The 51,991-nt window shown below is 36.4% G+C and carries 49 protein-coding genes, 1 other RNA gene and 1 pseudogene; 41 read left to right on the top strand and 10 right to left on the bottom strand.

Annotation, left to right across the window (positions count from 1 at the left end):
- The 5 genes and pseudogenes from PY093_RS15710 to ssrA form a co-directional block, all read left to right on the top strand.
- Positions 1–333: pseudogene (locus tag PY093_RS15710) on the top strand (IS4 family transposase); the annotation flags it as partial.
- A gap of 550 nt (positions 334–883) precedes the next feature.
- The gene (locus PY093_RS15705) at positions 884–1,624 is read left to right on the top strand and encodes an alpha/beta hydrolase (protein ID WP_275646801.1); all 741 of its coding nucleotides are present in this window, start codon (positions 884–886) and stop codon (positions 1,622–1,624) included.
- A gap of 19 nt (positions 1,625–1,643) precedes the next feature.
- Positions 1,644–3,971, top strand: a complete 2,328-nt coding sequence (rnr, locus tag PY093_RS15700) for a ribonuclease R (protein WP_275646800.1) — start codon at positions 1,644–1,646, stop codon at positions 3,969–3,971.
- Between the two features lie 288 nt (positions 3,972–4,259).
- Positions 4,260–4,727: an SsrA-binding protein SmpB gene (gene smpB / locus PY093_RS15695; RefSeq protein WP_275646799.1), complete on the top strand. Its 468-nt coding sequence runs from the start codon at positions 4,260–4,262 to the stop codon at positions 4,725–4,727.
- A 143-nt stretch (positions 4,728–4,870) separates the two neighbouring features.
- Positions 4,871–5,233: a transfer-messenger RNA gene (gene ssrA, locus PY093_RS15690) on the top strand.
- Positions 5,234–5,764: 531 nt separating this feature from the next.
- Here the strand turns inward: ssrA and PY093_RS15685 are convergent.
- Positions 5,765–6,283 (bottom strand): hypothetical protein, encoded by a 519-nt coding sequence (locus tag PY093_RS15685; RefSeq protein WP_275646798.1) that lies wholly within the window; start codon positions 6,281–6,283, stop codon positions 5,765–5,767.
- Positions 6,284–6,550: 267 nt separating this feature from the next.
- Between PY093_RS15685 and PY093_RS15680 the strand changes: the two genes are divergently transcribed.
- From PY093_RS15680 to PY093_RS15615, 14 genes are all read left to right on the top strand, one after another.
- Positions 6,551–7,282: an urease accessory protein UreH domain-containing protein gene (locus PY093_RS15680; RefSeq protein ID WP_275646797.1), complete on the top strand. Its 732-nt coding sequence runs from the start codon at positions 6,551–6,553 to the stop codon at positions 7,280–7,282.
- Positions 7,283–7,921: 639 nt separating this feature from the next.
- A complete protein-coding gene (locus tag PY093_RS15675; RefSeq protein WP_275646796.1) occupies positions 7,922–8,587 on the top strand; it encodes a response regulator transcription factor in 666 nt (221 codons plus the stop codon).
- Positions 8,588–8,608: 21 nt separating this feature from the next.
- Positions 8,609–9,985: a sensor histidine kinase gene (locus tag PY093_RS15670; protein ID WP_275646795.1), complete on the top strand. Its 1,377-nt coding sequence runs from the start codon at positions 8,609–8,611 to the stop codon at positions 9,983–9,985.
- 21 nt (positions 9,986–10,006) lie between these two features.
- Positions 10,007–10,660, top strand: coding sequence for an NAD(P)/FAD-dependent oxidoreductase (locus tag PY093_RS15665; RefSeq protein WP_275646794.1), 654 nt, complete (start codon positions 10,007–10,009; stop codon positions 10,658–10,660).
- Between the two features lie 81 nt (positions 10,661–10,741).
- A complete protein-coding gene (locus PY093_RS15660) occupies positions 10,742–11,572 on the top strand; it encodes an undecaprenyl-diphosphate phosphatase (protein ID WP_275646793.1) in 831 nt (276 codons plus the stop codon).
- A gap of 496 nt (positions 11,573–12,068) precedes the next feature.
- Complete coding sequence (locus tag PY093_RS15655) at positions 12,069–12,530, top strand: MarR family winged helix-turn-helix transcriptional regulator (protein ID WP_275646792.1); 462 nt, start codon at positions 12,069–12,071, stop codon at positions 12,528–12,530.
- 3 nt (positions 12,531–12,533) lie between these two features.
- Complete coding sequence (locus PY093_RS15650; protein ID WP_275646791.1) at positions 12,534–15,662, top strand: MMPL family transporter; 3,129 nt, start codon at positions 12,534–12,536, stop codon at positions 15,660–15,662.
- Positions 15,663–16,098: 436 nt separating this feature from the next.
- A complete protein-coding gene (locus tag PY093_RS15645; RefSeq protein ID WP_275646790.1) occupies positions 16,099–16,548 on the top strand; it encodes a hypothetical protein in 450 nt (149 codons plus the stop codon).
- Positions 16,549–16,742: 194 nt separating this feature from the next.
- Positions 16,743–17,837: a Fe(3+) ABC transporter substrate-binding protein gene (locus tag PY093_RS15640; protein ID WP_275646789.1), complete on the top strand. Its 1,095-nt coding sequence runs from the start codon at positions 16,743–16,745 to the stop codon at positions 17,835–17,837.
- A gap of 1 nt (position 17,838) precedes the next feature.
- A complete protein-coding gene (locus PY093_RS15635) occupies positions 17,839–19,482 on the top strand; it encodes an ABC transporter permease (protein ID WP_275646788.1) in 1,644 nt (547 codons plus the stop codon).
- Positions 19,479–20,165, top strand: a complete 687-nt coding sequence (locus PY093_RS15630; protein ID WP_275646787.1) for an ABC transporter ATP-binding protein — start codon at positions 19,479–19,481, stop codon at positions 20,163–20,165. Before PY093_RS15635 ends, PY093_RS15630 begins: the two co-directional genes overlap by 4 nt.
- Before the next feature lie 386 nt (positions 20,166–20,551).
- Positions 20,552–21,574 (top strand): LLM class flavin-dependent oxidoreductase, encoded by a 1,023-nt coding sequence (locus PY093_RS15625; RefSeq protein WP_275646786.1) that lies wholly within the window; start codon positions 20,552–20,554, stop codon positions 21,572–21,574.
- 182 nt (positions 21,575–21,756) lie between these two features.
- Entirely contained in the window at positions 21,757–22,326 is a 570-nt protein-coding gene (locus tag PY093_RS15620) for a DNA-3-methyladenine glycosylase I (RefSeq protein ID WP_275646785.1), read from the top strand.
- A gap of 90 nt (positions 22,327–22,416) precedes the next feature.
- Entirely contained in the window at positions 22,417–23,373 is a 957-nt protein-coding gene (locus PY093_RS15615) for an LCP family protein (protein ID WP_275646784.1), read from the top strand.
- A gap of 105 nt (positions 23,374–23,478) precedes the next feature.
- Here the strand turns inward: PY093_RS15615 and PY093_RS15610 are convergent, their stop codons facing one another.
- Positions 23,479–24,381: an aldo/keto reductase gene (locus PY093_RS15610; RefSeq protein ID WP_275646783.1), complete on the bottom strand. Its 903-nt coding sequence runs from the start codon at positions 24,379–24,381 to the stop codon at positions 23,479–23,481.
- A gap of 371 nt (positions 24,382–24,752) precedes the next feature.
- Here PY093_RS15610 and copZ point away from each other — a divergent pair, with 371 nt between their 5' ends.
- From copZ to qoxD, 7 genes are all read left to right on the top strand, one after another.
- Positions 24,753–24,959, top strand: coding sequence for a copper chaperone CopZ (copZ, locus tag PY093_RS15605; RefSeq protein ID WP_275646782.1), 207 nt, complete (start codon positions 24,753–24,755; stop codon positions 24,957–24,959).
- 358 nt (positions 24,960–25,317) lie between these two features.
- Positions 25,318–25,434, top strand: a complete 117-nt coding sequence (locus tag PY093_RS15600; protein WP_275646781.1) for a YjcZ family sporulation protein — start codon at positions 25,318–25,320, stop codon at positions 25,432–25,434.
- A gap of 161 nt (positions 25,435–25,595) precedes the next feature.
- On the top strand, positions 25,596–25,976 hold the full coding sequence (locus PY093_RS15595) for a DUF302 domain-containing protein (RefSeq protein ID WP_275646802.1): 381 nt from the start codon (positions 25,596–25,598) through the stop codon (positions 25,974–25,976).
- A 474-nt stretch (positions 25,977–26,450) separates the two neighbouring features.
- Positions 26,451–27,362, top strand: coding sequence for a cytochrome aa3 quinol oxidase subunit II (gene qoxA / locus PY093_RS15590; RefSeq protein ID WP_275646780.1), 912 nt, complete (start codon positions 26,451–26,453; stop codon positions 27,360–27,362).
- 82 nt (positions 27,363–27,444) lie between these two features.
- Positions 27,445–29,394, top strand: a complete 1,950-nt coding sequence (gene qoxB / locus PY093_RS15585) for a cytochrome aa3 quinol oxidase subunit I (protein ID WP_275646779.1) — start codon at positions 27,445–27,447, stop codon at positions 29,392–29,394.
- Positions 29,391–29,987 (top strand): cytochrome aa3 quinol oxidase subunit III, encoded by a 597-nt coding sequence (qoxC, locus tag PY093_RS15580; protein WP_275646778.1) that lies wholly within the window; start codon positions 29,391–29,393, stop codon positions 29,985–29,987. The genes qoxB and qoxC overlap by 4 nt, the downstream gene beginning before the upstream one ends.
- 1 nt (position 29,988) lies before the next feature.
- A complete protein-coding gene (gene qoxD, locus PY093_RS15575; RefSeq protein WP_275646777.1) occupies positions 29,989–30,273 on the top strand; it encodes a cytochrome aa3 quinol oxidase subunit IV in 285 nt (94 codons plus the stop codon).
- A gap of 173 nt (positions 30,274–30,446) precedes the next feature.
- Here the strand turns inward: qoxD and PY093_RS15570 are convergent, their stop codons facing one another.
- The 5 genes from PY093_RS15570 to PY093_RS15550 all read right to left on the bottom strand — a co-directional run bounded on the left by PY093_RS15570 (position 30,447) and on the right by PY093_RS15550 (position 35,455).
- Positions 30,447–30,662, bottom strand: coding sequence for a hypothetical protein (locus tag PY093_RS15570; protein WP_275646776.1), 216 nt, complete (start codon positions 30,660–30,662; stop codon positions 30,447–30,449).
- A gap of 112 nt (positions 30,663–30,774) precedes the next feature.
- Entirely contained in the window at positions 30,775–31,197 is a 423-nt protein-coding gene (locus PY093_RS15565) for a GtrA family protein (RefSeq protein ID WP_275646775.1), read from the bottom strand.
- Positions 31,166–32,197, bottom strand: a complete 1,032-nt coding sequence (locus PY093_RS15560; RefSeq protein WP_275646774.1) for a glycosyltransferase family 2 protein — start codon at positions 32,195–32,197, stop codon at positions 31,166–31,168. The genes PY093_RS15565 and PY093_RS15560 overlap by 32 nt, the downstream gene beginning before the upstream one ends.
- A 10-nt stretch (positions 32,198–32,207) precedes the next feature.
- Positions 32,208–33,902 (bottom strand): DUF6044 family protein, encoded by a 1,695-nt coding sequence (locus PY093_RS15555; RefSeq protein ID WP_275646773.1) that lies wholly within the window; start codon positions 33,900–33,902, stop codon positions 32,208–32,210.
- 152 nt (positions 33,903–34,054) lie between these two features.
- Positions 34,055–35,455 (bottom strand): S8 family peptidase, encoded by a 1,401-nt coding sequence (locus tag PY093_RS15550; RefSeq protein WP_275646772.1) that lies wholly within the window; start codon positions 35,453–35,455, stop codon positions 34,055–34,057.
- A gap of 298 nt (positions 35,456–35,753) precedes the next feature.
- On the opposite strand from PY093_RS15550, the gene PY093_RS15545 reads away from it, so the two are divergent.
- The 8 genes from PY093_RS15545 (at position 35,754) to PY093_RS15510 (ending at position 43,011) form a co-directional block, all read left to right on the top strand.
- Positions 35,754–36,206, top strand: a complete 453-nt coding sequence (locus tag PY093_RS15545; RefSeq protein WP_275646771.1) for a YndM family protein — start codon at positions 35,754–35,756, stop codon at positions 36,204–36,206.
- A gap of 233 nt (positions 36,207–36,439) precedes the next feature.
- Positions 36,440–37,927, top strand: a complete 1,488-nt coding sequence (locus PY093_RS15540; RefSeq protein ID WP_275646770.1) for a spore germination protein — start codon at positions 36,440–36,442, stop codon at positions 37,925–37,927.
- A 23-nt stretch (positions 37,928–37,950) separates the two neighbouring features.
- Positions 37,951–39,039, top strand: a complete 1,089-nt coding sequence (locus tag PY093_RS15535; protein ID WP_275646769.1) for a GerAB/ArcD/ProY family transporter — start codon at positions 37,951–37,953, stop codon at positions 39,037–39,039.
- Positions 39,036–40,118 carry a Ger(x)C family spore germination protein gene (locus tag PY093_RS15530; protein ID WP_275646768.1) on the top strand — a complete coding sequence of 361 codons (1,083 nt, stop codon included), beginning with the start codon at positions 39,036–39,038 and terminating at the stop codon, positions 40,116–40,118. The genes PY093_RS15535 and PY093_RS15530 overlap by 4 nt, the downstream gene beginning before the upstream one ends.
- Positions 40,119–40,232: 114 nt before the next feature.
- Positions 40,233–40,703 carry a site-2 protease family protein gene (locus PY093_RS15525; RefSeq protein WP_275646767.1) on the top strand — a complete coding sequence of 157 codons (471 nt, stop codon included), beginning with the start codon at positions 40,233–40,235 and terminating at the stop codon, positions 40,701–40,703.
- A gap of 4 nt (positions 40,704–40,707) precedes the next feature.
- Positions 40,708–41,463, top strand: coding sequence for a (S)-benzoin forming benzil reductase (locus PY093_RS15520; protein WP_275646766.1), 756 nt, complete (start codon positions 40,708–40,710; stop codon positions 41,461–41,463).
- 161 nt (positions 41,464–41,624) lie between these two features.
- A complete protein-coding gene (locus PY093_RS15515) occupies positions 41,625–41,825 on the top strand; it encodes a cold-shock protein (protein ID WP_275646765.1) in 201 nt (66 codons plus the stop codon).
- 232 nt (positions 41,826–42,057) lie between these two features.
- Entirely contained in the window at positions 42,058–43,011 is a 954-nt protein-coding gene (locus PY093_RS15510; protein WP_275646764.1) for a Gfo/Idh/MocA family protein, read from the top strand.
- 384 nt (positions 43,012–43,395) lie between these two features.
- Here PY093_RS15510 and PY093_RS15505 read toward each other — a convergent pair whose 3' ends face one another.
- Positions 43,396–44,400, bottom strand: coding sequence for an ABC transporter substrate-binding protein (locus PY093_RS15505; protein ID WP_275646763.1), 1,005 nt, complete (start codon positions 44,398–44,400; stop codon positions 43,396–43,398).
- Positions 44,401–44,738: 338 nt separating this feature from the next.
- Here PY093_RS15505 and PY093_RS15500 point away from each other — a divergent pair, with 338 nt between their 5' ends.
- The 5 genes from PY093_RS15500 to PY093_RS15480 all read left to right on the top strand — a co-directional run bounded on the left by PY093_RS15500 (position 44,739) and on the right by PY093_RS15480 (position 48,866).
- Positions 44,739–45,743 (top strand): FecCD family ABC transporter permease, encoded by a 1,005-nt coding sequence (locus PY093_RS15500; RefSeq protein ID WP_275646762.1) that lies wholly within the window; start codon positions 44,739–44,741, stop codon positions 45,741–45,743.
- Complete coding sequence (locus PY093_RS15495; protein ID WP_275646761.1) at positions 45,740–46,795, top strand: FecCD family ABC transporter permease; 1,056 nt, start codon at positions 45,740–45,742, stop codon at positions 46,793–46,795. The genes PY093_RS15500 and PY093_RS15495 overlap by 4 nt, the downstream gene beginning before the upstream one ends.
- Positions 46,796–46,816: 21 nt before the next feature.
- Positions 46,817–47,626 carry an ABC transporter ATP-binding protein gene (locus tag PY093_RS15490; RefSeq protein ID WP_275646760.1) on the top strand — a complete coding sequence of 270 codons (810 nt, stop codon included), beginning with the start codon at positions 46,817–46,819 and terminating at the stop codon, positions 47,624–47,626.
- 1 nt (position 47,627) lies between these two features.
- Positions 47,628–48,395 carry an IucA/IucC family C-terminal-domain containing protein gene (locus PY093_RS15485; RefSeq protein WP_275646759.1) on the top strand — a complete coding sequence of 256 codons (768 nt, stop codon included), beginning with the start codon at positions 47,628–47,630 and terminating at the stop codon, positions 48,393–48,395.
- Between the two features lie 216 nt (positions 48,396–48,611).
- The gene (locus PY093_RS15480) at positions 48,612–48,866 is read left to right on the top strand and encodes a YusU family protein (protein ID WP_275646758.1); all 255 of its coding nucleotides are present in this window, start codon (positions 48,612–48,614) and stop codon (positions 48,864–48,866) included.
- A gap of 351 nt (positions 48,867–49,217) precedes the next feature.
- On the opposite strand, the gene PY093_RS15475 is transcribed toward PY093_RS15480, so the two are convergent.
- Together PY093_RS15475 and PY093_RS15470 are read right to left on the bottom strand one after the other, a co-directional pair.
- Positions 49,218–49,574 (bottom strand): spore coat protein, encoded by a 357-nt coding sequence (locus PY093_RS15475; RefSeq protein WP_275646757.1) that lies wholly within the window; start codon positions 49,572–49,574, stop codon positions 49,218–49,220.
- A 23-nt stretch (positions 49,575–49,597) separates the two neighbouring features.
- A complete protein-coding gene (locus PY093_RS15470) occupies positions 49,598–49,882 on the bottom strand; it encodes a hypothetical protein (RefSeq protein WP_275646756.1) in 285 nt (94 codons plus the stop codon).
- Between the two features lie 221 nt (positions 49,883–50,103).
- Here PY093_RS15470 and PY093_RS15465 point away from each other — a divergent pair, with 221 nt between their 5' ends.
- Together PY093_RS15465 and tnpA are read left to right on the top strand one after the other, a co-directional pair.
- Positions 50,104–51,021: a proline dehydrogenase gene (locus PY093_RS15465; RefSeq protein WP_275646755.1), complete on the top strand. Its 918-nt coding sequence runs from the start codon at positions 50,104–50,106 to the stop codon at positions 51,019–51,021.
- 371 nt (positions 51,022–51,392) lie between these two features.
- Positions 51,393–51,800, top strand: a complete 408-nt coding sequence (gene tnpA, locus PY093_RS15460) for an IS200/IS605 family transposase (RefSeq protein WP_275646754.1) — start codon at positions 51,393–51,395, stop codon at positions 51,798–51,800.
- The last annotated feature ends 191 nt before the right edge of the window (positions 51,801–51,991 follow it).

Genomic DNA, 51,991 nt, shown 5'->3' with positions numbered 1-51,991 from the left:
CAGCATTTGGTCATTAAAAAATGTTATGGAAAAAGCGCAAATGCCGTTTACAATCAAATTTACATAGCTATGATCACCTTTTGTCTAACTTTATTGATGAAGAAAAAAGTAAGTTATCAAGGAACCCTCCTTGATATGCTTGAGTTTTTAGGTGAATATTGGTCGAAATGCTTCTTCAATTTTGTAAAAGCACTTTTTGAAAGGCCTGATCGATCATCAGATGGTCGAAGGCGACTAAACCATGAACAGGTTTTCACTGAAACCCTAGCACAGTTTGAAAAAGGAGATGTTCAGCATTTAGATGAATTAACATATGACCCTGTTTATTTGTAAAATTATGGATAAGGACTACCTTCAAATAGGACCCCTTACCCTTTTTTCTCAATTAACCTAAAAGTAAAAATACAGAATATTCTGTTATGTCATATTTTGGAATGATATTCAAAAATATACCTTTTTTACACTCTTGACTTTTTCATAATTTTTTTATGCAACGCTAGTGAGGAATTTATAAAATTGTAAGGTTGTGTATAACTTCGTGTCTTTGTCTATCTACGTCTAGCTCCAGGCGCCATCGGCTCTATGGTATAAGCCAATCCGTCCGGAAGGTTAAAGAACAACCTTCCAGCCGGCTCGTCTTATGCTTGTCGCCGATAGGCGGGCGCCTTGCGCTTTTCTTTATTAATGTGGATTTCTTTATTGTTTAATGAAGTTTTACGCATACTAATACTAACTATTTTAAAAGCTTGATTTAACTAAACGATTATTTAAACATGTCGGCATATACCCAATTTTTCAAACGTTAAAGATGCCTAGAAATTGCGTCATTCTGATACCTATGTTAAAAATGAAACTATATCATAAAAGAAGGGGTTACAAATAAATGAAAATCGTTTTACCAAAGCCGTTTACATTTGAAGGTGGAGAACGTGCTGTTTTATTATTACATGGATTTACAGGGAATTCGGCAGATGTACGGATGCTTGGCCGCTACCTTGAAGGAAAAGGGTATACCTGTCATGCACCACATTATAAAGGTCACGGAGTTCCACCAGAGGAATTAGTACATACAGGTCCAGATGATTGGTGGGAAGACGTTATAAAAGGGTATCAATTTTTAAAAGATAAAGGGCATGAAAGTATTGCTGTGGCTGGTTTATCGCTCGGTGGGGTATTTTCGTTAAAATTGGGTTACACTGTACCTATAAAGGGAATTGTACCTATGTGTGCCCCAATGTACATTAAAAGCGAAGAAGTGATGTATAAAGGAATCCTTGATTATGCTCGGGAATATAAAAAGTACGAAGGTAAAACATCAGAAGCTATTGAAGAAGAAATGGAAAGTTTTAAAAAGACTCCAATGAACACGCTTCAAGCGCTTCAAGAATTAATCGCAGATGTACGAAATCATGTGGATCACATATACTCACCTACGTTTGTTGTACAAGCAAGGAACGACAACATGATTAACACAAATAGTGCAAATATTATTTATAACGAAGTAGAAACTGATCAAAAATATATTAAGTGGTACGAAGAATCAGGACATGTCATTACACTTGATAAAGAGCGTGAGCAATTACATGAAGATGTCTATCAGTTTTTAGAAAAATTAGATTGGTAAGTATTAAGGAGTGAAGAGCATGGATCAAGATATCCAGCAGCATATCGATAAATTGCTTTCTTTTATGAAAGAGGAGGCTTACAAGCCGTTAACCGTCCAAGAGCTAGAAGAAGCTTTTGGCATTAAAGACTCTTCAGAATTTAAAGAATTTGTTAAAGCACTTGTCGTTATGGAAGAGAAAGGTTTTGTTGTAAGAACGCGAAGCAACCGTTATGGGCTCCCAGAAAAAATGAGTCTCCTGCGTGGCAAGTTAACAGGACATGCCAAAGGCTTTGCGTTTGTTATTCCAGAGGATAAATCACTGGACGATGTATTTGTTCCACCACCAGAAATGAATAACGCAATGCATGGTGATATTGTTCTCGTACGTATTAATACAGAAGCTTCTGGTGCACGTAAAGAGGGAACAATCGTTCGGATTATTGAGCGCGGTGTCCAAGAAATTGTTGGAACCTATACAGAAAGTAAAAACTTTGGGTTTGTTATTCCAGATGATAAAAAGATTGTGAATGATATTTTTATCCCGAAAGAGGCTATAAATGGTGCGGCAGAAGGCCATAAAGTAGTTGTTAAGCTAACAACGTACCCTGAAGGACGAATGAGTGCCGAAGGTGAAGTTATTCAAATACTTGGTCATAAAAATGATCCTGGTGTTGATATAATTTCAGTTATTCATAAGCATGGATTGCCTCAGGAGTTCCCGAAGGAAGCACTTGATCAAGCAAACAGCACACCTGATACGATTAACGAAACAGAGATAAAAAACCGTCGTGACTTACGTGATCAAGTGATCGTAACCATTGATGGTGCAGATGCAAAGGATTTAGACGACGCTGTCACTGTTACTAAGCTTGAAAATGGAAATTATAAACTCGGCGTTCACATTGCTGATGTTACACATTATGTGACTGAAGGCTCGCCAATAGATAAAGAAGCAAGTGATAGAGCAACAAGTATTTACTTAGTAGATAGGGTTATCCCAATGATTCCTCATAGATTATCAAATGGAATATGTTCTTTAAATCCAAAAGTTGATCGTTTAACCCTATCTTGTGATATGGAAATAAACGCTGAAGGTCAAGTCGTTAAGCATGAAATCTTCCAAAGTGTGATTAAGACAACAGAACGAATGACTTATTCTGAAGTAAACAAGATTTTAGTTGATAAAGATGAAGAAGTTAGAAAAAGTTATCAATCTTTAGTACCGATGTTTGAAGAGATGGAGGTACTAGCGCAGATTCTTCGTGGAAAAAGAATGAATCGTGGTGCGATTGACTTTGATTTTAAAGAAGCGAAGGTACTTGTTGATGAAGAAGGCAAGCCAACGGATATCGTGCTTCGTGAGCGTTCTGTCGCTGAAAAATTAATTGAAGAATTTATGCTAGCAGCAAATGAAACAGTAGCTGAACATTTCCATTGGATGAATGTACCGTTCATTTACCGTATCCATGAAGACCCAAATGAAGAAAAGCTAAGAAGGTTCTTAGAATTCATTACAAATTTTGGCTATATCGTAAAAGGAACAGGAAATTCGATTCATCCTCGTGCCCTACAGGAAATTGTTGAAGCTGTTCAAGGTCAACCTGAAGAAATGGTTGTATCAACGATTATGCTACGATCAATGAAACAGGCAAAATACGACCCGGAAAGTCTAGGGCATTTTGGGTTGTCGACTGACTATTATACGCACTTTACATCTCCAATTAGACGTTACCCAGATTTAATTGTCCACCGTCTAATTAGAACATATTTAATTAACAACCAAATTGATAGCAGCACACAGGCAAAATGGAATGACAAATTACCTGGCATTGCTGATCATTCTTCTAATATGGAACGTCGTGCCGTTGAAGCCGAACGAGAAACAGATAGCATGAAAAAAGCTGAATATATGCTTGATAAAATTGGTGAAGAATATGATGGTATCATTAGCTCCGTAACCAATTTTGGAATGTTCGTTGAGCTGCCAAATACAATTGAAGGCTTAGTCCATGTTAGCTACTTAACAGATGACTATTATCGATATGACGAACGTAATTTAGCGATGATTGGTGAACGGACAAGTAACATCTATAGAATTGGCGATGAAATTACAGTTCGCGTTGTGAATGTAAATAAAGACGAGCGCTCAATCGATTTTGAAGTAGTAGGAATGAAAGGAACACGCCGCAAATTATCGAAGGAAGCTCCTCGTGTTATTAAAGCTGAAAGAGGACCAAGTCGCAGAAAGAAAACCGATGACGCACCTAAAGATAAGAATGGCGGTACGAAGAAACCAAAGAAAAAGAATAAGAAGTTCTTTGAGAATGTTCCAAAACATAAGAGTAAAAAGCGGAAGAGAAAATAAAGAAAAGGTAACAAAAAACCCCTAAAGTAAATAGAGCTTTAGGGGTTTGAATGGTTATTTAGGTTGCTACCTTTTTATGTTTCTTTAGTTAAATATCACGAGGGGAAAAATGGAGAGTAGATTAAAGAAAATATGTGCTTTTTTGCGTTCGAGTTTTGAGAATGATGATGATTATCATTCAGAAGTCCGTTTAGTTGAAAATAAATGAATAAATAATTTGTTGTATTATTTGAATTAAGCGGATTTTTTTGCTAAAATGAAAGGTACCGTTTGTAAGGGGGAAGTGCGATGCCAAAGGGTGCAGGTAAGGTCATTGCTCAAAATAAAAAAGCGAATCATGATTACTTTATTGAAGATACGTATGAAACTGGAATAGTGCTCCAAGGAACAGAGATTAAATCTCTTAGAGCTGGACGTGCGAATCTTAAAGATTCATTTGCGAGAGTTCAAAACGGCGAAGTGTTTCTTCATAATTTTCACATCAGTCCGTACGAACAAGGTAACCGCTTTAACCATGATCCATTACGTACACGAAAACTATTACTGCATAAGAAAGAAATCAGTAAGTTAATTGGTTATACAAAAGAGACTGGTTATACATTAGTTCCGTTGAAGGTCTATTTAAAAAATGGTTATGCAAAACTTTTGCTTGGTCTTGGTAAAGGTAAGAAACAATATGACAAACGTGATGATCTTAAAAAGAAAGAAGCTAAACGTGATATCGAACGAGCATTCCGTGATAGACAGAAGGAATAGTGGTTTACAAAAACTTACAATTGAAAACAAAGGATTATGTGCTATAATAACTCATGAGAGGACAATTGAATAGCAACAAGTAAGAGTTATTCACTTGAGGATGATATCCTCTTTCTCCGAAACACCCTATTTACTTTTTATATGGGGACGCTACGGATTCGACAGGGGTAGTTCGAGCTTGGGTTGCGAGTCGAGGGGATCGGCCTCGTTAAAACGTCAACGCCTATAACTGGCAAAGAAAACAACAACTTCGCTTTAGCTGCTTAATAACAGTCTATAGCGGTTCCTCCCTCCATCGCCCATGTGGTAGGATCAGGGACTCACTCTAAGTGGGCTACGCCGGAGTTCACCGTCTGAGGACAAAGGAAGAGAACAACCAGACTAGCTGCTCTCAAAGCCTGTCGATAGGCCGAGGGGTTAGCGAAATACTAATATATCGACTACACTCGTAGAAGCTTAAGTGCCGATGCTTTTGGACGTGGGTTCGACTCCCACCGTCTCCACCAAATACATATTTGGTGGTTTTTTTATTTTTATTGTGACTTTTAGTAAAAAAATGTCACTTAGACATTATTATGCTTTAAAATCGTAATGACAATATTATTCTTTAAACAACTTTTTGAGTTACTTTATTATTCGTAAATGTAGATGAAATCTCGGGGACCTTTTTCACAAAAATGATATCGGATGGTTAAATATCTTTCGAGAGGGTGTTACATCTATCTATCTTCTGTTATAAAATCTCAAAATGAATAAGTGCCTTCCCTCAGTAGATTGAAGTATTAACGTATTGGGGTCTGGTGCATTTTTTAAAAGATAAGAAAGTATAAAAGTTTGTACCTAGTTTTAGTGTCTAGCTCCGGGGGCCATCGGACCTGAGGTCATAAGCCAATCCGTCCGGAAGGTTAAAGAACTACCTTCCAGACGGCTCGTCTTATGCTTGACTTGCACAGGATGTGCTGATGTCGATGTTCGCCAAAGGACGTGGCGTGTTTTAATCGACGCGCCAAAAAGGCGGGCGCGCCTTTCGCTTTTCTTTAGAGTAAATGCTGATGTTTTTGAATTGTAAAAACCTGCGTTTCTTTTGTTACTTTAGGGGGATGCTCCCAACCCATTTTTTTTATAAAATCATTATAGTTTCTTTCAAGTGTAGCTTGTTGAATAGCCATTTCAAAATGGATATGTTTAACATTTGGATCTTTCATCATTAAAGCAGATGTAAAGTTACTATTTGCCATGAATTTTGCCGTTGATCTTGCCTCTATGGCAATTGGTTTATGGAGTGATGTATTCGATGTATTTCCCTTTTCAATATGCTGGTTATGCCCATCGCTAAGATCAATTGGTGATAATGTTATCCATTGATTTCGATTAGGATCCAGTAATCCAAGCATAACTCTTACATGATCTTGCATAACGATTATTTGTAGATTAATAATATGTTTGAGATCTGGATGGTTTACGATTGAATGATAATACTTTAACTTATTTATAATCCCTTCATGTGTGGTCAGGTGTTCATCCATTAAGCCTACATCGATTGCTGGTAACGCCATTTTAGTTTCCTCCTGTTCAAAGAAATAGGTTTTCTACCCATACATTATGATAAAAATAAATAAACGTTCGAAAATTATAATTACAATTAAATATCTATATTAAATTAGTGTGCTTAACCGGGACTTCACAATTTCTACATTCATCTGTTAGAATAAATAGTGAAAGTTCATTCAGTGGGGGTTTTACTGCCCGTTAATGCGGGATAAAATTTATACATGGGTTACTGGACTGGAGAAGTAACCGGCAGGTAGGGAGAATGAAATAGAATGTATCAATTTATGTCTGAAGCTAGCAATTTACTTAGTAAACCATTTATGAACATATTTTATAGTTTGGAAGGTTTACCTTTGCTTGCTGCTCTACTACTGGGTCTTGTGGGTGCTTTAGCTCCATGTCAAATTACAGGAAACCTAGGAGCTATAGCGATCTATGGTAATAGTTCTGTTCAAAAAAGACTTGCATGGACAGAGGTTCTATTCTTTACCTTGGGGAAAATTGTTGTTTTTTCTGGACTTGGATTTTTAGTTTGGCAGCTAGGACAGGAATTCCGATCTAATCTAACTCTTCTATTTCCTTGGATTCGTAAATCATTAGGACCCATACTTATTATTATCGGTATCTATTTGGCAGGTTATTTTAAAATGAGCTGGACACTTACATTAGGTAAAGTACCGAATAGGTTGGTGAAAAAAGGAAAGTTAGGCGCATTTTTATTGGGAGTTAGTTTTTCTTTAGGTTTCTGTCCGACAATGTTTGTTTTATTTTTCGTTACGTTAATGCCGATTGTATTATCAACACCATATGGCGCCGTTCTTCCAAGTATATTTGCTATTGGTACATCGATTCCACTCATTTTGGCAATCTTTTTAATTTGGTATTATGAATTAGGAAGTATTTTTATAAAGAAAAGTCGGAAGTTAGGTTCAATTGTACAGAAGAGTGCAGGTTGGATCATGATTGTACTCGGAATTATAGATACATTAACATATTGGTTGTAATTTAAAAATCCAGTGCCGATTAAAGCCACTGGATTTTTTAAAAGATAAGAAAGTATAAAAATTTGAACCTAGTTTTAGTGTCTAGCTCCGGGCGCCATCGGACCTGAGGTCATAAGCCAATCACGGAAGGTAAAGAACAACCTTCCAGCCGGCTTGTCTTATGCTTGTCGCCGATAGGCGGGCGCGCCTTTCGCTTTTCTTGAAAGATAAGAAAGTATAAAAATTTGAACCTAGTTTTAGTGTCTAGCTCCGGGCGCCATCGGCTCGAGGTCATAAGCCAATCCCTTCCCGAAGGCAAAAAACGCCTTCAGTCAGGGCTCGTCTTATGCTTGTCGCCGAAAGGCGGGCGCCCTGCGCTTTTCTTATATTTATCCCGGATTAACGGGCAGTAAAACCCCACTAAGGGAAGCTTCCTTTATGGGATTATTCAACTTTTCAAAGTAAAGCAATTTGCCTGTCTGCCGTAAATTGATATGTGCAGCGTGATTACTTACTGTTATTTCTTTAATTATGTATTAATATTAGTACCATAGGTTCTACAAATCCATGCGTAGTTATTATGGATCATTGAGATAATATTTGCAAGGTGAAAATGAGAGTATAGAGGTGTAAGTTTTTTTAAAGGGAAGCGAAGCTTAAATGACAAAAATTTTATTAATAGATGACGAACAAAGGATGTTAGACTTATTAACTTTGTATCTGGAGCATCATGATTACAAATGTATTAAAGCTAATTCTGGAGAAGAAGGAATTAGCTATCTTGAAGAGAATAAGGTCGATTTAATCTTATTAGATGTGATGATGCCTACGCTTAATGGTTGGGAAACAGCTGAATTAATAAGAAAGTTTTCTGACGTACCAATTATAATGCTTACAGCAAGAGGTGCAAGTACGGATATGGTACGTGGATTAACTATTGGAGCAGATGATTATATCACGAAGCCTTTTGATGAAAGTGTTCTAATTGCGCGGATACAAGCTGTTTTAAGAAGAACCAATCATACAAGCAAATTAGAAAGCTATGGACTAATATGGGACGAAAGCAACCATACGCTTTCTTATAATAATGAAAATATCATTATTACTCCAAAAGAGTTTGATATGGTTGGTTTATTAATGAAAAACAAAAATATCGTTTTTAGCCGAGAGAAATTAGTAGAATCTATCTGGGGATATGAAACAACAATTGAAGACCGGACAGTGGATTCACATGTAAGAAATATAAGGGATAAATTGAGAAAATCTGGTTTCCAAGTTGAGGACCATTTGAAAACTGTTTGGGGAGTAGGATACAAATGGGAGTAGCATTAAATTGAGGGGAAATAAATGAATAAACTATCAATTAAACTTGGACTTTTGGTTTTTACATTTATTCTAATAATTGAAATGCCGCTATTTTATTTTTTATACAGTGGATTAGTAAATTCCCGAATTGAGGAAGAACTTTCAGAGCTTAAAGCCAGAGGAAATAGTCATCGAAATGTACTTGAAAAAAACTATGATAAAGCTACGATTAAACATGTAGCATTAATGGAATCAGAAGCAGATACAGATGTAGTGATTATGACGCATGATGGTGAAGTAGTAGACAAATCGAATAAGTTAACAGCCGGTATGAAAAGTCTCATGAAAAATGAGAGAAGCTCTGTACCATTTGAAGGCATGATTGTCGAAAGCCGGTGGGAAACAGAATCATATATAGCCACAGTAAGTCCAATCATTTTTGAAGACAAATTAGTTGGTCATGTATATATGTTTAAAAATACCGAATCAATTCAACAAATGATTTCAAAGTTAAAGCGTCATTTTGTCTTAATTGGTGGGATTGCCATTATTTTCACCATAGCCGCTGTCGTTATACTGTCAAAGGTTATTACTATTCCTTTAATACGAATGAAAAAAGCAACCGAAAAACTAAGTAAAGGGGACTTTTCCGTTTCACTTGATCATCAAGGAAACGATGAGTTAGGTGAGCTTGCTAGAAGTATACAAACACTTGCAAATGATTTAAGTTCCCTAAAAAAAGAACGAAACGAGTTTTTAGCAAGCATATCACATGAACTTAGAACGCCACTTACCTATGTATTAGGATATGCTGACGTTGCAAGGCGTCAGGGAATTAATGATGTAGAAAGAAATAAATATTTAAATATTATTTATGAAGAGTCTGAACATATATCAGGTTTAGTTAAAGATTTATTCGAATTAGCAAAAGTAGATCAACATACTTTTATTATTCATAAGGAAAAAGTGAATATGTGTGCTTTTACAACTAATATCGTTGAGAAAATGAGACCTGCATTTAAAAAAAAGAAAATTCAATTAAAGCATTCCTGTCCAGATGGCATATATGTTAAGATTGATCAATCAAGGTTTGAACAAGTAATTGTTAACCTATTAGACAATGCATTAAAATATTCAAATAATGATAGTGCTGTAAAATTAGTGGTCGGCCACCTTAAAGAAAAAAATAAAATAATACTCTCTATCATTGATGAAGGAATAGGAATGCCTGAAGCTGATATTCCACTAATCTTTAACCGTTTTTATCGAGTCGAGAAATCGAGATCACGAGTAAGTGGTGGCTCCGGTTTAGGTCTATCAATTGTGAAAGAAATTATTGAAGCACATGGCGGTTCCATTAATGTTAGTAGTGAACTTGGAAAAGGTACTAAGATGACAATAGAACTTGATGGTAGTTGAATTTTTAAGGGGGAATTTATTATGGCGAATCAAGAAGTAAAAACAATAAAGCTGGCAGTAAACGGTGGTATAGGATTTGGTGCAAAGTTAACGGCAAAGCAACTAATTGCTCTTGCAAAATATATAAAAGAAGACAGTGAAATTGAGCTAACAACTTTTCAGCAACTCTATATTGATGTAGTAGAGAGTCAAAAAGATGATGTCATCTTGGAACTTAAAAAAGTAGGGTTGTCTGTCTATCCTGTAGGTGCTTATGTAAAGAGTCTGCGTACTTGCGGCTTTTGTAAGGGAGCAGAAGAAGAGGGAATGCCAGTCGCAATTGAGTTGAATAAGCGAATTGCGGGTATAGAAGTGCCTTGGCCACTTAAACCGGCTTACACGGGCTGTCCAAATGCTTGTGGGGAACCTTTAGTAAATGATATTGGAGTCATAAAAAGAAAAGATCATTTTGACTTATATGTTGGCGGCAAAGCTAATGGAGAAAATGCTAGAACCGCTTTTATTTTTAAAGAAGGACTAACTCCAGAAGGGTTATATACTACAGTAGAACAGATACTTGAATTTTATAAGAATAATGGAAAAAAGAGAGAAGCATTTTGGAAATTCATTAACCGCATAGGCTTAGATAATATTAAAGAAGCAGTAGACAGCAAAATTTCGACAGTTGAATCGTAACCGTTTTTTATTGAAATGGGACTGTTAACCTCCCATCATATAGCATGAAAAAGAGAAATATGGGTCAAGGAGTTTAAATCGATGGATTTTAATGAACTATTAAAAGTAATTATACTAGGAATAGTAGAAGGGTTAACAGAATTTGCTCCTGTATCTTCAACCGGACATATGATCATTGTTGATGATATGTGGCTTCAATCGGAACAATTTTTGACAAAATATGTCGCAAATACGTTTAAAGTTGTGATTCAGCTGGGTTCTATTTTAGCGGTTGTTGTTGTCTTTAAAGATCGCTTTATTGATTTACTAGGATTGGGTCGCCGTGGAAAAGCAGCTCAAAACGGTCAAGGCGACCTTAAGTTGACACATGTCATAGTTGGGTTAATTCCGGCAGGCGTATTAGGGCTGCTTTTTGAAGATATAATTGATGAATATCTATTTACAACAGCTACGGTTTTAATCGGTTTAGTCATTGGCGCAATTTTAATGATTATTGCTGATATAGTGACTAGCAGGAAACCAATGGTTCAAACTGTTGACCAAATTACCTATAAACAAGCTTTAACTATCGGTTTCATTCAATGTTTATCCTTGTGGCCAGGGTTTTCAAGGTCAGGTGCAACCATTTCTGGTGGAGTGTTGGTCGGATTGAGTCATCGTGCAGCAGCCGATTTCACATTTATTATGGCCGTTCCGATTATGGCTGGTGCAAGTGGTATTTCATTCCTGAAAAATTTAGAATACTTTTCAATCGATGCGTTGCCATTTTTTATCGCCGGCTTTATTAGTGCCTTTGTATTCGCATTAATCTCGATTCGCTTCTTCTTAAAGCTTATTAATAAAGTTAAGCTAGTTCCGTTTGCAATTTATCGTATTGTTTTGGCGGGAATTATTTATGTTGTTTACTTTTAAAAAAAAAGAGGACTTGCCGAAATGGCGAGTCCTTATCCATGCTATTTCAAAAATTACAACTTAAGGATAACCCGCGTAACGTTCGAACTTGTATAGTATCCTCTTTTGTAAATACCCCAAAAACTCGTAATGTAACCCATTTAACAAGTAAACTTCTGTTATTAATTATCCAGTATTCTTTTACGCCTGCTTTTTTGTACAGCTGATATTTTTCCACCGAACTAGGTTAACGGATCAGGTGAAAGTATTTCAATCATCATACCAGGTGTTCCATTCCACCTCTGTTCATCTAGTTTCTCTACTTCTTCCACTTGTTAATCCCTTTATTAATAAAGATCACCTGCAAACGTATTTTTTTTGCAATAATAGGAAATTTTATAAAATACAAAATTATTGACAACAATAGGTAACGACATTATAGTTATACATGTTAATAGTTAAACAATTGAACAGTTTAATCGTAGAATAATCTAAAATATGAGGTGAATATATAAAAATGTCCAGTAATAACATTAAGGACTTAGTGGATAGGTATATTGAGGTTTCTTTTTCCGTCAATAAAAAGGCGGAATCACTTGTCAAAGAGCAAATTGGCAGTGACCTCACAAATGATCAACATTATACATTAAGGTATATGAACAGAGTGGGAACGTGCACATCGTCAGAACTAGCTGAAGTATTTGATGTGAAGAAAAGTGCAATTACAGCAATCATCAATCGAATGTGGGAAAAAGGATTAATTCAAAGAACTCGTGATGAAAATGATCGTAGAGTTGTGTATCTAACCTTGACGAATAAAGGAAATGAACTTTTTAAACAAACAGAGCAACGCGTTCACAATTTAGTTGAATCGTTAATAACTAGATTTGATTCAAAGGAAATTCAGCAGTTTATCGAAACATTCGAAAAGCTTAATCAGGTGCTACTAGAGAATAAAGACGATAAGGCGGAGGAATAAAAAGTGAATTTTATTATTAAACAAAAATGGTTTGTCTTCATTGCGTGGATTGTCATCATTGTGGGGTTATTTATGGCAGCTCCTAATATGGCGGAGCTTGTTAGAGAAAAAGGCCAAATTGAAGTCCCTGAAGGATACTCTTCTAATTTAGCAGGACAGATTATGAATGATGTTCAAAAACAAGAAGGCGGTGGGGATGAAACTCAAGTAGCCTTAGTATTTCATAGTGAAAAAGGTCTTACCGAAACAGAAATAAATGAAGCTGAAAAAGCAATTCGAGCTCTAGAAGAAAACAGTGCTGAGCTTGGTGTTATCGAAATACTTACACATTTTAATGAAGAAAATTTAAAAAGTCAGTTGGTATCAGAAGACGGAAAGTCGATCTTAGCTTCCGTAACATTAAGTTGGAATGACCGTGAGCCAGCTGAACTAAGAGAGGAAATATATCAAGCTATTGACCAGGTGAAAGTTGAACACTATTATACAAGTGAATGGTTAATAGGTGAAGATTTAATTTCAAGTTCACAAGAAGGCTTGAAAAAAACAGAGGGTATTACGGTAATCTTTATCCTAGCTGTGTTACTACTCGTATTTAGATCAGTTGTTGCGCCATTAATACCATTAGTAACAGTAGGATTCTCCTATCTTGCGTCACAATCGATTGTATCGTTTTTTGTTGATAAATTAGATTTTCCTATCTCAACGTATACACAAATTTTCCTAGTTGCTGTACTATTCGGTATTGGTACGGATTACTGTATTCTATTACTTAGCAGATTTAAAGAGGAATTGTCACAAAGAGAAAGTGTAACAGAAGCCATTGTTGAAACTTACCGCAATGCTGGCCGTACCGTGTTCTTTAGTGGTTTAGCGGTTATGATAGGTTTTGCAGCCATTGGTTTCTCACAATTTATCCTATACCAATCTGCAGCAGCGGTAGCGGTAGGGGTTGCGATTCTTCTTGTTGCGCTGTTTACTGTTGTACCTTTCTTTATGGCAGTTTTAGGACAGAAAATATTTTGGCCTTCTAAAAGTAAAGCTGAACATGGGGATAGTAGACTTTGGACGATTGCAGGGAGATTTTCATTATCACGACCATTACTATCATTATTAGTTGTTGCCGCGGTATGTGTGCCGTTTTTGGTAACATATGATGGTGAATTATCGTATGACTCATTGGAAGAAATCAGTGGCGACGTAAATTCTATCGAAGCTTTTAATGCAATTGCAGATAGTTTTGGACCCGGTGAATCAATGCCCACTCAGGTTGTTATAAAAAACGATGAAGAAATGGATTCTGTTGATTACATTGGGTTAGCAGAAAAAATTAGTCAAGAACTTGAGAAAGTGAGCTTAGTAGATTCTGTTCGATCTGTAACAAGACCTACGGGCGAGACAATCGAAGAATTTTTTGTATCTAATCAAGCTGAAACACTTGAAGAAGGACTTGGCGAAGGGAAAGATGGATTAACCCAAATTAGTGAAGGGTTAAAAGAAGCAGGAAGTGAATTATCGAAGTCAGAACCTGAGTTGTTAAGTGCAACAGATGGAATTAATGACTTGATTACAGGTACAAATGATATTAAGTCTGGGCTGGCTGAATTTCAAACAAACCTTGCTAAAATTGAAGCTGGAATACGTCAAGGTTCTGCAGGATCAGTTGAAGTGAGAAATGGCTTGGAGCAAACGAAAGCAGGGGCCCAGGAACTTCTAGCAGGATACAAAGAGCTTTTAAGCGGTTATAAAAACGTACAAGGTAATCTATCAACACTTACTACAAAGTATCAAGAAGTAGGTGTTGGTTTATCTGGATTATCAAATGCACTAGCGCAAATTACAGCAGAAAACTTTGCCTTTTTAGAAAATAACTACCAAGGTATAGCGGATGACCAGCAATATCTACTAATAAAAGGAACAGTGAATACGTTACAACAGCAGTTACCTGCTCTTTCACAAGGGATAAATGAGCTAAATTCTGGTCTTACTCAACTTAACGGTGGGATGGTCGGTACTAATGATGGTTTTGAAAAAGCAATTGGTGGCCAAGACCAGTTAACGGTAGGATTTGAACAATTAATTCAAGGTATTGCTGCACAGCAAGCCGGTTTAGACCAATTAGCGAACGGGCAAGGTCAAATCGTAAGTAATATGCCAAAACTTGCAAATGGCTTATCTGGGATTAATGAAGGACAAAAACAACTACTTAATGGATTCAGTAATTTAGGTGGTCAATTAAGTCAGCTAACTGAAGGGCTTGAACAAAGTGCAGATGGACTGAACCAAGTATCAGAAGGTCTAGGTTCTGCTCAAGATTATTTATCAGGGTTATCAAGCACAGGTAATATGAATGGTTTTTATTTACCAGTTGAGGTTCTTGAGAGTGATGAATTTAAGCAAGCACTTGATGTTTATCTGTCAAAAGACCGTAAAGTTATGACCATGGATGTTATTTTTGGAGCAAGTCCATACTCAAATGAAGCAATTAATCAAGTCGATGAAATAAAAGAAGCAGTCACTAGAGCAACAAAAAATACAAAGTTAGAAAATGCAGTCGTTGCAGTTGGTGGTATTACAAGTACGAATGCAGATTTAGATACAATGTCAGGGCAAGATTTTTCACGTACGGTTGTACTGATGTTAGTTGGTATTTCGATTATATTAATCTTCCTTTTTAGATCTATTATTATGCCAATCTATATTATTGGTTCATTAATTTTAACGTATTACACGTCAATCGCCATTAATGAAGTGATTTTCGTAAACATCTTAGGATATACAGGAATAAGCTGGGCTGTTCCATTCTTTGCCTTTGTTATCCTTGTTGCCCTAGGAGTGGATTACAGTATCTTCTTAATGGATCGCTTTAATGAATACAAAGATCTAACAGTTGCAGATGCAATGCTAATGGCCATGAAAAAAATGGGAACAGTTATCATTTCAGCTGTCATCATTCTAGGTGGTACATTTGCTGCGATGATGCCATCTGGAATGCTATCTTTACTTCAGATTGCTTCTATTATTTTAATTGGTTTACTATTATATGCATTTGTCATTTTGCCATTATTTATTCCAGTAATGGTCAAGAGTTTCGGTCTAGCAAACTGGTGGCCATTTAAAAGAGTAAATAACTAAATAGTGTCGGTTAAGAGGAGGCTCCCATTTACCGGGTGCCTTCTTTTAAAAAGATAAGAAAGCATAAAAGTTTGTACCTAGTTTTAGTTTCTAGCTCCGGGCGTCATCGACTCTATGGTATAAGCCAATCCGTCCGGAAGGTAAAGAACAACATTCCAGCCGGCTTGGCTTATGCTTGACATGCACAGGATGTGCTGATGTCGATGTTCGCCACAGGACGTGGCGGGGTTTTAATCGACGCGCCGATAGGCGGGCGACCTGCGCTTTTCTTGTACTATCAGACGTTATATGTTGATCCTGTTAGACTTAAAACAGCATACTAGATCAAAAATCCTGGAATAAGATACCTTGGGATCAGTGATATCTAAATGGAGTCGGGGATCGAAAAAATATAACTCCGCAAAAAATAGAAAACGGTAACCAAAAGGGCAATCTGATGCCCGAAATTGCGAAAAAAATAGAAAACGGTAACCAAAAGGGCAATCTGATGCCCGAAATCGCGAAAAAAATAAAAAACGGTAATCAAAAGGGCAATCTGATGCCCGAAATTGCGAAAAAAATAAAAAACGGTAACCAAAAGGGCAATCTGATGCCCGAAATCGCGAAAAAAATAAAAAACGGTAATCAAAAGGGCAATCTGATGCCCGAAATCGCGAAAAAAATAAAAAACGGTAATCAAAAGGGCAATCTGATGCCCGAAATTGCGAAAAAAATAACAAACGGTAATCAAAAGGGCAATCTGATGCCCGAAATTGCGAAAAAAATAAAAAACGGTAATCAAAAGGGCAATCTGATGCCCGAAATCGCGAAAAAAATAAAAAACGGTAATCAAAAGGGCAATCTGATGCCCGAAATTGCGAAAAAAATAAAAAACGGATATGTTTGAAAATATAATTTAAATATTGTTCTAGATTGGTTAAAAATATAACCGTTGAACACTTCCTAAAAAAATTTCAAAAAAATGTTTACTAACTTTTGATTTTTCTGTTGACTAATGGGTAGATTGTTAGTAGAATGATAATTGTTATCAATGATAATAATTTTCATTCTCATAATCTATTAAAAAGGGAGTAACAGATCATGACAAGATTAAAACGATTGTTTGTAGTAGCCGCAAGTATTTTAGTATTAGTAGGTCTAGTTGGTTGCGGTGCAAACCAAAGTAAACCAGTAGAAAGCACTGCTGATAATAAAGAAACTATTAAAAATGAGGAAACAAAGGATCAAGTTGTTAACGTATACACTGCTAGAAATTATGAAGCAGATGAAGCCGTTTTTAAGATGTTCACTGAAGAAACTGGAATTAAAGTAAATGTAGTAAAAGCGAAAGCTGAGGAGCTTATTGAACGAATAAAGCGTGAAGGTGAAAGTACAGAAGCAGATTTATTTATAACAGTCGATGGTGGGATTCTTGCTAATGCAAAGAAAAATGACATCCTGCAACCAATTAATTCAGAGGTAGTAAATAAAAATGTACCTGAAAACCTACGTGATGTTGATAATAATTGGATTGGGATGTCAACAAGAGCACGCGTAATTGTATATTCAAAAGACCGTGTAGCACCTGAAGATCTCTCTACTTATGAAGATTTAACAAGCGAAAAATGGAACGGAAAAGTATTAGCACGTTCTTCAACAAATTTATACAATCAATCTTTATTAGCATCATTTATTGAGTTAAATGGAGAAGAACAAGCTGAAGAGTGGGCTAAGGGTATCGTTACAAACTTTGCTCGTCAACCAGATGGTGGAGACCGTGACCAAGCAAAAGCGATTGCTGCAGGAACCGGTGATGTAGCTATTATGAATACATATTATGTAGGCCTGATGGCGAACTCATCAGAGCCTGAAGAAGTAAAAGTAGCAGAAGGTCTCGGTGTTTTCTTCCCTAATCAAGAAACAAATGGTACACATGTAAATATAAGTGGGATTGGTTTGACAAAGTACAGTAAAAATCCTGAAAATGCAACTAAACTTATTGAATATATTACTAGTGTAATGGCGCAGGAATATCTATCCGCAAATAACTATGAGTTTCCTGTTAATGTGGACGCTGCAAAACCTGAAATTCTTCAGTCATGGGGCGATTTTAAGATGCAAGAACTTAATTTTGATACTTTAGGAGAACATAACCAGAAGGCTATAGAAATCTTTAATAAAACAGGTTGGAAGTAAAATGGGAGAGCTTGTAAAACGTTATGTTCAAAAGGAACTTAACGGCTGGTTAATGATAAGTATTTTGGGGGCGGCAGTTATACTGCTGCCTATCCTTGTTGTTTTCTTTTCTTTATTCCAAGAACCAAATGAAAACTGGTACCAAATTCGTGAATATTTACTTTCAACGTATGTGATAAACACTATTACACTCGTAAGTATTACAGGGATACTGACGACTATTCTGGGGGTTTCATTGGCTTGGCTAGTAGCTGCATATGATTTTCCTCTAAGGCGTTTTTTTAGGTGGGGGCTCATTTTACCACTTGCTATTCCGCCATATATTGCTGCCTATACGTATCGAACAATGCTAAGTTATACAGGAGTTGTACAAACAACGCTGAGGAATAGCTTTGATTATCAAGTTAATCCAGAGCTGCTATCAGTATCATCATTACGTGGTGCGATTTTTATTTTTACGTTCTTCTTATTTCCATATGTATATATCATTACAAGAGCATTTCTAGATAGTCAAAGTACATCTTTCTTTGAAAATGCCAGACTACTCGGAAGGAAGCCATTTGCTATATTCCTTAAGGTAGTGCTGCCACTTTCGAGGCCTGCTATTGTTGGTGGGGTAGTGTTAGTTATATATGAAGTACTAAGTGACTACGGGGTTACTAGCTATTTTGGGATTCATACAATAACCACTGCTATTTTTCAAACATGGTTCGGAATGTATGACGTAGATTCAGCGATGAGACTTGCAGCATGGTTAATGGTCTTTATTGTCGGGATGTTTTTTTTAGAAAGGCTCCTTAGACAAAGAAAACGTTATAATTTAAGTAATAAAACGAGACCATTAGTACCTATGAAGCTGAAAGGACTACCTGCTGCTGGTGCCTTTTTGTATTGTTCCATTGTTTTTTTATTAGGATTTCTAATCCCGTTAATTCAATTGATTTTTTGGGCAAAATTAACCTTCGCTAAGGTATGGAATGAAACATATTTTACGTTGCTTTATCAAACTGTTTATGTTGCAGTTATTTCAACAGTACTTATACTTACCATTTCTTTAATTGTTGCCAATGTTGCTCGTTCACAGACCACATTTTCATATATTTTAGCAAAGCTAATAACAACAGGTTATTCGATACCTGGTGCGATTATTGCAATTGGGGTTCTTGCGATGTTTATCACACTTGACAATTGGTTAGCACCCCTTTACTCCTATTTGGGATTGGGAGAAGCTCCACTCATCCTCAGTTTATCCTTACTTATGCTTATTGTCGGGTATACAGTTCGTTTCATGGCTACAGGGTTTAATGCGATAGAAGTCGGTTTTGAAAAAGTAGGTTTGAAATACACTGAAGCATCGCGAATGCTTGGGCTAAGTGTAACGAAGACGTTTTTTAAGGTAGATCTTCCTCTCATTAAAGGGGCACTATTCAGTGGTTTCATACTTACTTTTGTAGAAATCAGCAAGGAGTTGCCTTTGGTGTTATTACTAAGACCCTTTAACTTTGATACATTAGCTACAAAAACGTATCAATTTGCAGTAGACGAACAAATCTATGAGGCGTCAATTTCGTCTCTCATGATTGTAGCAATTAGTGCATTGTCAGTAATCGCTTTTCAAATGATAGATAAGAGGGTGAAACAATGAAAGCTGTAGAAATTCATGATCTAACATTTTCCTTTTCACGGTCAGCTGCACCGGTTATCAATCAGTTTTCGTTTTCAATGAATAAAGCTGAGATTGTCGGTGTGTTAGGATCAAGCGGGAGCGGTAAAAGTACATTACTTCGATTAATTTCTGGGCTAGAGATACCAATTAAGGGAAGTATTAAAATTGCCGGGAATCCTGTTGTTAATGAAGGTTTATTTATTCAACCTGAGGCAAGAGGAGTAGGAATGGTGTTTCAAGACTATGCACTTTTTCCACATATGACGGTAAGGGATAACCTCCTTTTTGGTTTATCTAAGTTACCAAGAAAGGATAGAATGTCTCGGGTTCATGAAATGTTAGAGCTTGTTCAAATGGAGAATCTTGAAAAAAGATATCCCCATGAATTAAGTGGAGGACAACAGCAAAGGATTGCTCTAGCAAGAGCATTAGCACCTAGGCCTAATGTGTTGTTAATGGATGAGCCGTTTAGTAATTTAGACTCTGACCTAAAAGAATCGATTCGAGAAGAACTTCGCATGATTTTAAAGAAAGCAAAAATAACCTGTATAATGGTTTCACATGACCAAAATGACGTCGAAGCAATCTGTGATCAGAGTATCATTATTGGTGCAGCTAAAGCTAAAACAGAAGCGGCTAAAGGAAAAATAAAAGCAATATAGTAGACATTTAGGGCTTGCCAAAGTTGGTGAGTCCTTCTTGTTGCCGTTCTATCTTATCACATTGTTCATCCTCATTTGTGATTGATAGGTTATTCATGCATAAAAGGTGAGATTCTAATAGTGAAATCTTGACCTTCATTTATTTATTGGATTTAAGGTAATACTATAAATGGTTTATTGTCAGCCTTTTAACTAAGTGTCATTACTCAGTTATGAAGAGCGGATGAAATCTTATGTTCTTTTAGCTAAAGAAATCCTGTTTTTTAGAAGCTAAGTCCTTATAGTGTGATACATCAATAATAGTTGATATAATGTGAAGTGAAATAATCTGGAGCCTTATGATTTTTGTAAGTGATCAATACATAAGGAGGAGGGGGACACAATAAATGAGTGAAAAATTAAAACGATTAAGTGACATCCCATTATCTGTGTTGGATTTAGCACCAATTGTGGTAGGCGGAACACCAGCAGAGTCTTTTCGAAATACATTGGACCTTGCCCAGCATGCAGAAAAATGGGGATTTAACCGATATTGGTTAGCTGAGCATCACAATATGACGGGAATTGCTAGTTCAGCTACCTCAGTGGTGATCGGCTATGTAGCAGCAGGTACATCAAAAATCCGAGTAGGATCTGGTGGAGTTATGTTGCCTAACCATGCTCCACTTGTGATTGCAGAACAGTTCGGGACACTGGAATCGATGTATCCAGGCCGGATTGATCTCGGTTTAGGTCGGGCACCAGGTACTGATCAAGTAACAGCAAGGGCTCTGCGGCGTGAACTTAAGAGCACGGGCGATGATTTTCCAGAGCAATTACATGAATTACGAGCTTTTTTAAATCCAGCCTCAAGCGGGAATAGTGTGCGTGCTATTCCAGGAGAAGGTCTAAATATTCCAATTTGGCTATTAGGTTCGAGTGGTTTTAGCGCTCAATTGGCTGGACAACTCGGTTTACCATTTGCCTTTGCGAGCCATTTTTCACCAAACTATACGATACCAGCTCTAGATTTGTACCGTCGAAGCTTTAAACCATCAGAAGTACTTGATAAGCCCTATGCAATGGTCGGTGCGAATGTAATTGCAGCAGATACTGATGAATTGGCACAATATCTATCGACCTCAATGCAGCAGCAATTCCTTAATCTCGTTCGAAACCGTCCTGGTAAGCTTAGTCCTCCGGTGGAAAACATGGATGAACTATGGAGCGATTACGAAAAGGCATCAATTGAACAAACACTTGGAGCATCATTTGTAGGTAGCCCTGACACAGTCAAAGCAAAATTAGAGGCATTCCTAAATGAAACCCAGGCGGATGAGATTATGGTAAATGCACAGATTTATGATCATGCCAAACGTCTCCGATCCTTTGAAATTTTGCAAGAGATTGTAAAGGATGGAAAAGCTTAATACTACCAAATTATCCTGACTTAATTCATACCAAAAGCAGAGCGATTTCCGTTGAAATCCACTGCTTTTTTTAAAAGAAAAGAAACAAATTTGGCAATGTTTTAAAGTAAATCATTAGAATAATATACAACCACATACAGTAATGCTACGATAAGGAAAAGTAATAGTATGGAGGGTAATGAATGAACAGATGTGGTTGGGTCAATGAGGATCCGTTATATATTGAGTATCATGACAACGAGTGGGGTGTCCCCGTTTATGATGACAGGCTTTTATTCGAGTTTATCAATTTAGAGGGAGCACAAGCGGGTTTAAGCTGGTATACGATTCTAAAAAAGAGAGAGAATTATAAAATTGCCTTTGACGATTTTGATCCCGAAAAGATTATTACATATGATCAAAATAAGATAGAAGAGCTTTTAAATAATCCGGGAATTGTTCGTAATAAACTTAAAATAAATGCTGTGATTACAAATGCACATGCCTATTTTAAAATTGTTGAGGAATTCGGTAGTTTTAGCAACTATATCTGGTCGTTTGTAAATAATGAGCCTATTAAAAATCATTTTAAGGAATTAAAAGATGTTCCGACTTCAACGGAAATTAGTGATAGATTAAGTAAGGATTTGAAGAAACGAGGGTTTAAATTTATAGGGACAACTATTTGTTATGCATTTATGCAAGCAGTTGGCATGGTAAATGACCATCTCATTACTTGTGATTGCTATAACGTGGAACTTTTTAAGGAATAGAACGTCAAATACGTAGGTCTTCTTTTAAACGCAGACATAAAAGTGTAGAATTAGAACAACAATCTAATTTTACCTAAATGAGGGGAAATAATGAGTAGATACGGTAAAAAGAAAGCGAAAAAAAGAAATAAAATACTGAAGTTTCTTTCACTATTTATAATCCTATTCGTAGCGATAACAGGGTATGCAGTGTATCAGTATTATCAAGGTTTGAAATTTGCTGGCGTTCCACCCATAGAACAAAAAGAAACGGAGTTTAATGGAGCGGAAATGGATAAGGAACTTGGGAAGGTAAATGTTTTGCTATTAGGTGTGGATTCTCGGGGCGAGGAAAAAGCACGTACTGATACAATCATGATTGCACAGTATGATCCGAAAAATGGGACATCTAAACTAGTTTCTTTAATGAGAGATATTTACGTTGAAATTCCTGGATATAACAATAATAAAATTAATACTGCCTTTTTTCTTGGTGGGGCGGAGTTATTGAGGCAAACGATAAAGCAAAATTTTGATATCGATATTAACTATTACTCGTTAATTGACTTTCAAGGGTTTGAAAAGGTGGTTGATGCACTAGCTCCGAATGGTGTGGAAATTGATGTTGAAAAAGAGATGTCGTATCGAATTGGTGTTGTTCTAAAACCAGGTTTGCAAAAGTTAGATGGGAAAGAGCTTCTAGGTTATGCGCGCTTTCGACATGATGCCCAGGGAGATTTTGCAAGGGTAGAACGACAACAAAAGGTTATGAATGCCCTAAAAGATGAAATTACAAGTCTTTACGGGGTGACAAGACTACCAAAAATGGTCGGGACAATACAACCCTTTATTGTAACCAATATAGATGGCTTGGATCGTATGGCCTTGCTCAAGGACTTTCTCTTAAATCCGCCAGCGGACATAGAAACAATGCGTATTCCGATTGATAATTCATTCGTAGATGCAAGCTACGAGCATGCGGGTTCAGTTCTAGAGATAGATATTAGTAAAAATAAACAAGCACTACATGAATTCTTAAATACAGAGACAAGTGACAAAGGTTTCTAGGAACAAAGAGTCATAAACCATTCCTTTCAGAAGGAAAAATATCCTCTGAAAGGATTTGGCTTACGCTTGTCACCGATAACAGAGCACCCTATGATTTTCTTAACTTCACGGTACCTCATGTCCCAGTGAGCATTGTAAAATATCAAACCATTGTTCGTTTGAAAGTGAAATCGATTGTGCATATTCAGCCGCTTTAACCCTTGCGATTTTTCCTGATCCGACAATCGGCATGATGTTACTAGGATGAGCTAAAAGCCAAGCATACATTACTTCATCAATTCCATGTGCGTTTACTTGATCTGCAATTTTTTCAAGTGTTGCACGCAGGCGAACAGCTTTGTCATTATCAAGTTTAAATATACGCCCACCTGCGAGTGGTGACCATGCCATAGGAGCGATCCGTTTTTCTTGGCATAAATCAATTGTACCGTCTAGGAAATTTTCCAGTTCATAAGCAGAGAGTTCTATTTGATTCGTTACTAACGGAAAATCTAGATAGGATTGTAGCATCGTAAACTGTGAAGACTTAAAATTTGACACTCCAAAGTGGCGTACCTTTCCTTCTTGTTTTAACTGTGAAAATGCGGCTGCAACCTGCTTTGGATCCATGAATGGATTTGGACGATGAATCAGTAAAACATCAATATAATCTGTATGTAGGTTTAATAAAGATTGATTGACTGAAGCGATAATATGTTCTTTACTCGTATCATACTGCTTTATAGCATGGTGAGGTCTATTCGACGAAACCAATTTAATTCCGCATTTTGTTACAAGCTCCATTTTGTCACGAAGCCCAGGTTTCAAAGCAAGTGCCTCTCCAAATAGTTGTTCACTCGTATAACTCCCATAGATGTCAGCATGATCAAAGGTTGTAATACCCAAATCTAGGCATCCTTCTAGCAATGACAACGTCTCTTCCTTCGATTGCTTCCAATCAGTAATTCGCCATATTCCATGAATGATTCGTGAAAAGGTTAAATCATCAGCCATTTGTACTCTTTCCATTATGTGCCCCCCTAAGAAGAATACCTAAATTTTACCCTAACAAGAACAGTTGTACAAATAATTTACAAACAGTTCATTTAGTGTAGAGTTGGTAGAAAGGGTAAACTTAGAAAGAAGTTAATTATGTTTATAAAGGAAATTTCCCTAAGTGAGGGTCTTACTACACGTTAATGTGGGATAAATAAAATAAATTAGAAGAAATTTTAAACAAAAAGACTTTACATAGGATAGGGGGGTATGGTAAACTCTTATTAAGAGGCAGTTAGAAACTGAAGTACTAGTTGCTAGTTGGTATTCAAGAAGGTGATTTTGATAGATGAAGTCCTAGTGACTGTTCATAAATTAATGAAAAATAAAAGGAGATGTTACGAATGGAAAAAGTTACATTAAACGTTAAAGGAATGTCATGTGGTCATTGTATTAATGCTATTGAAAGCAATGTTGGTGAATTAACAGGAGTAAGTAAAGTAACAGTTAACCTAAGTGATGGCAAGGTTGATGTTGAATATAATCCAACTGAAGTTTCATTAGATGCAATAAAAGAAACAATTGATGATCAAGGCTATGATGTTGAATAAATAAGAAATGCTTGAGGATCAATTTAGTGATAGACTGATCCACTGGAATAATGGTAAGACGGACCGATATTATTCGAGGCTGACTTATAACGCTAGAGTCGCTTCTGCCCTGTGCTGGAAACGAACCCTAGACGTGCTACTATTTAGCACGTCTTTTTGGCTTTATCGATATAACCCTATGTCGGATAATGATGAGTTTAATAATGGGTAATCTTAAATCAATAAGTTTGCAAATTACCAGAATGGACATGTTCTGCAGCACATATTGCATTAAAAAAATGCCTAAAACTGGGTAAACGCCCTTTCATTTTTATGTTAGCTACATATATTGTAAATGTAAGGAAAGGGAGGTGTTTGTATGAGTGGAGCAGTTGCAGGAGCAGGAGTAGGATACGGCGGTGGTTTCGCGCTGATCGTAGTTTTATTTATTCTGCTTATTATCGTTGGAGCAGCGTACGTTGGTTACGGTTACTAATCTTTCCTTTAAAGAATATAATTAAAATAATAAAAAAACCTTCAATATATAATTATGTTGAAGGTTTTTATTTAGGTAGAAATTTAAATCGATATGATAAAAATCACAGCAGTTAATTTATTATGAAAAAAAAGGGAAAGATACCTACTGAGGTGATTAGAATGTTCCATTATACAAAAGAAATCCAAGGGAATGTTAAAGAAACGGTTACAAAACTAGAGGAGTCCTTAGCGGAAGAAGGTTTTGGTGTCCTTTGGAATCTGGATTTACGAAATAAGCTTCAAGAAAAAGGAATTGATTTTGATAATGAACTAATGATTCTTGAAGTATGTAATCCACATGAAGCCAAAAAGGTACTAGACGAGGAAATACTTGTGAGTTACTTTCTTCCTTGTAAAATCGTTGTTTATAATGAGAGCTCGACGACAAAGATTGGAATGCCAAAGCCCTCACTATTTATGCAGATCATAGACAACGAAAAATTAAAAGAAATAGCAGAAGATATTGAAAATAGGCTGATAAATTGCATTAACAAAGTTTAGCAAAAAGGAATCTTTTGGATTCCTTTTTTTAATTTTATATGATTTTTACCCGTCAAAAAAAATGCACTAAAATCACTAGATATACTGAAATTGTAAAATAAAACCTTTACTAAGTTGTCACATTTTGATTAGGGTACTTATGTTACTATTACCAATGAGTTATATAATTTATGCTTGGAAAATGCCTCTTAGCTATTACTAGGTGGATATACACAATTAGGAGTAACCTTTGTTATACCGTAGTAATTTGGTCTAATCTAAGTAGTTTCAAAAATTTCTAGACCAATATCGTATTCCATATTTAAAAGAAGTTAATTATCAGTCTATCTATCATTGTCTTGCTTTTTGAACAATTTATGACAGATTTTATATTTAGCTATGAATTGGATGCGCTACTAAGATAGAAACTTCAGGTTACACTTTATCCTATTACTTATGCTATAAAGCTTCTAAAACAAAGGAAGGGGTAAATTTATGAAAATGAAAGGTGCTTTATTATTTTTAGTTTTTACTATTGTCACAATGCTAACAGGTTGTGGACAATTGTTGGTTTTGGATCCTAAAGGACCTCAAGGTCGAACAACCGCCGATGTCATAATGATATCTATATGGACGATGGCCATTGTAGTTATTGTTGTAATCGCCCTCTATGTTTACATTGTGAGGAAATATCGTGCTTCCAACCAGAGAGAAGATTATGAACCTCCTCATATTGAAGGGAGTCTTAAACTTGAAATCATTTGGACTACTATTCCAATTTTAATCGTAGCTTTTCTTTCGGTTGTGACGGTTAAATCCACCTATGAGGTGGAGGCAATACCAAAAGGATACGAACAACAAGAACCTTTAGTGATTTATGCTTCAGCATCAAACTGGAAATGGCATTTTAGTTATCCTGAAGAAGATATTGAAACAGTAAACTACCTGTTCATTCCAACCAACCGTGCCATTCAATTTAAACTTTATTCATATGGACCAATGGCCAGTTTTTGGATTCCGCAGCTTGGCGGTCAAAAATATGCAATGTCCTCTATGGTTAACACATTGAACTTAGCAGCGGATGTTCCGGGTGAATATATGGGTCGTAATGCCTCCTTTACCGGTGAAGGATTTGCAGAACAAACGTTTAACGTTAAGGCAATGTCTCAAAAAGAATACGATGAGTGGGTGACCGAGGTTAAAGAAACTGCTGAACCTCTAACTGCAGAGAAATTCAATCAATTATTAGAACCAGGTCACCTTGGGCAGTCGACGTTTACTGGTACCCATTTAGGATTCTCACCACCACCAGAAGCGCATCATAACGCAGGGTCATTGGACAATGACGAAACTGATTCTGAGAAATCCGCTAACAAAACCGATGAGGACTCATCCGAAGAAAATTAAGAACATAGGGACACGACACATTAGGATTCAATTGTTTGTCCAATAACCATAAGTAAATAATTACTGAAAGGAGTCATAAAATATGGATTACTTTGCCCGATTTGCCGTGCCAAATCCAAGTCCGACTATTTACGCATCAATGGCTGCTATTGCTCTTACTTTAATTGCAATTTTGGTCGGATTGACTTATTTAAAAAAATGGGGTTATCTATGGCGTAATTGGTTAACAACTGTTGACCATAAACGTATCGGTATTATGTATCTAATTTCAGCGTTGCTAATGCTTTTCCGCGGTGGAGTAGATGCGATTATGATGCGTGCTCAAACGGCTGTGCCCGAAAACACTTTGCTCGGCGCACAGGAGTATAATGAAATTTTCACAACACATGGTGTTGTTATGATTATATTTATGGCTATGGCCTTTATCATGGCCTTAATGAACTTCGTAGTTCCGTTACAAATTGGAGCCCGTGATGTAGCGTTTCCGAGGCTAAATGCTCTAAGTTTTTGGTTATACTTTTTCGGAGCAATGTTATTTAGCATCTCTTTTGTAGTAGGTGGATCTCCCGATTCAAGTTGGTCCTCTCCTTTTCCACTTGCAGGTAATGAATTTAGTCAATCTGTAGGAACAAATTATTATATGATATCACTTCAGATTTCAGGGTTAGGTACATTAATAACTGGAGTTAACTTTATCACGACCATTCTTAAAATGAGAGCACCTGGTATGACATTAATGAAAATGCCAATGTTCACATGGTCTGCATTAATTACTAACTTAATTATTGCTTTCGCTTTCCCTGTACTAACAATTGCACTTGCAATGGGAACGATGGATCGCTTATTTGGAACTAACTTCTTTGCAACTGAAAATGGCGGTATGGATATGCTCTGGACGAACTTGTTCTGGGTTTGGGGCCATCCTGAGGTGTATATTCTAATTTTACCAGCGTTTGGAATTTATAGTGAAATTATTGCAACCTTTTCACGTCGAAATCTATATGGTTATAAATCAATGGTAATCTCTATGGTAGCTATTTCTGCCCTATCATTCTTAGTTTGGGTTCATCACTTCTTTACAATGGGTCAGGGACCACTCGTTAATAGTATTTTCTCAATAACAACCATGGCTATTGCTGTTCCGACCGGGGTTAAGATCTTTAACTGGTTATTCACGCTTCGAAAAGGGAAAATCGTTTTTACCACTCCAATGCTTTATACATTAGGTTTCATCCCAATTTTCACCGTTGGTGGGGTTACCGGGGTTATGCTTGGAATGGCAAGCGCTGACTATCAATACCAAAATACAATGTTCTTAGTGGCCCACTTCCATCTGGTCATTATTCCTGGTGTTGTATTCGCAATGATTGCCGGTCTCTTTTATTGGTGGCCGAAGATGTTTGGGTTTATGCTGAATGAAAGACTTGGGAAATGGTCATTCTGGTTTATCTCAATAAGCGTTTGTGTAACATTTTTCCCAATGTTTATCTCAGGTTTAGATGGTCAAGCACGCCGGATGTATACGTACTCTGAGTCAACCGGATTTGGAATCTGGAATATGATTTCGTTTATCGGAGCGCTTGGGATGGCTGTTGGCTTTGTTTTAATCGTGTACAATATTTACTATAGTATTCGTTATGCATCAAGAGATATTCCGTCGGATCCATGGAATGCACGTTCATTAGAATGGGCTACTCATAGTCCAGTACCTGAATACAACTTTGCAATTGAACCAGAAGTTAAATCAACAGAAGCCTTCTGGGACTCTAAGAAAAAGGGCTTTACACTGTTCAATGGAGAAGTAAAGAAAATTCATATGCCAAATAACAGTGGTATGCCGTTTATCATGGGAAGTATCTTTTTCGTTTGGGGCTTTGCGTTTGTGTTTGGCATGTGGATTGTTTTAATCCTTGCCACAATCGGTATCTTTGCTTGTTTAGGCTACCGTTCATTCGAGAAAGATCACGGGCGTTACATCTCAGTTGAAGAAGTTGAAGAGACTGAAAAAAAATTGGGAGGCACTAGAATATGAAAATAAATCACTCGCTCCCTCTTGAATATAGCACGGAACAAAACCGCTTAAATATCTTAGGCTTTTGGATTTTCCTAGGAGCGGAAATTGCGCTTTTTGGGACGCTTTTCGCCTCCTACTTAACATTAGTAAATGGTACTGGCAACGGTCCTACTGGAGCTGAAATTTTTGAAATCACTCCAGTACTAATTGAAACTTTTCTACTTTTAACAAGTAGTTTTACCATTGGCCTTGGAATTCACGCCATGCGTATTGGAAAACAAAAAGCGATGATGGTGTTCTTTGCAATCACAATTCTCCTTGGACTGGCGTTTTTAGGTGTAGAAATTTATGATTTCATTGTGTATATACACGAAGGGGCAACACTCCAAACTAGTGGATTTACATCGATCCTTTTCCTGACATTAGGAACGCATGGAGCACACGTTGCATTCGGTACAGTCTGGGGACTATTCATCCTCCTTCAAATTAAAAAGCGGGGGTTGACTCCAGAAACAACCAATAAAGCATTCATCTTCTCTCTTTATTGGCATTTCCTTGACGTCGTTTGGATCTTCATCTTCAGCTTCGTCTTCTTGAAAGGAATGATGTAAAATGAAAGAATTATTCCCGCGTAAACAAGTAATGGGCTTTGTATTTTCGCTAATCCTTACTGCAATTGCTCTAACTGTTTACTTCTTTGATATGTCATTCGCATTGGGTGCGACGATTCTTCTTATAACAGCATTTATACAAGCAGCTGTTCAGCTAGTAGTATTTATGCATGCAGGTGAAACTGAGGATAAGAAATCCATCTATACTACTCTATATTACGGATTCTTTATAGCTGTAGTTACTGTCTTTGGTACGTTATTAACTCTAGTCTGGGGTTATTATTAATACGATTTTTCAACAGGAGCGTCTACAATGGCGCTCTTTTTGTACCTAATTTAGGTGTCAAGCTCGAGGTATCAACTGCTTTTCTACCGTTACCTTCATCTTTAGGAAGCATCGTCAACACTTGATATTCCTATTAATTGGTGATCGTTTTTTATAAAATGAACAAACTTATTTTAATTACTCATTTTCCCTAGCATCTCTTCTGTTGCAACAAAAAAGATACCCATTAGAAAGATAAAGACAGCTCCTACAATCGTACCTATACCTATAGGTGCTAAATAATTGTAACCGCTTTCTAATAATCCGAACGAAAGAAAAATTAAACCAATTGCAAGTATGGTTCCACTTATATACTTTAAAGCATCCAATATTTTCACTTTAACTTCCATGGCACTCATCCTCCCTATACATATATTATTCATTTAGTTCACAAAATTGTCAAACTTTATTATTTATTATTTATTTTTGTTGACAATCCTATTATTAGCTTGACCCCGAGGTTTACTTAGAAAAAACGATCCATTTTTGTCCAAGATAGTTCGTGATTGTGTAAAGCGCTGTTCCGATTAATACGGCAAGGTCATTTTCGTAAATGATTTGCGCCTTAAGAGGTAACTCCTGTAGGAAGTTTGTAATTAGATCACTAATTGAATAAGAAAAGAAATAACAGAATAAGATGACGATTAAAAACCGTACACCACCAGAACGATAAGAGATCTTACTATTAAATGTAAAAGTGCGGTTAAGCAAAAAGCTAACAATAGCTCCTACACTGTTCCCAATAAATGTTGCACCCCAATAAGATACATCTATTTTGTACATCATAATAAATATTGTCGATAAGCCAATAAAAGTATTAATGAAACCAACGAAAAGAAACCGAACAAATGGACTAGTTTGTTTCAGGAAGCTTAGTAAAACCAAGGTGTAACGGCTCCTCTTCACTTGAATCGGATTGTCCTTTTGGAAAAGCGAGATTAAATGTATTAATATCAACAATATATCTAGGACGTCGTTTAGTTTCTTTGTATATTTTGCCTACATACTCACCAATTAACCCAACTGCAATCAGTTGTAAACCACCAATTAACCAGATTGAAGTTATTAATGATGTCCAACCAGTTGTTGTGTTCCCTGTTATTTTTAATAGTAAAAAATAAACACCAAATAACAAACTAACACAAAAGGATAAGAAACCTACCAATGATATAAAGCGAATTGGAGTGACACTAAAAGATGTGATACCATCAAGGGCGAACGAAAGCATTTTTTTTAGCGGGTACTTTGTTTCACCTGCAAATCTTTCGGATCTATCATAGTAGACTTGAGTAGATTTAAATCCTACCAATGGAACAATCCCTCTTAGAAATAGATTTATTTCTCCAAACCGCTCGAGTTCTTCAATCGCTTTACTACTCATTAACCGATAGTCTGCATGATTATAGATAATGTCTACACCCATTTTATTCATTATTTTATAGTATCCTTGAGCTGTGTTCCGTTTGAAGAAGGTATCTGTTTTTCTTTCTTTTCTTACACCATAGACGACTTCATAGCCTTCAGTAAATTTCTGCACAAACTCTCGAATAACTTCAATATCATCCTGTAAGTCAGCGTCAATAGAAATGACACAATCAGACTGCTTGTTAGCAGTGAATAATCCGGCTAACAAAGCATTTTGATGTCCGACATTGCGAGAAAGTTTAAGACCTTTTATAGTCGGATCAAGTAGGCCTTGTTTATAAATAATAGACCATGTTGCATCCTTACTACCGTCATCTACAAACAATAGTTTACTTTGACTTGAAATAAGTCCTTCAATCGTTAACTTTTCTAACAAACCACTAAGTTGTATGATTGTTTCAGGTAACACTTCTTCCTCGTTATAGCAAGGAACAACAATTGTAAGTGTTGGCTTAATCATTTTGGCCCTCCTAAGATGTAATGTTTGTTCTGTACAAATATATCTTCCAAGCTGATTCGGTGGATTCAAATATTTTTTCTAAAATAAGTCCATTTGAGCTAGCGTTATGAATGGGTATAGCAGAAAGAATATAACGGCCACCCATTTCATAAAAGGGATTAATTTTAAGGTCTAGATTGTTTATTGCTTTCTTTGTATTCTTTTTGAACATATAGTGCTTTCCAATTTCATCAATGAAGATATAACAACGACCACCCCATTGATCGAAGTATTGTTTTATCTTCTTATTTTTAGTGAGTTCATTTTCAATGATCCTTCTAAACTGATATTTATAGGCTAATGGATAAAAGTTATTATAGGTATCGAGTGTATAGAAACCGTTGTATTGTGCTATCGCAGGATGGATTCCGATACTTACAATCCGATAATCTTGGGCGGGTAAACCGATATATTCCTTAATCGCTTGAAACTGTTCCTCCGCATAAAACTCTTTAAATGATGGCTTTTTCCGGTGCAGGATTTCCTCATTAAAGCCAGTGAGAACTAGAAGTTGAGCCACGATTAAAAATATACAGGTACGTCGCCAGGTATGACCTAACCTCCATAAAATTTTAAGTGAAATTGCAAATAGCATATAGATAATTAACGGTCTCAAAAAATGATAGCGGGCAAAATTAAAGGTATCTAAGAAATTGAATCGTTCTGTTAATGGAAGCCAGCCTTTATTAAACCAAAAGGCATACCAAGCGGAAAGGGTAATATTTAATACGTGTAAAATAATAAATACCTTTTCTTGCTTCCACCATTTTTTAATAAGGACTGCGTATAATGCCAAAATGGTGACTGGTAATATAACAAGTCCATGTACTGTCATAACGTGGGTATGTCCAAGGATATAGTTTTTAAATGTAAGCTTTATCGAATGTAAAAATGACAATCTCGCATGAAAATATTCATCACGACTGTTTGGTTCATGATCAAATAAAAAGGAATAGACTAGTCGATATTCCACCATCAAGAACACGATGGTCATAAAGATAATTGAATAAAAAAAACGGGGGTTCCACCCTTTTCCACGAATAACTTCAACAATCCAAAATAATCCCATTGCCGATAGAAAAAAGAAGAAACCAAGAACAAAACTTGATAAAAGAGGTAGCAATGCTAATACTACCCAGTTTGTCCATGTCTTTTCACCTGCACGAATATTTAAAAATGCCCAAAGAGCGAGGGGCATACCGAGTGTACTTAGCATTCCAGATGGCCAAAATGGTGTTAGTGCAAAGGCTAATGCCACACCAACTCGAATCCATGCCCATTCTAAGTCCTTTATAAAATGTTTTTTTAACAATAGATACATTCCGAAAAATGCTAGGATTCTCGTAATGGTTTGGCTTAACGCATATGCAAGGATTGAGGGAAATAAAGCGTGTAACCAAACAATCACACTAAATTCCGTTCCAAATGCATTCCGAGAGAGATTGCCATTAATAATCTGTGGAATAAAGGCATTAACTGGACCAAATAGTTGACCGCTTTCTTTTAATACCTTGTACCAGGCAATGTTTGAATCGAGATTATCATGGATGCGCATATGAGCGTTTTCACCTAGAATATAGTACGGAGAAACATACAATGCTAAAAAAATAATCGATAAATATATAAGCCTGTGCTCCAATGGTAGCAGTTTCCTATCTCGATTCATCTTATCACCCCCAATATAGATAGATGAGATAGTAAAAAAAGGAGTCTAAACACTTTTTTAAAAGGTTAAGAATGTAAAATTTGTACATAGGTAAGAAAGTATAAAAATCTTAACCTAGTTTTGGTGTCAAGCTCCGGCCGCCCTGCGCTTTTCTAGTCCGATGCGGCTTCTAAAGCATCTACGATATCAATTAGTCCTTCTCCAAAATAAATATCTTTTCCTCTATCACCAAGATCAATAGTTGTATTTTGAATAATCTCCATTACCTCTGTATTTAGTAAATCAGGGTTTATAGAACGTATTAAGCCTGCCAATCCAGCGACATGTGGTGCTGCCATGGATGTACCTGATAATGCAGCATATTGCTTATTAAAGTATGTGCTAGCAATTTGAACACCCGGTGCGGCTACGTCGATATAGTCTCCATAGTTTGAAAATGGAGCACGCTCACCATAGTTATCAACGGCTGCCACACTAAGTACTTCTGGATATGCGGCAGGGTAGCTCGGTTGACTGGAATTATCATTACCAGAAGCCGCGACCATTACGACATCTTTTCGATAGGCATAATCAATTGCATCCTTTAACATATCTGAATGCTGGTAGTTCCCAAGACTTAAGTTGATAACATCTGCACCTTGATCAGTTGCCCAAATGATGCCTTTGGCGATATCAAACGTTGATCCATAGCCTTCTTCACCCATTACTTTAACGGGAATGATCGGATTAAACCATGTAATTCCAGCAACTCCTTCATGGTTGTTAACTTCAGAAGCAATAATTCCAGCAACATGGGTTCCATGTCCATTATCATCATCAGCTTGATCGGAATCATTTAAGGCATTATAGCCTTTTGTTAAACGACGGGCTAAATCAGGATGTTCAAGATCTACACCAGTATCAACTACAGCGATTTTAACTGTTTCATCTCCTTGAGTTATCCTCCATCCAGCCTCCGTTTCAATAAGTGGTAGATTCCATTGATATCGTTGGTATAGTTCATCATTTGGAGGTGAAATTTCATTTTGCATCATAATATAATTTGGCTCAGCATATGAAACATTTTCAATTGGAGCGAAATATTGAATTAAGTCCACTGTTGTTTTAGTTTCTGATGAGAAGGTGTAAATTGAATCCATTCTTTTAAGCAATTTCCCGTTAATTTCTTTCAGGTAGGTGGAAAGTTGATTTTCACTAATGTCAGTTTTAAATTTGACAATTACTTGGTTTTCAAAGAAATGGCTCGAATCACTTGGATTGTGATTAACAGTTGTAATTTTGGGACTGTTGTTTAAATCGTTTTTTATGGATTCTCCAATTTGAATCGAGTTTACAGTGAATAGCTTATTATTTCCTTTATTTTTATCATCTTTATCTATTATCTTTGGTTGCATCAAGTCCTTGTCTTTATCTAAACCTTGGATTTGTTGAATCGTGGGACCCTGCTGTCGTGCCGTATTATCCTCGCGAACACCAAATGGTGAAAAAACGGAAATAAATAATATAGATGCAAATATTGGAATAATTATCCAAGTAAAGCCTTTTTCCTTCATAGCAAAAACACCTCGGTAGAATTTTTTACCTAATATGGCAATATGATAAGCTTTTGCACAATGGAGATATTTCATGCAGAAATAGTAATTACAGATTCGAATTTTTTTCCAAACTTATTAAGGGGCAGTTAGACCCCACCAAAAGAAGCTGGTAATTCAGGAGGATCAAATGCCCCTAAAAGTCCAACGAAGCACTGGCGTTTGAAGTTTTACTTTACATTTATAGTTTGAAGGACTTTAGTAAATAATACTGCTAGTAGTAATTAATCCAATGTATGTAGGGAAGGATGAACTGAAAATGCGGCATCTAAAGGCGTTAGGGATTAAATATATTGTCATTTCGGTTGTGCTTTTGTCAATTTTAGGGATTTACTATAATGCTTCTATAGCGGGAATATTGATGATAAGCATACTAGTCACAGGAGTGGCATATGTTATCGGAGATTTATTTATATTGCCAAGGTTCGGAAATTTAGTAGCTACTTTTGCAGACTTTGGCCTCGCATTCGCTTCAGTATGGGCGCTAAGCCTTTTATTTATTGGGCAGGCTGATAGGATTGTTTTAGCGTCACTTTTTGCAGCAACATTTATAGCAATGTCAGAAGCTCTGTTTCACGCCTATATGGAAAGTAAGGTATTAAAAAAAGGTGATAATCACTTAACGTTTAACAGTACAAGCTTTGAAAATAGGTTTCAAACTGAGATAGCGGAGGAGACGGATATACAGGATATAAAGAAAGAGAAAAAATAATAAATGATTTAGAGTAGCCTACCAAGTTGGTAGGCTTATTTAAAAGATAAGAAAGTATAAAAGTTTGTACCTAGTTTTAGTGTCTAGCTCCGGGCGCCTGTGCTTTTCTTATTAAAGTTTTTGCATAATTACCTAACATTTCATGGAATAACTAACAGAAGGGAATTAATTGAAGGGCTACTTATCAAACGTTTATTTAAACTGTTTGAAATATGACGTAAATGGTGATGCATATGTTTAACATGTTTCGGAAGCAAAAACATCAAAAACCGAAGCTAGTAGAAACTATAGTTACGGCCTTTCAAAAGATGGGGGATTTTCTGTATTATTTGAATGATCAAGCGATTCAACCATACTGGATTTGTTACCAGACAACATTGGTAGACTCGAAAATCATACACGAATTTGTGTTGCCCTCTTTAAATAAACACTCATTTGAGAATATAGAGGATATTAAGAAAGCTGTGCCAATTGAAGATATTATCATTTCTAAGGATATTGAAGAAATTAAATCAAAAGTGATCTCTGGATATATCATGGTTCAATTTCACAAACATGATCAGTCCTGTGCGCTGATTAGAGCAGCACTTAATGAAAATCGTAGTATTTCTGTACCAGAGGTTGAATTTAGTGTTGTTGGTCCTAAGGAAGCCTTTGTTGAATCCCTTGATACGAATTTAAATCTAATTAGAAAAAGATTGCCAATTATTGATTTAAAAGTAAAAGAAGTAACAGTGGGAGAATTATCTAAAACGCGAATTAGTGTTTTATATATTGAGGGTATTACTGATAAAACAAATGTTCGAACAGTGCTGCAAAGATTAAAAGATATAGAATTTGATCAATTAGTAGATAGCTCTTTTGTAGCACAAATGATTGCAGATAACCAAAAGTCACCCTTTCCCCAATTATTAGATACAGAGCGACCAGATAGGGTTGCATCTGTATTATCAGAGGGGAAAGTCGTTATTTTAGTAGATGGCTCCCCACATGCTTTAATTGGCCCTACGACAATAATCGAATTTTTTTCATCGTTTGAGGATTATTTTTTAAATTGGTATGTGGCTACGTTTTTAAGATTATTAAGGTTTTTTTCTGTAACATTTTCAATCTTAGTCACACCCCTTTATGTTGCGGTTCTCACCTTTCATTATGAACTAATACCCAGGGAATTGATGGGGACACTTATTACGTCAAGACGAGTAGTACCGCTACCACCTATATTAGAAGCGGTGTTTTTGGAATTAACAATTGAGTTGCTAAGAGAAGCAGGGGCAAGACTGCCAACAAAAGTAGGTCAGACAATTGGTATCGTTGGTGGGATTGTAATCGGAACAGCAGCGGTTGAAGCAGGCTTAACCAGTAATGTACTTTTAATTATTGTTGCGTTGGCAGCGTTGGCATCATTTACAACACCTGTTTATAACATGGGCAACACTATCCGTATTCTGAGATTTCCGTTTCTTCTGTTTGCCCAGCTATGGGGATTACTAGGTGTTGTCTATTGCTTTTGTATTTTACTAACACATCTTATTCGACTTACATCGCTTGGAAGGCCAATATTAGAGCCGATCTATCCGCTTAGATTAAATGATCTTAAAGACGGACTAGTTAGACTTCCGTTTAGTAAACTGGCAAAAAGACCTCAATATTTACGTTCCCAGCAGCCAGAGCGGTTTAATAGAAAAAATGCTCAAATGAATAAGGACATCGATGAATAAGTGTACTACAAGGAGATGGCCGCATGAAAAAAGTGGATGAACGTTTTTTAGTATCACCATATCTAGTGTTCTTCTTAATTTCATCAATCCAAATTGGTGTCGGTGTACTTGGGTTTCAACGGATCATCGCTAAGGCGGCCGGCTATGATAGTTGGATATCCATTATAGTCGCTGGAATGCTGGCGGTGTTGGTAATCTGGATGATCTATAAAATAGTAGAGAAATCTGAAGGCGATATCATTGCTGTTCATAAAGATGTATTTGGAAAATGGATTGGTGGATTTTTGTCTTTAGCTTTTACAGCCTATCTACTTCTATTTACCATTGTTGTAATGCGGACATTTATCGAGGTTATTCAGGTATGGATGTTTCCTGAATTTAATGTATGGATCTTTACTATATATTTTTTTTTACTAAGTTATTATGTTATTTCTGGGGGCTTCCGTACTGTTACAGGAATAAGCTTATTTAGCATTGTTTTCCCATCCTATTTAGTTTTAATGGTAGTATTTCCATTGAAATTTGCTAATTTTGGTAATTTATTACCTATATTAGATCACTCAATAATGGAGCTTGCAGCTGCAACTAGGGGAATGAGTCTAAGTATGATTGGATATGAAGTGCTATTTGTTTTTTATCCCTTTATAAAAGAACCTCAAAAGTCAAAAAAGTGGGCATATTTAGCGGTTGCTTATACGACTCTTTTGTATCTTATATATGCTTTAGCTGCCTTCCTTTTTTTTAGTGAGGCTCAGCTAGAAAAGCAAATTTGGGCTACACTGTCCATGTGGAAAATCGTCGAATTACCCTTTGTCTCAAGGTTTGAATATGTAGGGATTGCCTCTTATATTTTAATTATTCTTCCTAATATTTGTTTGGCACTGTGGGCCTCTAGCCGTACCATTAAGCGTCTTTTTACTGTTCAACAAAGGCCAGTATTAATCATTCAAATGATCATTGCGGTAATCGCTATCGGATTACTTAACTCTAGAGGGATTATTAATACAACAAATGATACCCTTTCAACTATCGGTTTCTATTTTAATTTTGTCTATATTCCGATTCTATTTTTCATTACACTACTACTTTCCAAAATGAGGGAGAAAAAATGAAGAAAGCCCTAATGATTGTCAGCGTAGTCATCCTCATTATTTTAACAATAACGTTGGGCTCGTTAGAAAAAGAAATTATTGATGAAATAAATATTGTAACTGCGATTGGGTTTGACAAGGCAGAAGGCGGTAAAATTAGAGGAACATGTGTAATCCCTGTCTTTAAAGCAGATGATAGTGTTGAAAATGAACAGTTTATAGAAGAATCATATTTAGCAAAAGAAGTAATCAATGTACTCCAAAAGAAATCAGCCGATCCACTTGTAACAGGTGGAATTAAAGCTGCAATCTATAGTAAAGAGCTAGCGGAAGAAGGCATAATCGAATATGTAGATGCGCTTCAACGTGATGCGAGTGTGGGTTCAAGAATGTATCTTGGTATTATAGATGGAGAAGCCTCTGAAGTGTTGAAGAAAGACCTTGGTAATTTAGGGACAGGAAATTATATCGCTACTTTAATCGAACATAATATTGATCGTAGAGATTTGCCTAATACGATTCTTCATTCTTTTATGTTTCGCTATTTTGCACAGGGGATGGATCCTTTTCTCCCGATATTAATATTAGACGGAAATAAGGTAAGAATGACTGGAATTGGAATTTTTAAAGAAGATAAGCTCGTTGATAAAGTTTCTGAGGGAGATATGTTTTTCTTTAAATCACTGGTCGAAAACTTTGGGGCGGGCACATATACGCTAAATTTAAAAGGCAGTGATGAATATGCAGCTATTAAAAGAATCGAATCTAAACGAACCATTACTGTTGATGAGAGTGGTGAGAGTCCTAAAGTTACGATTACAGTGTATTTAAAAGGCATGTTAAGTGAGTTCTCTGGTAGAAAAGCGGATCAGCCTGTCGTTGATAAAATTATTAAAGAAATGGAAGAAAAGATAGAAGAACGGTCATTAGAAATGATCCTGAATTTTAAAGAAAAAGAGACGGACCCTATAGGAATTGGCTTTGCAGCAGAAAATGCCATTCGTGACTTTGATCCGACAAAGTGGAAAAAAGGTTATAAAGATATAAATGTAAATGTGGAAGCTGAGGTTAAATTAATTGAAACAGGGGTTATTGAATAAAGGTTTTTTGCTAAAATAATATTCAAGCACAGCATTTCTTGTTATCATGATTTTAGGAAGGAGTGGTAATCAAAAACCATTTCCTGTACTCGAAATTTGGAGAGGAGTAAGGGAATGCTGTTAATTGGATTTTTGTTACTAGCTGCACCCATTTCGAACCTCTTACATGAAATTGGTCATATCCTAGTTGCTAGATTTTTTCAAGTAAGAGGAACACAGATTTCACTGGGGATTGGGCCGAAGCTTTTTGGCCTTAAAGTGGGAGGTACGTTTCTAGAAATTAACCTTGTCTATTTTATAGGGGCTTTTTCAAAGAATGATTCCTCCTTAGAAATTAGTGATTTTAAAAAAGCAATGATAGCAGTTGGTGGCCCAGTAATGAATATAGTGATTGCAGTAGTGATGATGAGAATTTATGAGATAGAAAATATGTTAGTAAGTTTAACGATTTTTTATAATATATGGCTAGGAATAATGAATCTATTACCATATAAGTTTATAGGAAAAGCCTCAGACGGCTGGGTATTTCTTTCTTCACTTTTTGAACAGATGAAAAATAACTATCGGAAAAATAGGGGAGTGTAGTTTATTGAAATATTTTATTGTAACTGGTACATCCAAGGGGTTAGGTGAATCGGTAGTAAAGCAACTCTTTCATGAGAACCATACTATATTTTGTGTTTCAAGAAAGCAAAATAATGATCTCAAGAGACTTGCTCAAGAAAACCATGTAAATCTGTATTATTTTTCATGTGATTTACAAAAGCTTGAAGAAATTGAAAAAATGATGGAGAAAATCTTAGCGTCCATCGATGTTTCCAATACTGAGGGGATATATCTTGTCAATAATGCGGGAGTTGTTGATCCTATTAAGCCTGTTGGAAAGGCATCGAGTAGGGAAGTTGAAGCGAACATTCGCGTGAATCTTATCGCGCCAATGGTACTAACTTCTCAATTTATCGCTCATACAGAAGGTATAAATACAGAGAAGGTTATTATAAATGTTTCATCAGGAGCAGCCAATCGACCAATCTATGGCTGGAGTACATATTGCAGCACAAAAGCGGGGATAGACATGTTTACTAAATCTGCGGCGTTAGAACAAAAGAGTGCCCAGTTCGGGGCGAAGGTGATTTCATTTTCTCCTGGAGTTATGGATACAGATATGCAGAAGACAATAAGACAATCAGATAAAACAGATTTTGCAGATGTAGAAACATTTATTCAATATAATGAACAAGGCATGCTACGTACACCTGGTTTCGTAGCGGCATCCCTTGTAAAGTTACTTTTTAGTCATGAGATTGAAAATGGTAAAGTATACGATATTAAAAATCTAATTTAGAATTAGTGCAATATCCTTATATCAAAGGCCATAACAAGGAATTGGGTTAGCGAAAAAAAATTCCTAAATTTATGTTTAAAAAATGTCTAGCGGGTAATAATAATCACGCAAGATTATTTTTATAATTTTGTTTACTTTTTACATACTAGGAGGCAACAAAAATGGAACATGGTAAAGTAAAATGGTTTAATAGTGAAAAAGGTTTTGGATTTATTGAGCGTGAGGGTGGAGAAGATGTATTCGTTCACTTTTCAGCAATTCAAGGTGAAGGATTCAAATCCCTTGATGAAGGACAAGAAGTGACATTTGACATTGAAGACGGCCAGCGTGGTCCACAAGCGACAAATGTACGCAAGGCATAAATATATGCTACTATAACAGACCCCTTTGTGGGTCTGTTTTTTATTGTTGAATTCACCGGCTTAAAATAATAAAAACCCTGACCGTTAGTGAGACGTAGTGCTCTATATAGTTACTCAAACACGCCTAATCTGGTATAATATTTTGTTGATAGAATCTTGTGATAAGGCTTGTATTGGAACTAATCTCAATCATTTAAAAATTAAACATTTGATAAATAATGGGGGATGTAGGATGACTAAAGTATATAAAGTAGGGGTAATTGGGTTAGGAGCTATTGGTGAAAGACTTATTCAATCATTTGGTCAGTATCCACGAACTGAAGTTGTTGCAGTATGCGATCATGTGAAGGAAAGAGTAGAATCTATGCAAAAAAAACTTGGTGGGATTAATGGATATAGCAGTCATTTAGACATGCTAAATGGTGAAAAGTTAGACATAGTCTATGTTGCCGTACCTCCAAAATACCATCATACTATTGCACTTGATGTAATGAGCAAAGGGATACATATATTATGTGAAAAACCACTAGCTAATTCACTTGAAGAAGCACTAGAAATGAAAAATATAGCACAAGAGGCTGGAATTGTTCATGCGATGAATTTCCCTTTAAACTATAGTTCAGGTGCGAATGCATTTGCTAAACGTATTAAAGAAAATTATATTGGACGTTTACGCAGAGTAGAACTCACGATGAAATTTCCAGGGTGGCCACGTTATTGGCAACAAAACGATTGGATTGCAAGTAAAGAACAAGGTGGATTTGTACTAGAAGTAGGTGTCCACTTTATTCAACAAGCACAACGAATTTTTGGTTCATTAAAGTATAAAGATGGGCAACTCGAGTTTCCTGAAGATCCTACTAAAAGTGAAATTGGTGTTTTTGCAACTATAGAATTAGAAGATGGTACCCCGTTTATTATAAATGGGATTAGTGAGGTTGCAGGTGAGGAACGAATTGCATTCACTGCATATGGAACTGAGGGAACTCTTTCATTAGTAAACTGGGGGACGTTAGAAGGTGGCAAGCTTTTAGAACCTATTGCTGAAATAGCCACTGATGACGTAGTACCTTCTTCATTATTGGAAAATATAGTTAAAGCACTAAATGGCGAAGAAGCAAATGTTTACGACTTTAATGCAGGGTATGAAGCGCAAGTCATTTTAGAAAAGCTAAGAGGGAAATAAAGAACAAAAGCGCAGGGCGCCCCGTTTAGCGACGTATGGACTGCCTTGCACAGGATGTGCTGACGTCGACGTTCGCCACAGGACGTGGCGGATGTTAGTCGACGTTCATTTACCTTGAGATAAAGGAAACACGAAAGAGCGAAAGCGATTCGATGTTGACTTATAACACTAGAAGCGCACACGTCCTGTGCGCTACGCCTTACTTGCACATCCTGTGCTTCGTCGTAAGGAGGTGAGGGAAGTCCACTAGTCGCCTTAGGCTCTGGAGCTGGACGTAGATAGACAGAGGCACGAAGTTATACACAACCTTACAATTTTATAAATTCCTTAACAGTAAGAAATAGGCTGACCCATTGCGAGTCAGCCTATTCTACTATATTTACTTTACTCTTTTGTTAGGTAATTCTCTAAATCCTCTAACATTAAGTTAGCTGCGAGAACTCCGCCTGCAGTATTCCATACTGCATCATCCACTTTGTAAACATTTCCTGCTTTTACAGCACTTAAATTTTGCCAAAGTGGATCAGTAGTCATTTCTGTTTCTGTTGCTGTTGCTGAACCATCACCAGTTTCATAAGAGAAATAGAAAATTACATCTCCATCCATTTCAGGAATACCTTCTTTTCCAACTTTTCTCATAAACATATCCTCTGGCTTATCCGCAAATAATGCTTCTAAATTTTCAGGGCGTTTAAGACCAATTTGATCAAAAATTACACCAGAGAATGTATCTTTATAGTAAATACGTGTATGGTCACCCATGAAGCGAACAACAGAGATTTCAGTGTCTAAATCAACGCTTGACTTAAGAGAATCGATACGTGCATTAAAATCTGCAAGAACTTTATTACCTTCATCTTCTTTATTCACGGCTTTAGAATAAAGCTTGAAGTTTTCTTGCCAGTCACCGCGTAATCTTTCAGCGAAAACAGTTGGTGCAATAGCTTTTAGTTGTTCATAGATTTCTTCTTGACGCGCTTTGTTACCAATAATTAGATCTGGTTGTAAAGCAGCGATTGCTTCAACATTTACTTCACTTTCAGTACCAACAACCTGAACGCCTTCCATTTGTTCAGCGATATGAGGATACCAAGGATCACCAGACCAAGATTTAACAGCTCCAATAGGTGTGATTCCCATTGCTAATAATGCTTCAGTTCCTTCATTTGTAAGGATCACGACCTTTTGAGGATTGCTCGGAATTTCAGTTGTTTCCATAGCATGCTCCACTGTATATGCTGTAGATTCCGTTGTATCTGATTCTGTTTCTGTCGCTGGCTTTTCCTCCTGTACTTCTTCTTTTTCAGCACTGCAACCAGCTAAAATGAATGTAAATGATAGCAATAAAGTTATAAATGCTAACATAAATTTGTTTCTTGTTGATTTCATTGTCTTACCTCCAAGTATGTTTGATAATGATTTTCATTCACGTCTATGATGATAAAACGTAGCAAGCCTTCTGTCAATAAAAAAATGAAAATGATTTTCATAATCATTGACAGTAATTATCACTTGAAATAGACTATATATGATGTGAATATAATTGTATGTGAGTTTTGTCACTGATTGAGAAGTATTCTCGGTATATTATTTAAGAGAAGCAGAAATAACACTACTATCAAAGTGGATATAGGAACAAAAGCGCAGGGCGCCCGGAGCTAGACACTAACACTAGGTACAAACTTTTATACTTTCTTATCTTTTTAAAACAATAGGGGTTTTAGCATATGATCTTATCAACAACACGCTCCAGATTTATCGGCTTGATAACTGGAATTATCGTTCTAATAATAAGCATGTCATTAAGTATTGTTTATGGGTATACAAATACAACATGGAGTATGGCATTAGATGCTTTTACTAAGTTTGATGGGTCGAATGAACATATTATTATTCAGTCAGTTCGTTTGCCTCGCGCATTGATAGCTGCGGCTGTTGGGGCAAGCTTAGCGATTGCCGGTGCATTAATGCAAGCACTAACAAAAAATCCACTGGCTTCACCTGGTATCTTTGGTGTCAATGCAGGCGCAAGCTTCTTTATAGTTATTGCAGTTTCGTTATTTTCTATTAATTCATTACAGGCCTTCACTTGGATTGCTTTTTTAGGTGCAACAGTAGCTGCATTTACAGTCTATTTTATCGGGTCATTAGGACAAGAAGGATTAACTCCGATGAAACTTACCCTTGCTGGGGCTGCAATGGCTGCGATGTTTTCATCCTTTACCCAGGGATTTCTAGTAATAGACGAAATGGCGCTAGACCAAGTTTTATTTTGGCTAGCTGGTTCTGTTGCTGGAAGAAATCTTGAATTACTCTGGGGAGTTATGCCGTATCTAATGACTGCATGGGTTCTATCATTGTTAATTGCAAACAAAATCAATGTTTTAACAATGGGTGAGGATGTTGCGAAGGGATTAGGACAACGAACTGGAACAGTTAAATTATTAGCGGCTGTTGTCATTATATTACTAGCAGGGGGTTCAGTTGCGGTGGCTGGTCCAATAGGCTTTATTGGAATTGTCGTTCCACATCTAGCGAGATCCTTGGTAGGTTTAGATCATCGATGGATTATTCCTTATTGTGCAATATTAGGAGGAGTACTATTAATACTAGCTGACATTGCAGCACGCTATGTCGTTATGCCTGAAGAAGTACCAGTTGGTGTAATGACAGCAATAATAGGAACGCCTTTCTTCATCTATATTGCTCGTAGGGGGTTTCATAAGTCATGAGCAAATACACAGCATTTCGTTTAGGGAAAAAAGGATTACTATCCTTTTTAATTGATAAAAGGTCGGTAACGGTATTTTCGGTTCTCTTTGCACTAGTCATCTTATTATTTTTAATAAGCACTGGAATGGGTGAAATGAAAATAGACCCAATCACTGTGGTAAAAGTATTATTTGGTTATGGTGAGCAGATGGAAACCTTGGTTGTAAAGTCATTTCGTTTACCGAGAATCATTATCGCTTTATTAGTTGGAATAAGTTTAGCGGTAGCAGGGAGTATCTTACAAGGTATTATCAGAAACCCACTTGCCTCACCAGATATTATTGGCCTTACCGGTGGAGCTGCAGTAGCCGTAGTTGCGTTCTTGGCGTTTTTTAGTGATGCAAATAATTCATTAACTGTAAGCATTAAATGGATGCCCGTTGCAGCGTTTATTGGCGCAACAATAGTGGCAATCTTAGTTTACTTATTAGCTTGGAAAAATGGGGTATCGCCAATACGACTAGTTTTAATAGGGATAGGTGTTTCGGCTCTGATGCAGGCGTTTACAACAATGTTTATGATTATGGGTCCGATTTATCGCGCTAGTCAGGCAAATATATGGATTACTGGAACAGTGTACGGCTCAACTTGGCAAAATGTAGCAGTGTTAACACCTGTTGTTATCATTTTAGTCACGATATCTATCATTTCAGCAAGAAATCTTAACGTACAAGAGCTTGGTGATGAGGTTGCGACAGGTGTCGGTAGTGCTGTTCAAAAGCAAAGGCTAATATTGCTTTTAGCGAGTACAGCATTGACTGGTAGTGCGGTTGCTTTTGCTGGTGGGATTGGCTTCGTGGGCTTAATGGCACCACATATTGCAAGGAAATTAGTTGGTTCTGCTTTTGGAGCACTTATACCAACTGCAGCTTTAGTTGGAGGCTTACTTGTTTTGCTTGCTGATTTAATTGGTAGAACATTATTTTCACCATTAGAAGTGCCAGCTGGAGTTTTTACAGCTGCCATTGGAGCACCTTATTTTATCTACCTACTATACAAGAGTCGAAATTAAATAGGAGAGGGGCAAGCAATCATGTATGCCTTAGAAACGAACGCACTTAAACTATCATATGGTGAAACATTAATTATAGATGACCTACATTTACAAATACCAAAGGGTGAGATTACTGTATTTATCGGTGGAAACGGCTGTGGTAAATCGACTCTCTTACGTTCAATGGCAAGACTACTTAAACCACAGGAAGGATCGATTCTTCTAGAAGGGGATGCAATTGCTAAGCTTGCGACCAAGGAAGTAGCGAAAAAATTAGCGATTCTCCCACAAGGACCCGTTGCTCCTGAAGGTCTTACTGTGTTGCAGTTAGTTAAACAAGGCCGTTATCCTTACCAAAACTGGTTCAAACAATGGACAGAAGAAGATGAATCTATGGTTAATCGAGCTTTAGAAGCAACCGGAATGGTGGAGTTTTCAGAACGTCCTGTTGATTCTTTGTCAGGTGGTCAGCGCCAACGTGCATGGATTGCGATGACACTCGCGCAGCAAACAGATGTCATTTTACTAGATGAACCGACAACCTATCTAGATATGACACATCAAATTGAAATTTTGGATCTTTTATTTGAATTAAATGAAACAGAGAACCGTACGATTGTTATGGTTTTACACGATTTGAATCTTGCATGTAGATATGCTCATCATATTGTTGCAATTAAGGATAAACAAATTTACGCACAAGGTAGACCTGAACATGTGATTAATTGTAATTTAGTTAGAGATGTGTTCTCAATGGAATGTGAGGTAACAGTCGATCCACTTTTTGGAACACCATTATGTATTCCACATGGAAAGGGACGTTGCATTTTAAAAAAGGTAGGAGTGTAACATGACAACTGTATTTCATACAGATGAAATCAAGCAGCTAAAAAACTTTCGTCTAAGTGAACAGCCCTATCCATCTGAATTATCAATAGCCGTAAGTGATTTATTGGATAAAGAAAAGCTAACGAGCTATTTAAGCAAATTACAAGCAACAATTGATGCCCCAGATCAGAAAGTAACTGCTTCAATGTTGGTCAAAAGGTATGGCTTTTTCGCTGTTCTTTCACTTTATTCTATGACCATCCTTAATAAGCAACTAAATGTCTCTTTAAACAATGTTTTTATAGAAACAGATGAAAACAAAGAAATATCAGTATGGTTACCAAACTTTCGACTACAAAACTTAGAATGTTGTGTTGCCGAAGATAACAGAATGGGATGGAGAGATAAATATTTAAAATCTTTATTCTCTGAACATATTCAGGTGATTATTGACGTATTATCTAGAGAAACGAAAATTTCAAAATTGATCTTATGGGAGAATATCGCAATCTATATTTATTGGTTGTATGAAATGCTTCTTGAGGATGAACGATTTGATATGTATAAAACGATTATAGAAGATGACTTTAATTATGTAGTAGGGAATGCAAATGGATATTTATTTGGTCCAGGTAACCGTAATCCCCTATCACGATATTTTTCAAAAAAAACCTATCTTCCAGAGCATGATAAAGAAGTAAGGGTCCGAAAAACGTGTTGTCTTTACTATCAAACCACTAGTCAAATCGACCATTGTATAACCTGTCCCATTACTTGTAAAAAAGTATAAAAGAAATTGGTGATAAGCCGGTTTCTTTTTTGTATTTGTTAAGGAATTTATAAAATTGTAAGGTTGTGTATAACTTCGTGTCTCTGTCTATCTACGTCTAGCTCCGGGCGCCCTGCGCTTTTCTTGTTTGGGAATAAGAAAAAAACTTAATGTGTAGGAAAAGGTTTATAATACAGATATAAACAATTAAACAAGGGTAAAAAAGGAGATGAAGTAGTGGATCAAAAGTTTATTCAGCAATTTGACGGGCTTCTTGAAAAATATACAGAATTAATGGTTGGAGAAAGCGATTCAAATATATTGGCAAAAGTGCAAATGTGGGCATTGTACACACATATCGCAAAATCAATGCCACCACTTGTAAAGCATTGGAATGAGTCATACCCAGAGGCAAAGGAACAGATGAAGGAGGTAATAACTGAAATTAAACGGTTGAATGAAGAGCATAGAGCGACTAATGCAAAAAAATAAAGGAAACTTCCCTTAGTGGGGGTTTTCTTTCATACCCCACTGAGGGTTAGTTGAACTTATCGGGCTTTTACGGGCAGTTATCCCCCACTTAACTTCTTCGAATTCTCTAATTTTTGAAGTGGGGGCTTACTGCCCGTTAATGCGGGATAAAATGGTGCCGGCACAAAAGGATTGTGACCGGCTCCACTGTATTGAATTATTTTTATGGCTAGTTAGAATTTGCTGAATGATTAGATTGAATTGCCGACTTGAGTAATAAGATTGTCGAATTATGAAACAAATTTACTAAAATTAGAGAATTCTGATTGGTTGACTATAAAAATCGTTGAAATTACTTATTACTAAAAAGGGCTATTGCATCATCCCATTAGTAGGATATACGAATTGAGTAGTCGTATAATTATAAAACTGTTGGTGTTTTTGTTGTACTTTTTGTTGTTCTTCTGCTTCTAGTTTATACCATCCATGCTCAAACATTAAGTTAAACAATTGGCGTTGACTATTTTGTGTTTCATTAAAAATGGTTCTGATATCTTGATAGAGCGCCTCGTGACTCGCTTCATTTAGGGCATTTGAATAGGCGTCGGTCATATACTTTTCAGTTGCGAGCATATCGTTTATAAAATCCCGGTCATTCATTTGTGGTGTCTTTGGAACCTTTGTTTTCGGGTTTTTTAACTGGTTAGGACTTTGTTTGCTTTGATCCATATCAATTATCCTCCTGACTGCTTTTATTGTTGATTTTGTTGTTGCATGCCTTGTATGGGATGGTTAGTACTTTCTAAATGACCAAGAATTTTCATATAGTGACGTTGGTGCATTTGTCCAATTTCATCTAGAGCTTGACTTAAACCTTGTACCTGGACTTGACCTGCATAAAAGTGAGCCTTTTTAAGGGCCAATAAATTCCACGACATCATGTCAGTTAAATACAATAAGTCCTTTGTACTGATAACATTTGGTGGTTGAGGATGAACCGCCTGTTGGTTAAGAGGCGTATTTTGCTGTTGTTGCATAGAGAAACCTCCTTGATAGTTTTTGACTCTTACTTTCTATTTGTACGCTATATTTTCCCTCATAATGATGTATCTATACGAAGAAGGACTGACAAAAATGACGAGTTCTCGACAAATTTCTTCTGTAATCATATTCAAATTAGTATAAAGGTGATAAAATGAGGTTGGATTATAGTATCTAAATATATAGAGTATGTATGCGTTTACAAGGGGGGCACATCATGGAACAACTTTTACGAAATTTCTTTTTGTTCCTATCAAAAAATAGATTGCTAACAAAACTAGCAAAGAAGTATGGACTACGCTTTGGAGCAGCCCGTTTTGTAGCAGGGGCAACTATTAAACTAGCAGTACAAGCGATAAAAGAATTAAATAAAAAGAACTTAGCTGTTACGATTGATTATCTTGGTGAATTTGTCGATAACGAGGCAGAAGCGAATGAAATGGCAGACAACTCAATAGAAGCAATTAGAGCCATTGGTAAAGAAAAGATAAACTCACAATTGTCCTTAAAAATGACGTCAATGGGTTTAGACATCTCAGATGATGTAGTACTCAAAAACATGCGGCGGATTTTAGATGCTGCAAAGGAAAATGGGGTCTTTGTTACAATCGATATGGAAGATTATTCTCGTTGTCAAAAAACTCTCGATATCTTCAAGAAGCTTAGAGAAGATTATGATAATGTTGGTACTGTAATCCAAGCTTATTTGTACCGAACAGTTCAAGATATCAAGGATTTAAATAAATACAAACCTAACCTTCGCCTAGTTAAAGGCGCTTATAAAGAATCACCTCAAGTTGCCTTTCCAGAGAAAAAAGATGTAGATGATAATTTCAAAAAAATTATTGAAATGCATCTATTAAATGGAAATTATACGGCAGTTGCGACTCATGATGATGCAATGATCGAATATACAAAAGAATTAGTAAAAAAACATAACATAAGTAATGAACAATTTGAATTCCAAATGCTATACGGTATTCGTTCAGAGCGACAAGAGCAACTTGTCAATGAAGGGTATACAATGCGAGTATATGTACCTTATGGGAATGACTGGTATGGCTATTTCATGCGTAGATTAGCTGAACGACCTGCTAACGTTGCATTTGTTTTAAAAGGTATTCTAAAGAAATAAAGGAAACTTCCCTCAGTGGGGGTTTTCTTTCATCCCCCACTTAAACTTCTTCGAATTCTCTAATTTTTTGAAGTGGGGGACTTACTGCCCGTTAATGCGGGATAAACTGATGGGCCAGACAAATTTGTCTGACCCTTTTATGTTTTTAAACAGCACTTTGTCTCTAGATAGCCTAATCTTAGCGTGTTAGTTATAGAAATAGCCCGTAAAACCACGCGGGCTTGCCCCGTGGATGTAAGGGCTTCGCTCAAGGGTAGTCTTCGGACTGCCCTATTTGAGCGACTTTCTTTCAAAATATGTATTGAGAACATACATTCCTATGTGGTAAAATTCACATATAGAGTTTTAATTTTAAGATTTTAAGGTGAAAAATGAGCGAATACAATAGATTAAATCATTGTAAATTCCTTATCCAATACCATATTATATGGTGTCCAAAGTTTAGATTTAATGTGTTAAACGGGAACGTAGAATCAGAGTTGAAACAAATCCTTCGGATTATTAGCACTCAATATGAATTTGAAATTAAAGAAATAGAAATAATGCCCGACCATATTCATTTATTTATATTAACCAAGCCAATAATTGCACCTACGGACGTAGTCCGTATCCTTAAAAGTATTTCTGCTAGAGAATTATTTAAGAATTTCCCTAAATTAAAAGAATTCTACAACAGGTCGGGTTCTTTATGGAGTAAGGGATATTTCGCTAGTACAGTAGGCAAGGTAAGTGAAGAAACTGTAAAAAGGTACATACAGGAAAAAAAATCTCGAAGTTAACCTCTTAGAAAGGATGGGGATTCTCTTGAAAAAACCAAACAAAGAAATTAAAAAACGCCAAAAAAATGAACCATCCGACTTTACTAAATCATTAAAGAAAATCCGCGAACATCATACCCCTTTACATACAATAGAAGTGGAAATCGAAGCAACTAAACTTCAGTCATGGAAATTACTTCGCATCAGTGAGC

It is taken from the genome of Cytobacillus sp. S13-E01, from assembly GCF_029193815.1.
Classification (GTDB): Bacteria; Bacillota; Bacilli; order Bacillales; family Bacillaceae_L; genus Bacillus_BV.
The sequence above is the reverse complement of the archived record's forward strand: the minus strand, read 5'-3'. Positions and strand labels throughout refer to the sequence as shown.

What these genes read in the sequence shown, in the direction of transcription:
- PY093_RS15705 (WP_275646801.1), top strand. Translation starts at nt 884, where the DNA reads ATGAAAATCGTTTTACCAAAGCCGTTTACATTTGAAGGTGGAGAACGT.
- rnr (WP_275646800.1), top strand. Translation starts at nt 1,644, where the DNA reads ATGGATCAAGATATCCAGCAGCATATCGATAAATTGCTTTCTTTTATG.
- smpB (WP_275646799.1), top strand. Translation starts at nt 4,260, where the DNA reads ATGCCAAAGGGTGCAGGTAAGGTCATTGCTCAAAATAAAAAAGCGAAT.
- PY093_RS15685 (WP_275646798.1), bottom strand. Translation starts at nt 6,283, where the DNA reads ATGGCGTTACCAGCAATCGATGTAGGCTTAATGGATGAACACCTGACC.
- PY093_RS15680 (WP_275646797.1), top strand. Translation starts at nt 6,551, where the DNA reads ATGTATCAATTTATGTCTGAAGCTAGCAATTTACTTAGTAAACCATTT.
- PY093_RS15675 (WP_275646796.1), top strand. Translation starts at nt 7,922, where the DNA reads ATGACAAAAATTTTATTAATAGATGACGAACAAAGGATGTTAGACTTA.
- PY093_RS15670 (WP_275646795.1), top strand. Translation starts at nt 8,609, where the DNA reads ATGAATAAACTATCAATTAAACTTGGACTTTTGGTTTTTACATTTATT.
- PY093_RS15665 (WP_275646794.1), top strand. Translation starts at nt 10,007, where the DNA reads ATGGCGAATCAAGAAGTAAAAACAATAAAGCTGGCAGTAAACGGTGGT.
- PY093_RS15660 (WP_275646793.1), top strand. Translation starts at nt 10,742, where the DNA reads ATGGATTTTAATGAACTATTAAAAGTAATTATACTAGGAATAGTAGAA.
- PY093_RS15655 (WP_275646792.1), top strand. Translation starts at nt 12,069, where the DNA reads ATGTCCAGTAATAACATTAAGGACTTAGTGGATAGGTATATTGAGGTT.
- PY093_RS15645 (WP_275646790.1), top strand. Translation starts at nt 16,099, where the DNA reads ATGCCCGAAATTGCGAAAAAAATAGAAAACGGTAACCAAAAGGGCAAT.
- PY093_RS15640 (WP_275646789.1), top strand. Translation starts at nt 16,743, where the DNA reads ATGACAAGATTAAAACGATTGTTTGTAGTAGCCGCAAGTATTTTAGTA.
- PY093_RS15635 (WP_275646788.1), top strand. Translation starts at nt 17,839, where the DNA reads ATGGGAGAGCTTGTAAAACGTTATGTTCAAAAGGAACTTAACGGCTGG.
- PY093_RS15630 (WP_275646787.1), top strand. Translation starts at nt 19,479, where the DNA reads ATGAAAGCTGTAGAAATTCATGATCTAACATTTTCCTTTTCACGGTCA.
- PY093_RS15625 (WP_275646786.1), top strand. Translation starts at nt 20,552, where the DNA reads ATGAGTGAAAAATTAAAACGATTAAGTGACATCCCATTATCTGTGTTG.
- PY093_RS15620 (WP_275646785.1), top strand. Translation starts at nt 21,757, where the DNA reads ATGAACAGATGTGGTTGGGTCAATGAGGATCCGTTATATATTGAGTAT.
- PY093_RS15615 (WP_275646784.1), top strand. Translation starts at nt 22,417, where the DNA reads ATGAGTAGATACGGTAAAAAGAAAGCGAAAAAAAGAAATAAAATACTG.
- PY093_RS15610 (WP_275646783.1), bottom strand. Translation starts at nt 24,381, where the DNA reads ATGGAAAGAGTACAAATGGCTGATGATTTAACCTTTTCACGAATCATT.
- copZ (WP_275646782.1), top strand. Translation starts at nt 24,753, where the DNA reads ATGGAAAAAGTTACATTAAACGTTAAAGGAATGTCATGTGGTCATTGT.
- PY093_RS15600 (WP_275646781.1), top strand. Translation starts at nt 25,318, where the DNA reads ATGAGTGGAGCAGTTGCAGGAGCAGGAGTAGGATACGGCGGTGGTTTC.
- PY093_RS15595 (WP_275646802.1), top strand. Translation starts at nt 25,596, where the DNA reads ATGTTCCATTATACAAAAGAAATCCAAGGGAATGTTAAAGAAACGGTT.
- qoxA (WP_275646780.1), top strand. Translation starts at nt 26,451, where the DNA reads ATGAAAATGAAAGGTGCTTTATTATTTTTAGTTTTTACTATTGTCACA.
- qoxB (WP_275646779.1), top strand. Translation starts at nt 27,445, where the DNA reads ATGGATTACTTTGCCCGATTTGCCGTGCCAAATCCAAGTCCGACTATT.
- qoxC (WP_275646778.1), top strand. Translation starts at nt 29,391, where the DNA reads ATGAAAATAAATCACTCGCTCCCTCTTGAATATAGCACGGAACAAAAC.
- qoxD (WP_275646777.1), top strand. Translation starts at nt 29,989, where the DNA reads ATGAAAGAATTATTCCCGCGTAAACAAGTAATGGGCTTTGTATTTTCG.
- PY093_RS15570 (WP_275646776.1), bottom strand. Translation starts at nt 30,662, where the DNA reads ATGGAAGTTAAAGTGAAAATATTGGATGCTTTAAAGTATATAAGTGGA.
- PY093_RS15560 (WP_275646774.1), bottom strand. Translation starts at nt 32,197, where the DNA reads ATGATTAAGCCAACACTTACAATTGTTGTTCCTTGCTATAACGAGGAA.
- PY093_RS15555 (WP_275646773.1), bottom strand. Translation starts at nt 33,902, where the DNA reads ATGAATCGAGATAGGAAACTGCTACCATTGGAGCACAGGCTTATATAT.
- PY093_RS15550 (WP_275646772.1), bottom strand. Translation starts at nt 35,455, where the DNA reads ATGAAGGAAAAAGGCTTTACTTGGATAATTATTCCAATATTTGCATCT.
- PY093_RS15545 (WP_275646771.1), top strand. Translation starts at nt 35,754, where the DNA reads ATGCGGCATCTAAAGGCGTTAGGGATTAAATATATTGTCATTTCGGTT.
- PY093_RS15540 (WP_275646770.1), top strand. Translation starts at nt 36,440, where the DNA reads ATGTTTAACATGTTTCGGAAGCAAAAACATCAAAAACCGAAGCTAGTA.
- PY093_RS15535 (WP_275646769.1), top strand. Translation starts at nt 37,951, where the DNA reads ATGAAAAAAGTGGATGAACGTTTTTTAGTATCACCATATCTAGTGTTC.
- PY093_RS15530 (WP_275646768.1), top strand. Translation starts at nt 39,036, where the DNA reads ATGAAGAAAGCCCTAATGATTGTCAGCGTAGTCATCCTCATTATTTTA.
- PY093_RS15525 (WP_275646767.1), top strand. Translation starts at nt 40,233, where the DNA reads ATGCTGTTAATTGGATTTTTGTTACTAGCTGCACCCATTTCGAACCTC.
- PY093_RS15515 (WP_275646765.1), top strand. Translation starts at nt 41,625, where the DNA reads ATGGAACATGGTAAAGTAAAATGGTTTAATAGTGAAAAAGGTTTTGGA.
- PY093_RS15510 (WP_275646764.1), top strand. Translation starts at nt 42,058, where the DNA reads ATGACTAAAGTATATAAAGTAGGGGTAATTGGGTTAGGAGCTATTGGT.
- PY093_RS15505 (WP_275646763.1), bottom strand. Translation starts at nt 44,400, where the DNA reads ATGAAATCAACAAGAAACAAATTTATGTTAGCATTTATAACTTTATTG.
- PY093_RS15500 (WP_275646762.1), top strand. Translation starts at nt 44,739, where the DNA reads ATGATCTTATCAACAACACGCTCCAGATTTATCGGCTTGATAACTGGA.
- PY093_RS15495 (WP_275646761.1), top strand. Translation starts at nt 45,740, where the DNA reads ATGAGCAAATACACAGCATTTCGTTTAGGGAAAAAAGGATTACTATCC.
- PY093_RS15490 (WP_275646760.1), top strand. Translation starts at nt 46,817, where the DNA reads ATGTATGCCTTAGAAACGAACGCACTTAAACTATCATATGGTGAAACA.
- PY093_RS15485 (WP_275646759.1), top strand. Translation starts at nt 47,628, where the DNA reads ATGACAACTGTATTTCATACAGATGAAATCAAGCAGCTAAAAAACTTT.
- PY093_RS15475 (WP_275646757.1), bottom strand. Translation starts at nt 49,574, where the DNA reads ATGGATCAAAGCAAACAAAGTCCTAACCAGTTAAAAAACCCGAAAACA.
- PY093_RS15470 (WP_275646756.1), bottom strand. Translation starts at nt 49,882, where the DNA reads ATGCAACAACAGCAAAATACGCCTCTTAACCAACAGGCGGTTCATCCT.
- PY093_RS15465 (WP_275646755.1), top strand. Translation starts at nt 50,104, where the DNA reads ATGGAACAACTTTTACGAAATTTCTTTTTGTTCCTATCAAAAAATAGA.
- tnpA (WP_275646754.1), top strand. Translation starts at nt 51,393, where the DNA reads ATGAGCGAATACAATAGATTAAATCATTGTAAATTCCTTATCCAATAC.